Source organism: Mycobacterium sp. NGS63 (assembly GCF_059812295.1).
On sequence record NZ_JCALCJ010000005.1, the window covers coordinates 57,672 to 112,937 of the forward strand.

Here is a 55,266-nt window from a genome sequence, read left to right on the forward strand (position 1 = left end):
GGGCGGCCGTCGGCGCAGCACAGCCAACTTCAGGGCCTTCAGGTCGGGGCTAGCCGAAGGCAACGGCGGCCCCGACCGTCGCGATCCACGCCAGCGCCAGCAGCTGCAACACCCGGTCGCGCAGCGCGATGTCCTCGGGCTCCCCGGCCAGCCCGCCGTCCACGTCGACGGCGTAGCGCAGGATCGCGATGGTGAACGGGACCATGGACACCGAGAACCAGCCCGCCGAGCCGTGGTCGCGCTCGAACGCCCACAGCCCGTAGCACATCACCACGGCGGTGGCCGACATCGTCCAGACGAACCGCAGGTAGGTGCTGGTATAGCTCTCCAGCGCCTTGCGGATCGCCGCGCCGGTGCGCTCGGCCAGCTGCAGCTCGGCGTAGCGCTTGCCGGCCACCATGAACAGCGACGCGAACGCCGCCGACAGCAAAAACCACTGCGACAATGGGGTATCGGTGGCAGCGCCCCCGGCGATGGCACGGATCAGGTAGGCCGACGACACGATGCAGATGTCCATCACCGCTTGGTGTTTGAGGCCGAAGCAGTACGCCAACTGCATGCCGATGTAGACCGCCATCACCACCGCGAGGTTCGGCGTCAGCCGCCAGGCCAACCCGAGCGACACCACCGCGAGCACCGCAGCCATGACGTAGGCCAGCCATTCGGGCACCACGCCGGCGGCGATCGGGCGGAACCGTTTGGTGGGATGTTCGCGGTCGGCCTCGACGTCGCGGACGTCGTTGATGAGGTACACCGCGGAGGCCGCCAGGCTGAACACCACGAAGGCCACCAGCACCTGGATCCCCAGCTGCCCGTAGTCGTAGCGGTGGTGGCGGCCGGCCGCGCTCAGCGGGGCGGCCAGCACCAGCACGTTCTTCACCCACTGGCGCGGGCGCATCGCCCGGACTACCCCGGTGATCAGGTTCCCCCGCGGCCCGACCACGGGAATTACTTCGTCGCTCATCCGGCGCACCTCTTTCGGCCCGCGATCCGCGCGACCGCGGCGCCGAGGGCCACGCCGCAGGCCACGTCGCTCGGGTAGTGCACGCCCAGCAGTATCCGCGACAGCGCCATCGGCGCGATCAGCACCGCCGGTAGCGGCAGCCCGGTGGCCCGGCCCATCAGGATGGCCGCGGCCGTGGTCGAGGTGGCGTGCGCCGACGGGAAACTGAGCCGGCTGGGCGTGCCGACGTTGACCGCGACGGCCGGATGATGCGGCCGTTGGCGGCGCACCAGCCGCTTGACCAACACCGCGGCGGCGTGCGCGACGAACGCGCCGGCCCCGGCCGCCAGCCAGTCCCGGCGCTGCGCCGGCATCAGCAGCGCCCCGAGCGCCGCCACCACCAGCCAGCCGATGCTGTGCTCGCCGAAGTGGGACAGTCCACGCGCCGCGGTCAGGACGCCGGGGCGATCGGCCAGCGCCGACTGCACGGCCACCAGCGCGGCCACTTCGCCGCGCGGGGCGTCTACAGCGGGGGCTTCAGCCATGTTTGGGCTCGTCGTGCGCCGGGGACAGCGCCGTCTCCCACTTCTGCTTGCTGGACAGCACCGGCAGCGACTCCCGGTACACCCGCCGCATCTCGTCGAAGCGGCTCACCAGCTGACGCTGGCGGCGCAGGGACGCCAGCAGCAGCGACGTCATCTTGCCCCGGTCACGCTGCCGGTAGACCACCCCGCAGCCATCGGCGGTCGTGACGGTCGCCCCGTCCAGGGTGCACAGCCGGAACCAGCGCGCGTCCTGGGTCGCGACGTTGAACTCCGGGCGCCGGTGGGCCTCCGGGTCGGCGCGGGTCATGTTGTGCAGGATCCCGCGGGCCAACCGGTAGCCGATGGACACGGGGTTCACCGGGGGCTTCATCGCCTTGCTCTGGTGACGGGGCGGGGGCAGTTCGCTGGCCGCCGGCAGCACGACGGCGTCCGGGTATTCCTTGCGCATGCGGTGCACGTCCGGCAACGCGGTGCCCAGGATCGAGAAGATGTGTTCGGGGCCGGCCAGGAAGTCGTCGATGGCCTTGTTCTGAATCGCCACGGTCGAATACTCAAGGCAGGCAAGGTGTTTCAACGTGGCCTTGAAGTGGCTGCGGACCAGTCCGGCGGCGTCACCGTCCCAGTGCATCGCGGCGACCACCAGCCGGTTGCGCAGATGGAAGTAGGCCTGCCAGTCGATGGCGTCGTCCTTGTCGCTCCAGGCCATGTGCCAGATCGCGGCGCCGGGCAGGGTCACCGTCGGGTACCCGTGCTCGGCGGCCCGCAGGCCGTAGTCCGCGTCGTCCCACTTGATGAACAGTGGTAACGGCTGGCCGAGCTCCTCGGCGACCTGCCGCGGGATCATGCACGTCCACCAGCCGTTGTAGTCCACGTCGATGCGGCGGTGCAGCAGCTTGCTTCGCGGGTTGTCGTCGTTCAACGGGTACTCGGCGAAGTCGTGGTCGTACTCCGCGTGCGGCGCGGCGGTCCACATGAAGTTCGACGGGTTGACCACCTCGCCCATGATGTGCAGGTGCGACGGCTCCTGCAGGTTGAGCATCTGCCCGCCGACCAGCATCGGGGTTTTGGCGAAGCGGTGCATCGCCAGCACCCGCAGGATCGAGTCCGGCTCGATGCGGATGTCGTCGTCCATGAACAGGATCTGTTGGCAGTCGGTGTTTTTCAGCGCCTCGTACATCACCCGGCTGTAACCGCCGGAGCCGCCGAGGTTGGGCTGGTCGTGAATGGACAGCCGGTTGCCCAGCCTTGCGGCCGCGGCGGGGAAGTCGGGGTGATCGCGCACCTTGCGCACGCCCTGGTCCGGCACGATCACCGCCCCGATCACCTGGTCCACCAACGGATCTGCGGTGAGTTCGGCCAGTGCGTTGGCGCAGTCGGCGGGGCGGTTGAACGTCGGGATGCCGACGGCGATGTTGGCCACGCCGGGAGCGGGCTCGGTCGCATACCAGCCACCGGCACGCAGGGTGACGTCGGTGTCGGTGTTGACGTCGAACCAGATCCAGCCGCCGTCCTCGAACGGCTGCAGCGACACCTCGATCTCGACCGTGGCGGGCTCGTCTCCGGTGCCCGCGAACTGGCGGCCCTCCACGAAGATGCGCGCGCCGGTGGCCTTGGTGCGGTAGACGTCGACGCGGCCCGCGCCGGTCATCTCGACGCGCAGCACCACCGACTTGCAGATCGACCAGCGGCGCCAGTAGCTGGCCGGGAACGCGTTGAAGTATGCGGCGAAGGACACCTCGGACTCCGCGCCGATCTGCAGCGAGGTCCGCGACGTCGCGTGCGCGCGGCGCGCGTTGGTGGTCGACTCCTCCAAGTACAGCTTGCGCACGTCGAGGGGTTCACCCGGACGCGGCAGGATGATTCGGGACAGCAGGCTCACGGCGGTCATCTAGGCGCGCACCTCTATGTTTCCATCGTTTTCCACTAGCGGGGCGCCCTCGCGCAGGTGCGGCGCGAGGGTGTTGTCGTACATGTTCAGGGCGCTGGCGATCGCCATGTGCATGTCCAGGTATTGGTAGGTGCCCAGCCGGCCACCGAACAGCACCTTCGATGACGCGGTCTCGGACTTCGCCCGCGCCCGATAGGCGGCCAACAGGGCGCGGTCGGCCTCGGTGTTGATCGGATAGTAGGGCTCGTCGTCGTCCTCGGCGAAGCGGGAGTACTCGCGCATGATCACGGTCTTGTCGGTCGGATAGTCCCGTTCGGTGTGGAAGTGGCGGAACTCGTGGATGCGGGTGTACGGCACGTCGGGATCGTTGTAGTTCATCACCGGGGTGCCCTGGAAATCGCCGGTGGGCAGCACCTCCACCTCGAAGTCCAGGGTGCGCCAGCCGAGGCGGCCCTCGGCGTAGTCGAAGTAGCGGTCCAGCGGGCCGGTGTACACCACGGGCGCCTCGGGGCTGTCCGAGCGCAGTTGGTCGCGAACGTCGAACCAGTCGGTGTTCAGCCGGACCTCGATGCGGTCGTCGTCGGCCATTCTCTTCAGCCAGGCCGTGTAGCCCTCGACGGGCAGGCCCTCGTAGGTGTCGCTGAAGTAGCGGTTGTCGAAGGTGTAGCGCACCGGCAGCCGGTTGATGACGGCCGCCGGAAGGTCCACGGGGTCGGTCTGCCACTGCTTGGCGGTGTAGCCCTTGACGAACGCCTCGTAGAGCGGCCGGCCGATCAGCGAGATGGCCTTTTCCTCCAGGTTCTTGGCGTCCGCGGTGTCGATCTCGGCCGCCTGCTCGGCGATGAGCCGCCGCGCTTCGTCCGGGGTGAAGTAGCGGCCGAAGAACTGCGACACCAGGCCCAGCCCCATCGGGAACTGGTAGGCCTGGCCGTTGTGCATCGCGAAGACGCGGTGGCGGTAGTCGGTGAACTCGGTGAACTGGCGCACGTAGTCCCAGACCCTCTTATTAGAGGTGTGGAACAGGTGGGCGCCGTACTTGTGCACCTCGATGCCGGTCTGCGGCTCGGCCTCGGAATAGGCGTTGCCGCCGATGTGCGGGCGCCGGTCGACGACGAGCACGCGCTTCCCGAGTTGGGTAGCCACGCGCTCGGCAATGGTCAGGCCGAAGAATCCGGAGCCGACGACGTAGAGGTCGAAACGTGCGGTCATCGGTTGCTTAGGGTATCCGACCGCGCGGGCCTAACCCATTTGGCGAGGCCAGGGAGTCGGAATTAGGCCAGGTGCCAATCACTTTCGGGGGCATCCGGAGGGCCCCGAACCGGCGGTCACGGCCGGGGTCGCAATTACCTCACGATTCAATATCAGCACTCCAGTCACAGAATCCCACTCGTACCATCGACTCTGTGTGCTTCATGCCGGATAGGACGGGCAGGACACGCCGACACAACAAGCAGTGCAAATAGTTGTCCAGATTGAGGAGACTTCCGTGCCGAACCGACGCCGACGCAAGCTTTCGACAGCCATGAGCGCGGTCGCCGCCGTGGCAGTGGCGAGTCCTTGCGCGTACTTCCTCGTTTACGAGTCGACCGCCGACAACAAGCCGGCCGAGCACCACGACTTCAAGCAGGCCGCGGTGATGACCGACCTGCCCGGCGAACTGATGGGCGCCCTGTCGCAGGGCCTGTCGCAGTTCGGGATCAACCTGCCGCCCGTGCCCGCGCTGACCGGCACCGGCACCGGCGCGTCGGGCCTGGGCAGCCCGGGGCTTACCAGCCCTGGCCTCACCAGCCCTGGCCTCACCAGCCCTGGCCTGACCAGCCCGGGCCTCACCAGCCCTGGCCTGACGAGCCCGGGGCTGACCAGCCCGGCCCTGGCCAATCCCGGGTTGCCGCCCACGACCCCGGGGGTCACCACGCCGGGCGCCGCGGCGGTGCCCACAGTGCCGGCCGCGGGGCTCAACCCGGCGCTGTCCAACCCCGGCCTGACCAGCCCGGCGGGTCTCACCCCGGGCGTCGGCAGCCCGACGCTCTCGCCCAGCGAGGTGCCGATCGACTCGACGACGGGCTTGGACCCGGGCGTGGGCGGCACCTACCCGATCCTCGGTGACCCCTCCACGCTCGGCGGGGGTTCGCCGATCGCGTCCGGCGGCACCGGGGGCGGCTCCGGCGGCGGCGGCGGGCTGGTCAACGACCTGATGCAGGCCGCCAACCAGCTGGGCGCCAGCCAGGCCATCGATCTGCTCAAGGGCCTGGTGATGCCGGCCATCACGCAGGGCATGCAGCAGGGCGCCGCGGGTGCCGCGCCGGGTGCCGCGTTGCCGGCCGCCGCCGGTGCCGCCAAGGCGCTGCCGGGCGCGGCGGCTGCCCTGCCGGGTGCGGCGGGTGCGCTGCCGGGTGCGGCGGGTGCGCTGCCGGGTGCTGCCGGTGCCCTGCCGGGTGCCGCCGGTGCGCTGCCGGCCGCCGCGGGTGCCCTGCCGGGTGCCGCGGCCGCCGCGCCGGGTGCCGTCGCCGGTGCCCTGCCGGGTGCCGCGGCTGCGGCGCCGGGTGCCGCCGCCGGTGCGCTGCCGGCCGCCGCGGGCGCGCTGCCCGCCGCCGCCGGTGCCACCGGAGCGCTGACCGGCGCGGCCGCGCCGGCCCTGCCTCACTAGCACCGTTAATCGGGAGGAACCTGTCCCCTGACGGCACCGCAGAGTCGCCCCTCTGCGGTGCCGTCGAACAGGTTTTCGGGGACTTTCAGCATCGGACCCGTGTCGTCACACTATTAACAGGGGAAACACACGTAACATCAGCTGGTGTCGTCCCGCAGTCGCGCGCCAACGATGATGCTCACCGCCATCGCGGCGACGGTCCTGATCGTCTCGTGGATCGGCGACGCGACGCGCCACCGCGGCGCCCCCGAGCCGTCGCGGCCCCGCGACACCCAGCTCGCCGCGCAACCGTTGGTCGGTCTGGGCGGCGGGGTGACGGTCCGGGAGCTCAGCCAGGACACCCCGTTTTCGTTGGTCGCGCTCACCGGCGACCTGGCCGGCACGTCAACCCGGGTGCGCGCAAAGCGCCCCGACGGCTCCTGGGGGCCCTGGTATCAGACCGAGTATGAAACCGCGGCCCCCGACGGCGGCTCGGGCGAGCCGAGCGAGGGCCCGCGCAGCACGGATCCGGTGTTCGTCGGCACCACCACGACGGTCCAGATCGCGGTCACCCGCCCGATCGACGCCCCGGTGACCCTGGCCCCGGCCACGCCGGTGGCCAACGACTTGGGCTACCGGCCGGTGTCCAAGGAACAGTCCTACGCGCAGAACATCTCCGCGATCCTCATCTCGCCGCCGCAGGCGCCGGCCAGGACCCATTGGACGCCGCCGTCCGGGGTGATGATGCCGGGCCAGCCGCCCAGCATCATCAGCCGCGCGGAGTGGGGAGCCGACGAGGCGCTGCGCTGCGGTAGTCCCCAGTACGACAACGGGATTCGCGCCGCCGTCGTCCACCACACCGCCGGCAGTAACGAGTACTCCCCGCTGGAATCGGCCGGCATCGTCAAGGCGATCTACACCTACCACAGCAAGACGCTGGGCTGGTGCGACATCGCCTACAACGCGCTGGTCGACAAGTACGGCCAGGTGTTCGAGGGCAGCGCCGGGGGCCTGACCAAAGCCGTCGAGGCGTTCCACACCGGCGGATTCAACCGCAACACCTGGGGTGTGGCGATGATCGGCAACTTCGACGACGTCGCCCCGACGCCGATCCAGCTGCGCACCGTGGGCCGGCTGCTCGGCTGGCGGCTGGGCATGGACGGCGTCGACCCCAAGGGCACGGTGGCACTGGAATCCGCCGGTAGCCACTACACGACCTTCCCGGCCGGCGCCGTGGCGAACCTGCCGACCATCTTTACCCACCGCGACGTCGGCAACACCGACTGCCCGGGCAACGCCGCCTACGCACTGATGGACGAAATCCGTGACATCGCCTCGCATTTCAACGATCCGCCCGAGGAGCTGATCAACGCGCTCAAGGGCGGCGCCATCTACGAGCACTGGCTGGCGATCGGCGGCATGAACAGCGTCCTGGGCGCGCCCACCTCGCCGGAAGACGACGCGGCCGGCGGTGCCCGCTTCGCCACTTTCGCCAAGGGCGCCATGTACTGGTCCCCCGAGATCGGCGCGGAGCCGGTGACCGGCGCCATCTACGACGCCTGGGCCTCGCTGAGCTACGAGCGGGGTCCGCTGGGGTTGCCGACCAGCGCGGAAATTCAAGAGCCCCTGCGGATCTCGCAGAACTTCCAGCACGGAACGCTGAACTACGAGCGGCTCACCGGAAACGTCACCGAGGTCGTCGACGGCATCACCACGTCGCTGTCGACGCAGCCGCCAAGCGGCCCTGAAGTGCCGCCCGAACACTTCTCGCTGCCGTCCCACCCGTCCGCCACCTAGTTTCCGGCGTTTCGCGCCGGGCGTGGGCTCGGTCACATACGCTCGAATTGTCCCGGCAAAGGCGGTGGCGCAGGGCTGAGTCGAGGGGAGACGGCCGTGTCGTTCGTGGTCACGGAACCGGAGCTGGTGACGGCCGCGGCCGAGAACCTGGCGGGGATCCGATCGAGCCTGAGTGAGGCAACCGCCGCCGCGGCGGCCCCCACGACCGGCGTCGCGGCCGCCGCGGCCGACGAGGTGTCGGCGGCGATCTCGCAGCTGTTCGGCACGTACGGCCGCCAATTCCAGGCCGCCACCGCCCAGGCGGCGGCCTTCCACGACGGGTTCGTGAGCCTGTTGAACGGCGGTGCGGCGGCCTACCTCGGGACCGAGCTCGCCAATGCCGAGCAGGGCGTGCTGGGCGCGTCGCTGCCGGCGGCGACCGCGGCCGCCGCCTTCGTTCCGGGTGGCGCGTACGGGCAACTATTCGCCAACACGTCGGCGAACCTGCAATCGCTTTTGGGCGCCTGGGAAGCCGACCCGTTCCCGGTCCTGCGCCAGGTCATGGTCAACCAGCTGCGTTACTGGCAGCAGATCGCCGCCGCCCTGACCAACACCATCGAGAACTTGCCGACCGTGCTGGCCAACCTGCCCGCGGCCATCCAGGCCGGCATCCAGCAGCTGGTGACCTTCCCCGCCGCCTACTACGCACAGCAGATCATCGCCACGCAGATCGGCTTCGCGCAGAGCTTCGCCACCAACCTCAACGCCGCGGCAACCGGAATCGTGGCCGGGCTCCCGGCATTTGGCGCGCAGCTACAGGTGGCCTGGCAGACCGTCCTGGCGGGCAACTACTACGGCGCGGTGCAGGACGTCGCGCAGGCCTTCGCGAATCTCCTTGTCACGGGAGCCGATCCCGGGACCCCGAGCGTCAGTCTGGTCAGCTTCGACGTTCCCAATGTCACTGCCACCTTGGCCGCCACGGTCAATCCCACGCTGCTGGGCCCGCTGGGGAACATGTTCGCCCTCGGGAACATCCCCGGACAGGAGGCGCAGTACTTCACCAACCTGATGCCGCCGTCCATGTTTCGGCAGATGGCGCAGAATTTCACCAACGCCCTCAATGTGCTGACGGTCCCCAGCATTTCGGCGACCGCGACGTTGCGGGTGCCTCTCCTGGGGATTCAAGGGACCACCGGAACGCTCAGCGCCTTCTTCGGGTTGCCGTTGGTGATGACCTACGCCGCGGCGGGGGCGCCGCTGGCAACGCTGACCGGCCTGGCCACCTCCGCGACCGCGGTTCAGCAGGCGCTGTTGGCCGGCAACCCCCTCGGGGCGCTCGACGCGCTCGTCAACGCGCCGGCCGTCGTCGCCAACGCGTTCCTCAATGGCGAAACCATCGTGGACATGACGATCCCGGTGCCGGTGTACTACGCGCTGCCGCAACCCTTTCAGCCCATAAGCTTCACCGCGCAGGTCGTGGTGCACCTGCCCTTCGACGGCATTCTCGTTCCGCCCCACCCGATTACGGGAACGGTCGCGCTCACCAGCCCCATCTCTACGACGCCCACGCCGGTCACCGTCTTCGGCACGCCGTTCATGGGGCTCGTCCCGCTGTTCGTCAACTACATACCCCAGCAGCTGGCGGCGGCGATCACGCCGACGGGCTAAAGCCACCAGCGTTCCAGCACCCGACCCACCCCGTCGTCGGTGTTGGGGGCGGTCACCTCGTCGGCGGCGGCCAGCACGTCGGGATGCGCGTTGCCCATCGCCACCCCGTGGCCGGCCCACCGCAGCATCGGCAGGTCGTTGGGCATGTCGCCGAACGCGATTACCTCGTCGCTGGTGATCCCCAGCGGTTTGGCGATCTCCTCCACGCCGCTGGCCTTGCTGATCCCCAGCGGCACGATCTCCACCAGCCCGTTGTTGGTGGAGTAGGTGATATCGCCTTGAATGCCAACGTGTTTGGCGAGTTCGGCGGCCATTTCCGCGCTGCTTGCGCCGCTCTTGCGGATCAGCAGCTTGATCGCCGGCGCGCTGAGCAGGTCTTCGATCGACACCTCGGTGTTGTCCGGGTTGAGCCACGCGTGCTCGTAGCCCGGCGAGCTGATGAATTGGGGCGTGGCCGTGTCATGCGCGCGCTCGCCGATCCGCTCGACGGCCAGGCCCGCGCCCGGGATGACCCGCGTCGCCAGCTCGGCCAACTCGCCCAGGGTGTCGACGGCCAACGTCCGCGCCGACAGCACCCGGTCGGTGGCGGGATCGTAGAGGACGGCGCCGTTGGCGCACACCGTCGTCGGCGCGAAACCCAGCGCGTCCACGACGGGGCGTATCCAGCGCGGCGGGCGACCGGTGGCCACGACGAACTGCGCCCCGGCGGCCACCGCGGCGCGCACCGCGTCGCGGGTACGCGGGGAGATGGTCTCGTTTTCGTCGAGCAGGGTTCCGTCGACGTCGCAGGCGATCAGCGTCGGCAGGGTCATCGATAAGATCCGCCGTTCTCAGTGCAATCCGCTTTGGGATTCCCCCGGCCGTGTCACGCCGTCGGTCCCGTACTTTCTCATGCGCTCCTGCAGTTCGGCCAACCGGATCTCGCGGGAATCCTCCTGGTTCGGTGCGCCACCACCAAGCCGCCGCGGCACCCAGTACTCCCCGCTGGGGTGGGGATACTCCTCCTGCACCCGGTAGAGCAACGCGTTCATCGCCTGGCGCAGCGCGTCGTTGAGTTGCTCGGCGGTGCCCCGCGGCTGCAGTGGGCGGCCGGCGGCCACGGTGATCGGAACCTTGTTGCGCAGCACCTTCTTTGGGTGATCTTTGGGCCAAATCCGATGCGCGCCCCACACGACCAGCGGGATCAGCGGCACCTGCGCGTCCAGCGCCATGCGCGCGGCCCCGGTCTTGAATTCCCGGAGTTCGTAGCTACGGCTGATCGTGGCCTCCGGATGCATCCCGATGAGCTGTCCCTCGCGCATCCGCTGCACGGCCACGTTGAAAGCGTCGTGTCCCGACCGGCGGTCCACCGGAATGAGCCGGGCGTGCTTGATCACGTAGTTGACCGCCTTCACGTCGGCCATCTCGGCCTTGATCATGAAGTACATGCGACGGCCGCGCTCCTTGACGGCCAGCAGCGCCGGCAGCCAGTCGAGGTAGCTGGTGTGGTTCTGCGCGAGCAGGGCGCCGCCCCGCGTCGGAATGTTCTCCAGGCCACGGAACGTGAATTTCGTTCCCTGCATTGCCACCAGCGGCGGGACGATCCACTCGCCCAGCCGGTAGAACGGCTCTGCCATGTCCTCTCCTTCCGCTACCGCGACTGAGGCGGGGTCCGGTTCGCCGATCGGGCGGCGGCCTCGTCGGCCTCGATCTGGGCCGCCTCGGCCATCGTCGGGGCGCCGCCGCCGAGCCGGCGCGGCACCCAGTAAGCCCCGGCGGGGTGCGGATACCGCTCCTGCGCCTGGTGCAGCAGTCTCGTCATCGAAGCCCGCAGGGCATCGGTGGTGGACGCGACGTCGTTACCGGCGCGCAACGGGGCGCCCACCGCAACGGTGATCGGGGCTCTGTTGCGGGCGACGTGGCGCGGATGGTCCTTGGTCCAGATGCGCTGCGCACCCCAGACGATCACGGGGACGATCGGCACGTCCGCCTCGGTGGCCATCCGGGCCGCGCCCGTCTTGAACTCCTTGAGCTCGAAGCTGCGGCTGATCGTCGCCTCCGGGTAGACGCCGACCAGCTCGCCCTCGCGCAACCGCCGCACGGCGACCGCGTATGCGTCCGCACCGGCGCCGCGGTCCACCGGAATGGTGCGGGTGCGCTTGATCAGGAAGTTGACCACCTTCACCTGTTGCATCTCGGCTTTGATCATGAACCTGAGCCGGCGCCGCCGACGGTGCACGGCCAATGCCGCGGGCAGGAAGTCCACGTAGCTGGTGTGGTTGATCGCGACCACGGCGCCGCCGCGGTCGGGGATGTTCTCCTCGCCGCTGTAGGTGATGCGGGTGCGCGTGGCCAGCACCACCAGCTGGGCCAGGATCTCGAGCGCGCGAAAGGTGGGTTCCGCCATCGGCTACTGCTCCGGCGCCCCGGCGGCGTGGGTGCGGCGAGCCGCCCGGGCGGCGGCCTCCTCGGCCTCCAGGCGCGCCGCCTCGGCTAACGATGGCGCGCCGCCGCCGAGCCGGTGGGGCACCCAGAACTCCCCGGCCGGGTGGGGTCCGTACCGCTGCTGGGCCCGTTCCAGCAAATGCTGCATCCGCGAATGCAGCAGCGCCTTCAACTCCTCGATGGCCAGCGTCGGCTGGATGGGTTCGCCCACCAGCACCACCACCGGCACCTTGGGGCGCAGCAGCTTTTTGGGGTGGTCCTTGGTCCAGATCCGCTGGGCGCCCCAGACGATGTGCGGCACGATCGGCACCCCCGCGTCGACCGCCATCCGCGCCGCCCCCGACTTGAACTCCTTGATCTCGAAGCTGCGGCTGATCGTGGCCTCCGGGTAGACCCCGACCAGCTCGCCGTCCTTGAGGTTTCGGACGGCGGCCTCGTAGGACGCGGCGCCGTCCCCCCGATCCACGGGGATATGCCGCAGGCTGCGCATGATCGGCCCGGTGATCTTGTGGTCGAAGACCTCCCGCTTGGCCATGAACCGCACCTTGCGCCCGAGGCCCTGCTTGTAGGCGGGCAAACCCGCGAAGGTGAAGTCCAGGTAGCCGGTGTGGTTGATGGCGATGACCGCGCCGCCGCTCTCGGGCAGGTTCTCTTCGCCCTCGACCGCGATCTTGAGACCCTGGATGCGCCAAATCAACCGGGCAAGCTGAATGACGGTCCCGTATGCCGGTTCCACAGCGCTTAGCCTAGTGCCACCGCCTGGGAGCCGCCTGAACCGGAAAAGGCGGCCCAAGGCGCCCGCGCGCTAAGCTCGGGGGCTGACACCCCCGTCCACCGTGCGTCCCCCGGAAAGGTATTTGTGCAGGTCACGAGCGTCGGCCACGCCGGGTTCCTGGTTCAGACCCACGCGGGCAACATCCTTTGTGACCCCTGGGTCAATCCCGCCTACTTCGCGTCCTGGTTCCCATTCCCGGACAACAGCAAGCTGGACTGGGACCAACTGGGCGACTGCGACTACCTCTACATCTCCCACCTGCACCGCGACCACTTCGACGCGAAGAACCTGCGCGAGCACGTCAACAAGGACGCGGTGGTGCTGCTGCCCGACTTCCCGGTGCCCGACCTGCGAAACGCGTTGCAAACGCTGGGATTTCATCGGTTCTTCGAGACCACCGACGCGACCAGGCACCGGGTCGACGGCCCCAAGGGCGCCCTCGACGTCATGATCATCGCGCTGCGCGCCCCGGCCGACGGCCCGATCGGCGACTCGGCGCTGGTGGTTTCCGACGGCACCACAACGGTTTTCAACATGAACGACGCCCGGCCGGTGGACCTGGACGTGCTCGACGCGTTCGGCCACGTCGACGTGCACCTGCTGCAGTACTCCGGGGCGATATGGTACCCGATGGTCTACGACATGCCCGCGCGCGCCAAGGAATCCTTCGGCACCCAGAAACGCCAGCGCCAGATGGACCGCGCCCGCCAATACATCGCCCAGGTCGGCGCCACCTGGGTGGTGCCGTCGGCCGGGCCGCCGTGCTTTTTGGACGACGAGTTGCGCCACCTCAACGACGACCACGGCGACCCGGCCAACATCTTCCCCGACCAGGCGGTCTTCCTGGAGCAGATGCGCGCGCACGGGCACGACGGTGGCCTGCTGATGATGCCCGGGTCGACGGCGGACTTCACCGGCTCGGCGCTGAATGCGCTGCGCCATCCGTTGCCGGCCGACGAGGTGGAGGCGATCTTCACCACCGGCAAAGCGGCCTACATCGCCGACTACGCCGACCGGATGGCCCCGGTGCTGGCCGCGGAGCGCGCGAGCTGGGCCCCCGCCACCGGCGAGCCGTTGCTCGACCAACTGCGCGCGCTGTTCGAGCCGATCATGTCGCAAAGCGACGAGATCTGCGACGGCATCGGCTATCCCGTCGAGCTCGTCATCGGGCCCGAGACCGTGATCCTGGACTTCCCGAAAAGGAGCGTGCGCGAACGGATTCCCGACGAGAAGGTGCGCTACGGATTCGCCATCGCCCCGGAGCTGGTGCGCACCGTGTTGCGCGACAAGGAGCCCGACTGGGTCAACACCATCTTCTTGTCGACCCGCTTCCGGGCGTGGCGCGTGGGCGGCTACAACGAGTACCTGTACACGTTTTTCAAGTGCCTGACCGACGAACGGATCGCGTATGCCGACGGCTGGTTCGCCGAGACCCACGACGACTCCGCGTCGATCACCCTGGACGGCTGGGAGATTCAGCGCCGTTGCCCCCATCTCAAGGCCGACCTGTCCAAATTCGGCGTGGTGGAGGGCAACACGTTGACCTGCAACCTGCACGGCTGGCAGTGGGGGTTGGACGACGGCCACTGCCTGACCGCGCGTGGCCACCAACTGCGGAGCTCGAAACAATGAACGCCAGCTACGACGACGGCCTGGTCCAGCTGGACCGGGCGGCGATCACGTTGCGCCGCTACCACTTTCCGTCCGGCACGTCGAAGGTCATCGCGCTGGACAGGATCCGCGGCTACCGGGCCGAGCCGCTGGGCAAGTTCGTGCAGAGGTTCCGCATCTGGGGCAGCTCCGATTTTCGCCGCTGGCTGCCCCTGGACGTGCAGCGGCCGTTGCGGTCGACGTTGATCACCCTGGACGTGCCCGGGACCTGGCCGAGCCCCGCGTGCACGCCGGCGCGCCCCGACGAGTTCACCGCGCTGCTCGACGAACTGCTGGGTCGCTGACGGGCGGCCGGCGTCAGCCGCGGTCGGCCAGCGCCTGCTGGGCCGCGTTGTAGCCGGGGATGAAGGTGATCCCCGGCCCGCCGTGGCAGCCGGCACTGCCCAGGTACAGCCCCTCGATCGGAATCGGTTGCCCGAGGAAGCCTTTCGGGCCGGGCCGGTTGGGCCCGATCTGGTTCGCGTTCAGCAGCCCGTGGCAGTAGTCGCCGCCGGGGGCGCCGAACATCACGCCCATGTGCCGGGGCGTGAACGTGGTGTGCCGGGTGATGCTGCCCTCGAAGTTCGGCGCGAGCCGGGTGATCTTGTCGATCACCCGCTGGCCCATTTCGACCTTCGCCTGGCCATAGCTTGCGGAGTCGCCCGATTCGTCGCCACCCTCGATCGGGAACCACAGCGCGAACGCCGACGCGGCGTGCTTGCCCGCGGGCGCCAGGTCCGGGTCGTTCTGCGACGGGATCTGCAACACCAGCGTCGGGTCGGCCGGAACGATCCCGCGCCGGCAGTCCTCCCACTGCTGCTGGACTTCCTCCGGCGTGCAGAAGATGCCGATGGACGCCTGCATGGCGGGGTCGTTGAGCGCCTCGTAGGGCGCGGCGAACCGGGGCGCCTCGTCCAGGGCGAAGTGCATCTGCAGGTAGCTGCCGCGGTGGTCGATGCGCGCGTAGCGGTCGCGGATGTCGGCGGGCAGCGCCGCGGGATCGATCATCTCGTTGAGGGTGGCGTCGGGGGCGATGCCGGAGACGACGATCGGCGCGCTGAACGTTTCCCCCGCCTCGGTGCGCGCCCCGGTCACCCGCCCGTCGGACACCAGGATCTCGGTCACCTTGCTGCGCAGCCGCACCTCGCCGCCGTGGCTTTGCACCAGCTCGCCCAGGTGGGCGGTGAGCGCGCCGATGCCACCGCGCAGCTTCTTCATCTGCATGGTGTCGCCGTCCGGCACGCCCAGCCCGAACGCGAGCGCCGCCGCGCTGCCCGGGGTGGCCGGCCCGCGGTAGAGGGTGTTGACGGCCAGCACGGTCATCGAGCCGCGCAGCGCGCCGTGCTTCTCGCGGTCCGGAAGGTAGCGGTCCAACACGTCGGTGACGGAGCCGAACAACATGTCATCGATGGCCGAGCGCTCGAATTCGTTGGTGGCACAGGCATACATCTCGTCCAACGTCTTGGGCGGCGTGCCTGCCTCGAACCGTCCCAGCGCGCGCGTGGGCGCCTGGCTCCACGCCATCAGCCCCGCCATCCCGTTGACGGCGTCGGCCCCGTGCACCTCGTTGAGGTGGGTGAACAACTTGACCGGGTCGCTGTACTGGACCAGCGGTTCGTCGCCGACGCCGCGCAGCGCGACCGACATCACCTCCAGGTCGATCGTGGGCAGGGTGTCCAGCCCCAGCGCCTCGACGACCACGGCCGACGTGGGGAACTGCACCGAGCCCGCGATCTCGAACTGGTACCCGTCGAAAAGCTCGACCGTGGAGGCCATCCCGCCCGCGTAGAGCTTGGCGTCCAGGCACACGGTGCGCAGCCCGGCCTTCTGTAGCAGCACCGCCGCGGCCAGCCCGTTGTGCCCGGCGCCGATGACTATCGCGTCATAGTGAGACATCTGACCTCCCGCACTGCAGGCTGGCATGCGCCGAAAGTTTTGTCAATTATGACGAAAGTCAGCGGGTGGCCCAGGTGGACCAACTGTCGGTGACGCCGCCGCGCAGCGATTCGAGCGCCAGGTGCGACATGCGCGCCAGCTCGCCGAGTGAACGGTCGTCGCCGACCATCCAGGCCTCCATCGCCCCGAACACCGCGGCGGCGATGCAGCGGGCGGTCACCGTGCTGCGCAGCCGGCCATCGGGCGGGAGCTCCTTGGCGCAGCTACGTTTTTGCAGCTGGTCGTCGATGGCGTCGGCCAGGTCGGCCTGGACGTCCCGGATGTGGCGGACGATGCGGCCCTGGTCGAGGTCGCCGCCCCGCAGCGCCGCGATTTTCGTCACGGCCTCAACGTCATAGGGGAACGCGAAGACGGCCGCCTGCACGGAGTCGATCACCGGTTCGTCGGCGGGTCTGGCGTCCAGCGCGGCGCGAAACCAATTCAGCCCGGTGTAGTCGGCAAACAGCAAATCGTGCTTGGAGGCGAAGTGGCGGTAGAAGGTCCGCAGCGACACCCCGGCGTCCGCGGCGATCTGCTCGGCTGACGTGTCCTCGACACCCTGGGCCAGGAAGCGCACCACGGCGGCCTGGCGCAGCGCCTCCCGGGTGCGTTCGCTGCGCGCCGTCTGCGCGGGCCGGACCATTTCAGTAAGGTACCAAGCAATGATTTTGGCTTCCGCTCGTTTTGACATTGTTGACAAAACTTGCCGGCCGGGGTGAGACTGCGGCCATGGTCTCGCTTCTCGTGCACGCGGTTCTCGGGCTCTCCGTCATCGGCTGGATCGTCGCCTCCAACCCCGCCGTCTTCTCGCGGCCGGCCGGCGGCCCATTGTTCTCGCCGCTGGAAGTCGTGTACTACGTCGTCGGCATCGCGTCGGTGGTGCTGGGGTGGTGGTTCAACGTGCACTTCGTGCAGCAGTATGCGCAGGGCTCGACGAACCCGATCTGGGGCCCGGGCAGCTGGGCCGACTACATCCGGCTGATGTTCACCAATCCGGCGGCCAGCTCGGCCAGCCAGGACTACACGATCGCGAATGTGATTCTGCTGCCGCTGTTTACCATCGTCGACGGCTATCGCCGGGGGTTGCGGCGCCCGTGGCTGTACTTCGTGTCCAGCCTGTTCACCAGCTTCGCGTTCGCGTTCGCGTTCTACTTCGCGACCCTGGAGCGCCAGCGGCGGCACGCCCAATCCCGCGAAACGGTGGACGCCTAGGAGCGCTCAGCGCATCGTCTCCGCCCAGCGGCTGGCCCACTGCTCCAACGGGATCAACGCCTTTCCCAGCGACCGGCCCAGCTCGCTGAGCTCGTAGCACTGGTCGTCGCGCTGGACGATGAGCCCCGCGCCCGTCAGCTCGCCGAGGCGGTCGTAGAGAACGCTGGGCGACATGGCATCGCAGCGTTCGCGCAACGACCGCGCACCCAGCGGACCGTCGCGAAGCTCCCACAGCACCCGCAGCGACCAGCGCCGGCCCAGCAGATCGAGGGCGGCCATGATCGGCCGCCCCGTCGCCGACCCGCGCGCCGGCCGGCCGGGACCAATCTCCGATTGACGTTTCGATTTCCGTAACGTAGCTTTCTCTTCCATGGTTACGGAAATCGTAACGCCTCGGATCGGGGCGCTGCACCCACCCCACGAACCGGCCGTGGCCGCCCAGCTGCAGCGGATGATGCCGCCGGGGGTCCCACCGATCGCGCTGTTTCGCACCATGGTCAAAAACCTGCCGATGACCGAGGCGATGACGGGCTGGGGCGGCTACGAGCTGAGCCGCTCGCTGTCGCTGTCGCTGCGTGATCGCGAGGTCGTCATCGACCGAACCTGCGCGCGGTGCGGCTGCGAGTACGAATGGGGCGTGCACGTCGCCTTTTTCGCGGCGAAGGCGCGCCTGGATCCCGACCAGATCGGTTCGCTGACGCGCGGCGGCGCCGACGATGCGTGCTGGACCAACGAACGAGATCGCCTGTTGATTCGCGCCGTCGACGCGCTGTGCGATCACCGAGACATCGACGACGCGCTGTGGCGGGCGCTGCGCGGGGAGTTCGACGAGCGCGAGATTCTCGACCTCACCATGCTGTGCGGCTGGTACCACGCCATCAGCTTCACCGCGCGCGTGGCCCGCGTGCCGTTGGAGGCGGGCAGTCCGACCTTCGCCAGGGCCTAGGCGGCAACCGGTTTGGTGGCGCGCCAGCGCTGCCGGCCCCCCGACACGTCGACGTGGACGTCGGCGAATCCCGCGCTCTCCAGGCGCCGGGACAGGTCGTCGGGCGCGACGGGGTTGTAGGTGTCGGCGATGTGTATGAGCCGGAAGGACAGCGACGGCACGCCGTCGCTGCCGGCGAAAAACCCGCCGGGCCGCAGCACCCGGAAGGCCTCGCCGAACAGCCGGTTCTGCGTCCGCGCGTCGGGGACGTGGTGCAGCATCGTGAAGCACACGACGGAGCTGAAGGAAGCGTGCGCGTTGATCGCCGAGGACCTGCGCGCGCCGTTGACCCTGCGGCAGTTGGGAGCCCGGATCGGCGTCGCCGAACGCACTCTGAGCCGGCTGTTCCGCGAGGAGCTGGCGATGACGTTCCCGCAATGGCGCACCCAGTTGCGGCTGCAGCACGCGCTGGTGCTGATCGCCGAGCACCACGACGTCACTTCCGTTGCGTCCCAATGCGGTTGGGCCACGCCCAGCGCCTTCATCGACACCTACCGGCGCGCGTTCGGGCACACCCCCGGCCGGGCCGCACTCAACTCGGCTCGAGCACCTCGGCCCCGACGAACGGAACCAGCGCGTCGGGCACCCTGACGCTGCCGTCGGGCCGCTGATGGTTCTCCAAAATCGCGACCAGCCAGCGGGTGGTGCCCAGCGTGCCGTTGAGCGTGGCGGCGATCTGCGGCTTGCCTTTGAAATCTGGGTCGTCGCGGTAGCGCGTGGCCAGTCGGCGTGCCTGAAAGGTGGTGCAGTTCGACGTCGACGTCAGTTCGCGGTAGGCCCCTTGCGTGGGAACCCATGCCTCGCAGTCGAATTTGCGCGCGGCCGACGAGCCGAGATCGCCCGCGGCCACGTCGATCACCCGGTAGGGCACCTCGATTCGGGCCAGCATCTCGCGCTGCCAGCCCAGCAGCCGCTGGTGTTCGGCTTCGGCCTCGTCGGGCTTGCAATAGACGAACCCCTCGACCTTGTCGAACTGGTGCACGCGGATGATGCCGCGGGTGTCCTTGCCGTGACTGCCGGCCTCGCGCCGGAAGCACGATGACCAGCCCGCGTAGCGCAGCGGGCCGCCGGACAGGTCCAGGATCTCGTTGGCGTGATACCCGGCCAGCGGCACCTCGGAGGTGCCCACCAGGTAGAGGTCGTCGGCCTCGAGCCGGTACACCTCCTCGGCGTGGGCGCCCAGAAAACCGGTGCCGGCCATCACGTCCGGGCGCACCAGCACCGGCGGGATCATCGGGATGAAGCCGTTGTCGACGGCCAGACGCAGGGCCAGTTGCAGCAGGCCCAGCTGCAACAGCGCACCCCGGCCGGTCAGAAAGTAGAACCGCGACCCGGCGACCTTGGCGCCGCGAGCCATGTCGATCAGCCCCAGCGACTCGCCGAGTTCCAGGTGGTCCCTGGGGTTTTCGAGCGCGGCGGGTTCGCCGACCACGTCGAGGACCCGGTAGTCGTCCTCCCCGCCCGCGGGCACGCCGTCGACGATGACGTTCGAAATCGCCAGGTGCGCCGCGGTGAACGCCGCCTCGGCGTCGGCCTGGGCGGCTTCGGCGGCCTTCACCCGCTCGGCGAGGTCCTTGGCGCGCTGCAGCAGGGCCGGGCGCTCCTCGGCCGTCGCGGCGCCCACGCTCTTGCTGGCGGCCTTCTGCTCGGCGCGCAGGTCGTCGGCGGCCGAAATCGCCGAGCGCCGGTCGGCGTCGGCGGTCAGCAGGGCGTCCACCAGCGCGGGGTCTTCGCCGCGGCTGGCTTGCGAACGGCGCACGGCGTCGGGGTCTTCCCGGAGCAGCTTCAGGTCGATCACGGCCACGACACTACTTTTGCGGCCCCGCCCGAACGCCAGAGCACCCCGCCGGCCGTCCCACTGGTCGACTTGCGCAACTTCCGTCACGCCGCTTCATCGGCCCTGTCAGAATGGAACGGATGTCGCAAGCGCCCGAGCAGGAAGCGAAGGAAGCCCCGGAGGTGGACACCCCCGGCGGTCCCGCTGACGTCCCCGCCGAGCGGTCGTCGGCCGGCTTCCGCTGGCCGCGCGGGTTGCAGGCGACCGCGACCAGGCGGGGGCTGTTGCTCACCGCGCTCGGCGGCCTGTTGATCGCCGGGGTGGCCACCGCGATCCCGGTCGGCACCGGGCCGGGGCGGCTGGCCGGCTACATCGACCCGGTGCCCAGCACCGGGACCAAGAGCGACGCCGCCTTCAACCGCGCCAAGGCCGGCGATTGCCTGATGTGGCCCGACGTCACGCCGGAGTCCGCCAGCATCGTCAACTGCGCCGACGACCACAAGTTCGAGGTGGCCGAGTCCGTCGACATGCGGACCTTCCCGGGCTCGGAGTACGGGCCGAACGCCGCTCCCCCGTCGCCGGGGCGGATCCAGCAGATGACGCAGGAGCAGTGCGAGCCCGCGGTCCACAACTACCTGGGACCCAAGTTCGATCCCAACAGCAAGTTCATGGTCAGCCTGCTGTGGGCCGGTGATCGGGCCTGGCGGCAGTCCGGCGACCGTCGCATGCTGTGCGGCCTGCAGCTGCCGGGGGCCAACAACCAGCAGCAGATCTTCAAGGGCAAGGTCTCCGACGTCGACCAGTCCAAGGTCTGGCCGGCCGGCACCTGCCTGGGCATCGACTCGGCGACCAACCAGCCGATCGACGTCCCGGTCGACTGCGCGGCGCCGCACGCGATGGAGGTCACCGGCCGGGTGAACCTGGCCGAAAAGTTTCCGGGCGCCCTGCCCGCCGAGCCCGACCAGGACGGGTTCATCAAGGATTCGTGCACGAAGATGACCGACGCTTATCTGGCGCCCACCAAGTTGCGCACCACCACGCTGACCCTGATCTACCCGACCGTGTCGCTGCAGAGTTGGGTGGCGGGCAGCCGCTCGGTCGCGTGCAGCATCGGCGCGACGCTGGGCAACGGGGGCTGGGCCACGCTGGTGAACAGCGCCAAGGGGCAGCTGCTGATCAACGGGCAGCCCCCGGTCGCCCCGCCCGACATCCCCGAGGAGCGGCTGACGATGCCGCCGATACCCGTGCAGGCGCCGAGCCAGCCCACCAGTACCGCGCCGGACGCCATCCCGCCGAACAATCAGCACCTGCCGCAACAGCAGCCGGTGGTGACGCCGCCGCGCGCGCCGTCCAGCCAGGCGCCGCAGGACGTCCCGCCCCCGGCCGACGCCGGTGCGCCGCCGCCACCCGCGGCGCCCCCGGCACCCGAGGCGCCGCCACCGCCGCCGCCCCCTCCCCCGCCCGAGCCGCCGCCCGCCCCGCCGGCTCCGCCGGCCGAACCCGCGCCCGCGCCGGGGGGCTAGCCGCGTGCCCGTGCGGATGGATCCGCAGCGGTTCGACGAGCTGGTCTCCGATGCGCTCGACCTGATCCCGCCCCAGTTGGCGGCCGCGATGGACAACGTCGTCGTCCTCGTCGAGGACCGCCACCCCGAGGACGCCGAGCTGCTCGGGCTGTACGAGGGGGTGGCGCTGACCGAACGCGACTCCGACTACGCCGGCGCGCTGCCGGACGCCATCACGATTTATCGCGAGGCCCTGCTCGACGCCTGCGACTCCGACGACGACGTCGTCGAGGAGGTGGCGATCACGGTGATCCACGAGATCGCCCATCACTTCGGCATCGACGACGACCGGCTGGAAGAACTCGGCTGGTCCTAGAAACCCCCGCCGGCCGATGGGCGCGGCATCCCGAGATCGTCGGGGCCGGGTGCTATGAACGGCGTATGAGCGCTGAGTGCCGCGAGTGCCGGGCGGGCTTGGATCACTGCCACGGCACCATCATTCGCCATAGCGGGGGCGGGTTCTGGGGCCGGCCGGAATGCACCGAGCCGGACTGCGACAGCCCCGAGCTGTTGCCCCACGCGTTCGTGGTCGACTGCGACGCCGTCGGCTGCGAATGCGCGGACGATGCGGCGTCAGCCCATCGGATCGGTGCTTGAGCGGACCGCGTCGGCGACCGGGCTCGCGTCGGCCTGCGGATAGAACGGCGGGGTCGCGGCGCCCCAGCGTAGGCAACTCCACCGCCCGTCGGTGATCGGGGCCAACACCACCGATTCGGCGTTTTCCAGGTGGTTGTCCAGCGCGAAGTTGGCGTCCACCCCGGCCAGGACGGCCGAGGCCAGCCGGATGGCCGCGCCGTGGCTGACGACGACGATGTCGCCGTTCCAGTCGTCGTCGTCGAGGTAGCGCATCCGCAGTTCGGTCAGCGCCGGCACGACGCGGTCCAGGACGTCGTTGCCCGTCTCCCCGCCGGGTAGCGGCACGTCGAGCTCGCCGCGATGCCAGCGCTCGTAGATCGCGTTGAACTCGGCGACCGCCTCGTCGTCGTTGCGGTTCTCCAGCCTTCCGACCTGCACCTCGTGGATGCCGGCGACTTCCGCGGCGCCCAGGTGCACCTCGGCGCCGATCACCCCGGCCGTCTGCGACGCCCGGGTGGCCACCGAGTGAGCCAGCATCGCCGGCCGCTCCCAGCCGTGGGCGAACGCCCGGGCCTGGTCGCGGCCCAGCGGCGTCAGCTCCGCGCCCGGCGGCCGGGTGTCCAGCCGGCGCTCGACGTTGCCGTAGGACTGCCCGTGCCGCAACAGCACCAACCGACCGCTCATCGCTGCGGTCCCCCGTTGGGCTTGCCCTCGCGCAGCCGCTCCAGCCAGCGCAATGCCTCGTCGGCCGGCGGCGGCGCCACCCCCGCGGCCGACCCCGTCGGCCATGAACCCAGATACCTCACATCGGCACAACGACGGTGCAGCGCCTTGAGTGCCTCGGCCACGGCGTCGTCGTCGATGTGGCCGACGCAATCGACGAAGAACACGTAGGTCCCGAGTTCCGTTCTCGTCGGGCGGGATTCGATGCGGGTCATGTCGATGCCGCGGATCCCGAACTCGGCCAGCGCCGCCAGCAGCGCGCCCGGCACGTTGTCGATGAGCAGCACCACCGAGGTGCGGTCGGCCCCGGTGCGGGCCGGGGGCGGCCCGGGCAGCCCGATCAGGACGAAGCGGGTGCGCGCGTTGGGCTCGTCGACGACGCCGTCGGCCAGGGACTGAAGACCCCAGTGCGACGCCGCCAAGGGCGAGGTGACGGCGGCGTCCGCGTGGCCCTCGGCCACCTGCCGCGCCGCGTCGGCGTTGGAGTAGGCGGGCTTGAGTTCGACGCCGGGCAGATGGGCCGCCAGCCACTGGCGCACCTGCGCGGCCGCCACGGGAAACGCCGCCAGGGTGCGTACGTCGGCGGCGGCTTCGGAGCCGGGTTTGACGACGATGCTGAACGTCACGTCCAGCGTCGTCTCGGCGAACACCTGTAGGGGCGATCCGATCGCCAGGCTGTCCAGGGTGGGCATCACCGAACCGTCGATCGAGTTCTCGAGCGGCACGCACGCGTAGTCGGCGTCGCCGTCGCGGACCGCGTTGAGCGCGGCGGGGGTGCTTTCGATCGGCAGCTGGCGGACGGCGCCCGGCTCGGGAACCAGCCCGGCGGCCGTGATTTGCAGCAGCGCCGCCTCGGTGAACGTCCCCTCGGGACCGAGGTAGGCGATGCGGACCACGCCCCCAACCCTAATGGCGCTGCACGCCAAACAGGCCTTGCGGCGCCCTGGGTCGTAAGTTAACTTAGGCTTACCTAATTTCGTCGAGGAGGACGTGTGACGACGCTGAGCAGCACCGCGCCGACGACAGCCGAACGCATTCGCAGCGCCTGCGCGCGGGCCGCCGGCGCCCTGCTGGCCTTAGAAACCGGGCCGGCGCGCCAGGACCCGGTGGCCACGCCGGTGCATCATCTGCTGCCCGACGGGTCCTTCGCCGTCGCGCTGCCCGTCGACGTCGTGGGCGAGGCGAGCTGGCCGGTCTCCGGATCGCAGGCGGTGCTGGAGCTGACGGATTACGCGCCGCTTCCGCTGCGCGAACCCGTCCGCTCGCTGGTCTGGGTCCGCGGCCGCCTGCATCGGGTGCCGGCCGACATGGTCACCGACGTGCTGGACCTGATCGCCGCCGAGTGCCCGAACCCGGCGCTGCTTCAGGTCGAGACCCCGAGGTCGGCGCCATCCGACGGCGATCCCCGCTACACGCTGCTGCGGCTGGAGGTCGCGTCCGTGGTCGTCACCGACGCCAGCGGCGCGGAGCCCGTCGGCCTCGCGGACCTGCTCGCCGCCCGGCCCGACCCGTTCTGCGAGGTCGAGGCCGGCCTGCTCTGGCACCTGGACACCGTCCACAACGACGTGGTTGCCCGGCTGGTGTCGCGGCTGCCGGCGCCGCTGCGGCGCGGGCCGGTCCGCCCGCTCGGCCTGGACCGCTACGGCGTGCGGTTCCGCGTCGAGGGCGACGACGGCGACCAAGACGTCCGGCTGCCGTTTCATCGGCCAGTCGACGACATGACCGGGCTAAGCCAGGCCATCCGGGTGCTGATGGGTTGCCCGTTCATCAACGGGCTGCGCGCACGACGGTAGCTGCCCGGGCTGGGCGCGGCGTCCACGTACGTTATCCGGGTGAGCGACGAGCGACCCCCCGCGCGGCGGCGGCCCTCAGTACGCCGGCGCCCCGAGCCGTCGCCAATGTTGTCCCGGGCAGCCACCGAGCCGGCGACGACGCCGCTGCGCCGGGTGGCGCCGCCGGGCACCGGGCCATCCGTCCCCCCGCCGCGGCCCGTCGGCCCGCGGTCGCGACGGAAGCGCCGCTGGGTCCGGGCGTGCGCGCTCGCGGTGTTGATCACCGCGCTGCTCGCCGCCGCCGGCGCCCTGGGCGGGGCCGTGTGGTTCGACACCAAGCTGCGCCGCGAACAGGCACTCACCGACTATGCCGGCCGCCCGGCGGCCGGCCGCGGCACCAACTGGCTGATCGTCGGCTCGGACAGCCGCCTGGGCCTGACCCCCTCGCAGCAGCAGGACCTGGCGACCGGCGGCGACGTCGGCAACAGCCGCACCGACACGATCCTGCTGGTCCACGTGCCCGAGTTCGGGTCGGGCACCCCGGCGACGGTGGTGTCGATCCCCCGCGACTCCTATGTGCCGATCCCGGATCACGGCAAGGACAAGATCAACGCGGCGTTCGCGATGGGCGGGGCGCCCTTGCTGACGCACACGGTCGAGCAGGCCACCGGGCTGCGGCTCGACCATTACGTCGAGATCGGGTTCGCCGGGTTCGCCGGGCTCGTCGACGCGCTCGGCGGGGTCACCGCGTGCCCGGCCGCGCCGATCAACGATCCCCTGGCCGGGATCGACCTGCCGGCGGGCTGCCAGCAACTCGGCGGCCGCGACGCGCTCGGCTACGTCAGGACGCGCGACACGCCCCGCGCCGATCTCGACCGGATGGCCAACCAGCGCCAGTTCCTGTCGGCGCTGCTGCACCGCGCCGCCAACCCGGCGGTGTGGCTCAACCCGCTGCGCTGGTATTCGGTGTCCCGCGCGGCCGCCGACGCCATCACCGTCGACCGCGGTGACCACGTGTGGGACCTGGCCCGGCTCGGCTGGGCCCTGCACGCGTCCCCGACCGCGGTGACCGTGCCGATCGGCGAGTTCACCACCAGCGACGCCGGCGCGGTGGTGGTGTGGGATCACTCGGTCGCCGGCGAGCTGTTCGGCGCGCTGGCCGCCGACGCGCCGGTGCCCGCGGCCGCGCTGGAAGGGCAGCGCTGACTAGTTGTCGCCCGCCGGCCCGTTGTTCAACCAGGCCTTGGTGCGGCCCGGGTGATGGGTGGCGAGCCAGGCCACGCCGACGTCCCGGCAGAAGTCGATGTCTTCGTACTCGTCTACGTTCCAGCAGTACACCGCCCGGCCCTGCGCGACGGCGCGGTCCACCAGTTGCGGATAGTCCTTCAGCGTCGCCAACGAGGGTCCGACGGCGGTGGCGCCGACGGCGGTGGCCGCGCTGCTGGCCAGGTAGCGCGCCGTCTTGCCGAGCAGCACCGTCGGCAGCAGCGGTGCGGCCCGCCTGATCCGCCAGACCGCGGCCGCCGAGAACGACATCACCACGGCGCGGGACCGGTCGGCGGAAGCGGGCGCGGCCAACCCGAAGCGGTGCAGCAGCGCGAGCAGCTTGGACTCCACCAGCGAGCCGTAGCGGACCGGGTGCTTGGTCTCGACGAAGATCTTCACGGGCCGGTGCCAGTCCAAAACGAGCGAGACGAGGGCGTCCAGCGTCAGCAGGCTGGTGTCGCCGTGCGTGCCGTCGGCCCGCCAGCTCTCGTGCCACGCGCCGTATTCGAGCTCGCGCAGCTCGGCGAGGGTCATCGTGCTGACCAGACCGGCTCCCGTCGACGTCCGGTCCAGGCGGCGGTCGTGCACGCAGACCAGGTGGCCGTCGCGGGTCAGCCGCACGTCGCATTCCACCCCGTCGGCACCCTGTTTGAGCGCGAGATCGTAAGCGGCCAGCGTGTGTTCGGGCCGGGCAGCCGACGCTCCCCGGTGGGCGACGACATAGGGATGCCCGGCGAGCACGTCGTCGGCCCAGGGCATACCCCTATGCTGCCGGTTCCTGCCCCTCCAGCTCAACCGGAGGGCCGGATGCGCCACCCTCCGGTTCCACCACGACCCACCGGTGCGCGGGCCGTTCGACCGGCTTGCGTTCGAATCCCTCGAAGACCCGGCCGACGGTGGCCAGCGTGGCCGCCGCGAGCAGATAGGCGAAGACCATCAGCACGGTGTTGTCGGCGATGCCCTGGGCGTCCGTGGCGAAGCTGGTGACGATGGCGAAGATCGAGACCAGGTAGCTGATAATCCACGCGATCCACCACTCGACGATCGGCCTGCGCAGCTGCGGGTAGTGCTCCTCGACGGTCGCCAGCTCGATGACGTAGACCGGGGCCCACAGCAGGTTGGCCAGCGGCACCGCGCAGCCCGCCCACAAGGCCCGCACGGAACGCGGCTCCGGCAGGCCGTGGTGGGCAAAGGCGGCGGCCCGGCGCGCGATCAGCCAGCGGATCAACACCACGCCGGAGGTGATCACCGCCGCGAGCGCACCCACGCTGGCCAGGATCCCCAACCAGTCCGCGGCGATGGCCACGATCGAGTTCAGCAGGGTGTTCCGGTTGATCATCAACAGCACATAGCGCACCACATACACCACGGCGGTGACGCTGAGGACCAGCACGCTCAACAACAGCGCGGTACGAACGAGGGGCGCCGACGGCCCTGTGCGCGAAGGCTTTTCGGTAGGTGCCGGAGCCTGCTCGACGCGGTCGGCCAATCCCCAGCGCGGGATGACGGCGTAGCGCGGCGTGGGGCCCAGCGACCGTCGCCCGCGTCGCGCGGGAGGCGCCGCGCCGGGCCGTACGGCTATCCAGCGGAAGCCCGCCGGCAGCCGCGGCGCGGTGCGCTGCCACGCCGGGGCCGGGGGCGGTCCGGCTGGCGGCGGTCCGCTCTGGGCGCCCCACCGCGGGTCGGACGCCGACATCTCCGGCAGGGGCGCCATCAGCGCCCCGCGGCAGCGCGGACACCAGTCGCGGCGCCGCTCGCGCACGTTCCACCGCGTGCCGCACTGGGAGCACACCTGGATCACCGGACCAGCGTAACCGCGCCGCCGTAAGCCGCTGCCGCGTCCGGTCGGGCAACAAAACAATTTCCCAGGGCTATCCACAGTTTCCACAGGTTTATCCACAAACACCGCGGGGGTACATATCGCGTCAGCAAGCTCCGATCGGTCGCCCCGCGCCGCAACTGTGGATAACCACCGGGTGGTACGGCTGTGCCATAAACAGGCCCGTCCGGCACCCGAGCGAAATGTATTGGCTCGCTAAGCATCTGTCGGTGGTCGCCGCGTCGGGACGCCATGGGAGCGGCGCGTTTTTCAAGCCGGGTGCAAGGGGTTATGATCACCGTCACGAAAAATCGTTTGTGACTCACCTCACTAAACGGTGGGGGTGCAGGTGAAAGGCGCTTGATGGCCACGCAGTCGTTCGGTCCGGGTTCGCCGGCCGCGTCGAACTCGTATCCCGGCTCGCCCGCCTGTAACCACAGCTATAGCGTCGCCGCGTTGCGCGCCGCCCTCATCGCCCTGGCGTTGCTCGCGGTTCTCGCCGTCATCGTCTTGTATTGAAATCACCCCGGCCGGGTATCCCTGGCGCGTAGCGCTCATCCTTGCGGCGCGCGCGGTCATGGAGCAGGGTTGACTGGTGAAGCTCGGGGCCAGGCCGCCGCGTGGCGGAGCCCGTGCGAATGCGCGTCAAGACGATCACCAACGATCATCGAGGAAAGGAATGCCGTGGCTGAATACACCCTGCCCGACTTGGACTGGGATTACGCAGCGCTGGAACCGCACATCTCCGGTCAGATCAACGAGATCCACCACAGCAAGCACCACGCGACCTACGTCAAGGGCCTCAACGACGCCATCGCCAAACTCGAGGAGGCGCGGTCCAAGGACGACCACGCCGCGATCTTCCTGAACGAGAAGAACCTGGCGTTCCACCTCGGCGGCCACGTCAACCACTCGATCTGGTGGAAGAACCTGTCGCCGGACGGCGGCGACAAGCCGACCGGCGACCTCGCCGCGGCCATCGACGACGCGTTCGGGTCGTTCGACAAATTCCGCGCCCAGTTCAGCGCCGCCGCCAACGGCCTGCAGGGTTCGGGGTGGGCCGTGCTCGGTTACGACACCCTCGGCAACAGGCTGCTGACCTTCCAGCTGTACGACCAGCAGGCCAACGTCCCGCTCGGGATCATCCCCCTGTTGCAGGTCGACATGTGGGAGCACGCCTTCTACCTGCAGTACAAGAACGTCAAGGCGGATTACGTCAAGGCGTTCTGGAACGTCGTCAACTGGGCCGACGTGCAGAAGCGCTACGCGGCGGCGACGTCGAAAACCAACGGGCTGATTTTCGGCTGACACGGCTTTCGCGCAAGGGCGGGGCGTCACGCGGATCGCGTGGCGCCCTTGCCTTTTACCCGATCACCGGCCGTGTCGAGTTGCACCGCGCCTGAACCGCAGGCATGCTGAATTATTCGGGTTACCGGTGTGGTTAATCGAGCGGATCAGTCACACGGGAGGTCGCGATGGAGACCGGTTCGGACCGTCCTATCGGGGTTTCGCCCTTCCACGCCCGTGGCGCCCTGAAAGGGTTTGTGATCTCGGGCCGTTGGCCCGATTCGACCAAAGAATGGGCCCAACTGCTGATGGTGGCGGTCAGGGTCGCGTCGTTGCCCGGATTGCTCTCCACCACAACGGTTTTCGGGGCGCGTGAGGAACTGCCCGACGAACCCGAGCCGGGCACCGTGGGCCTGGTGTTGGCCGAGGGCACGGTGTTCGGTGAATCAGCCATCCGGCCAGGCTATTTCGCCGACCATCAACCACCGGCGCTGCTGATGCTGCATCCGCCGTCGGAAACCACGCCCTCGCTGCCGGAGTGCAACGGCGCGGCGTCCGGGTGCGTCTTGCTGCCGGGGCTGCCGTACCTCGGACTGGAGCACCGGGCGGCCTGGGTCGAGGCAGAGGCCGACGGAACCATCACGTCCATGGTGAGCCGGGTGGGCGTCGACCCGATCAGCCACCCCGACACCGCGATTCTGGCGATGCTGCTTGCGGCATAAGGCAATTCGAACCCCGGAATTCGGCCACCGAATCGGCAAATACGGGTTTCCGAACTTGCCCGTCTTTCTGGCGTCCGGCCGGTCCGGCCGTTAGCCTGGGGACCGTTAGCGAAGGGGAGTAGCCCCCAATCGTCGTGTCGACATACTGGCGCACAGCCCGGCCGGCGAACCGGTCCCACGGGGACCGGTGGGCGAGACCTTCGACCGATGTTCGGTGGATCGTCACCGACGACGTGTCGAAAGGTCGCCTCCCATGCTCGCCGCCACGCTGCTGACCCTCGGGGTCGTCTTCGTCGCCGAACTCGGCGACAGGTCCCAGCTCATCACCATGACGTACGCCCTGCGCTACCGCTGGTGGGTCGTGCTGGCCGGCGTGGCAATCGCCTCCTGCACGGTGCACGGGGTCACGGTCGCGATCGGCCACTTCCTCGGCGCCACCCTGCCGGCACGCCCGATCGCGTTCGCGTCGGCGCTCGCGTTCCTGATCTTCGCGGTATGGGCGTGGCGCGAGGGCGGCGCCGACGACCCCGGCGAATCGGCCGACCGCGAACCGCGCTTCGCGCTGCTGACCGTCGTGTCCTCGTTCAGCCTCGCCGAATTGAGCGACAAGACATCCCTGGCGACCATCACGCTGGCCAGCCACCACCACTGGGCCGGCGTCTGGCTGGGCTCGACCCTGGGCATGGTTTTGGCCGACGCGCTGGCGATCGGGGTGGGCACGCTGCTGCATCGGCGCCTTCCCCAAGGGTTCCTCCACGCCCTGGCCAGCCTGCTGTTCTTGATGTTCGGGCTGTGGATGCTGTTCGACAACGCGCTCGGGTGGCGTTCGGCGGCCCTTGCCGTGACCGTTTCGGTGGCGCTGACCGCCGCGGCGGTGGCCGCGGCGCAAACTCTGCGCCGGCACCGAAGAGAAGCTGCGCCCACGAGGAGGACGCCGGCCGTCACCTGACCCGCCCGCGGCGCCGCTTGCCTCCCGCCGCCGCTACCCGCGCTCGCCCCCGGGGGTATCTCCGGGGGCGATAAGGTGCACCCTTGCCCGGTTTTGCGGGGCACTTTCAGACCTGACAGCAAAGGATGTCAACAATCGGCCAGGGTTGCCGTCCGGTTGCGGTGCAACTGCCCAGCATCCTCGGGGGGATCCTGCGGCCCGCCGTGCGTCCATCGGCCCGCCACCTCGCCCGTCCCCCCCGATTCTGCGTATAACCTGTGAGTTTCACGTTTACGGTGGACACCTCAGCGAATTAGTTAGACCCTCGTCGAGTGGGGATTCGGCAACCGTCGGCAACGCCGGCGCCGAACCGCCCGAGGTTTGCACCTGGCTGCCGACTGAAACCGTCGCTACCATGGTCAGCAAATACACCTAGGTAACAATCACTCTCCAGCCCAGTGGAGGTCATATCGATGAGCACGACGTTCGCTGCCCGCCTCAACCGCTTGTTCGACACGGTGTATCCACCCGGACGCGGGCCGCACACCTCGGCGGAGGTGATCGCGGCGCTCAAGGCGGAGGGCATCACGATGTCGGCTCCCTATCTGTCCCAGCTACGTTCCGGCAACCGCACCAACCCGTCGTCGGCGACCATGGCCGCCCTCGCCAATTTCTTCCGCATCAAGCCGGCCTACTTCACCGACGACGAGTACTACGAGAAGCTCGACCAGGAGTTGGCGTGGCTGGCCTCGATGCGCGATGACGGTGTGCGCCGCATCGCGGCGGCCGCCGCGGGGTTGTCGCCGCAGGCGCAGCAGGACGTCGTGGAGCGCGTCAACGAATTGCGCCGCCTCGAGCGCCTGGACGCCTAGCGGAACATCCCGACCTGAACGGCTGTCGTCGGCGTATTCCGATTAGGGTTGGCTCTCGGATCGCGCGTTCGCGAGCGCGACGAATCACGAGATACCGGGAGGCGGCCGGGAATGAGCTTGTTCCGCAAGCGAAAGAGTCGCGCGACGCGACGCGCCGAGGCCCGCGCGATCCGGGCCCGCGCCAAGCTGGAGGCCAAGCTGGCCGCCAAGAACGACGCCCGCCGGCTCAAGGCCGACCGGCGCGGTGCGGAGCGGGCGCTGCGGGCGCAGATCAAATCGCAGCGCGACAGTGACCGGACGGCCCTGAAGGTCGCCGAGGCCGAGCTCAAGGCCGCCCGGGAAGGCAAGCTGCTGTCGCCGGCGCGGATCCGCCGGATGCTGACGGTGTCCCGGCTGCTGGCCCCCATCCTGATGCCGGTGATCTATCGGGCCGCGATGGCCGCCCGCGCGCTCATCGACCAGCGGCGCGCGGATCAGCTCGGCATCCCGCTGGCCCAGATCGGCCAGTTCTCCGGGCATGGCGCCCAACTGTCGGCCCGGCTCGCCGGCGCGGAGAAGTCGCTGCGGACGGTTCAGGAGCGCAAGCCCAAGGACCCCGAGACCCGGCAGTTCGTCACCGCCATCACCGAACGCCTCGCCGATCTGTCGGCGGCGATCACGGCCGCGGAGCACATGCCGCCCGCGCGCCGCCGGGCCGCGCACGCCGCGGTCTCGTCGCAGCTCGACGGCATCGAGGCGGACCTGATGGCCCGGCTCGGGCTGACCTGACCACCCCAGTGCGTGTCCTGATCCCGCTCGCCGCGGCCGCCGCGCTGTATCTCGGTTCGGCGGTGGGCGTCCCGTCGGCCTGGGCGCACGTCCACGCCAGCGCCGACAACCCCGTGCGCGGCGCCGTGGCGATCGTGACCTTCAAGGTCCCCAACGAATCCAGCACCGGCGCGGCCACCACCGGCTTGACGGTCGACCTCCCCAACGTCGGCTCCGCCAGCACCGAAACCATGCCCGGCTGGACGGCCAAGCTCGACCGCGACGCGGCGTCGGGCACGGTCCGCTCGGTGAGCTGGACGGCGGCGCCGAGTGGCGGCATCGGGCCCGACCAATTCGCGCTGTTCCGCTTGTCGGTGCAGCTGCCCGACGCCGACACCGTCAGCTTCCCGGCCACGCAGACCTACGCCGACGGGTCGGTCGTGAAGTGGGATCAGCCGCCGCTGCCCGGCGGCGGGGAGCCGGAACATCCGGCGCCCGCGCTGACGCTCACCGGATCCGCCGGGACGCCGCACGCGCACCATCCGGCGCCCGGTGCGCCCGCCGACCACGCCGCCGCGCCGGACAACAGCGCCCGCCTGCTGGGCGGGGCGGCCCTGGTGGTGGCCGCCCTGGCCGTCGCACTCGCGCTGCTCCGCCGGCGGACATGACGCGCCGGGCGGTCGCCGCGTGGGCGGGCCTGCTGCTGGCCGCCACAATGGCCGCCACAATGGCCGCCGCAATCCTGACCGCCCAGCCGGCCTCCGCGCACGCCGCGCGCGTCGCCGCCGACCCCGCAGACAACGCGGTCCTGGCGACCGGCCCCGACCGGGTGACCGCGACGTTCAACGAACGGCTGCAGACCACGTTCGCGGCCATGACGGTCGTCGGGCCCGACGGCAACGTGTGGTCGACCGGCGAGCCGACCGTGCAGGGCGCGGCCGTCTCCGTCGGCCTGCGACCGCTGGGGCCGGCGGGCACCTACACGGTGAACTACCGCGTGACCTCGGCCGACGGCCACGTCGTGTCGGGGTCCTGGTCGTTTCGGTTAAGCGTCCCCGGTGCGGGATCGCCGGGGCCGCCCGCCGCGGGCCCGGCGGGCGCCGGCCGGGCCATCCCCGTCTGGCCGTTTGTGGTGGTGGCCACCGCCCTGGTCGCGGCGGCCGGCCTCTGGGCGCTGCGGGGCCGGCGCTGAGCGCCCTGGCATGATGGGAACCGGCGCGCAAGAGAAACACCGAGACAGCTGTAAGGAGCGGCCGCATGACCGACCCGCAGGACCAACCCGACAGCGGACCCGACGGCGCGCCGATCCCGCCGGAGCAGCAACCTCCCGCTGAGGTCGTCAAGAAGGCCGCCAAGAAGGCGCCCGCGAAAAAGGCGCCCGCCAAAAAAGCTCCTGCGAAAAAGGCGCCCGCCAAAAAGGCGCCCGCCAAAAAAGCCCCGGCCAAAAAGGCTCCCGCCAAGAGCGCCGAGGCCCCGAAGCCGGCCGAGCAGCCACCCCTCGGCGTGCAGCACCGGATCGAGAGCAACGGCCAGCTCGCCGCGGCCGCCAAAGACGCTGCGGCACAAGCCAAGTCGACCGTGGACGACGCCCCCAACCCCGTCTCGCCGCACGCCGAGCCCGCCGCGCCGGGCCAGTCGCCGGTGCCGCTGATCGTCGCCGTGGCGCTGAGCCTGTTGGCGATCCTGTTGATCCGGCAGCTGCGGCGCCGCTGAGGTGGGCGTGCGCTTCCAGCCGACCGCCGACCTGGTCGACAGCATCGGCGCCGACGCGCGCAGCTGTGACCTCCAGTTCCGCCAGTTCGGCGGTCGTTCGCAATTCGCCGGGCCGATCAGCACCGTGCGCTGCTTTCAGGACAACGCGTTGCTGAAATCGGTGCTCTCGGGCCCGGGCGACGGCGGGGTGCTGGTGATCGACGGCGCCGGCTCGCTGCACACCGCGCTGGTCGGTGACGTCATCGCGGAGCTGGCCCGGTCCAACGGCTGGGCCGGGCTCATCGTCAACGGCGCGGTGCGCGACGCCGCCGCGCTGCGCGGCATCGACATCGGCATCAAGGCGCTGGGCACCAACCCGCGCAAGAGCGCCAAGGCCGGAGCCGGGGAACGGGACGTCGAAATCAGCCTGGGCGGCGTGACTTTCGTGCCAGGCGAGACCGCCTACAGCGACGACGACGGCATCATCGTCGTCTAGATTCCGGCAACCTTAAGCCGCCACCGCCGCACGCTTCTTGGCGAACCGCAGTCCCTCGTCGGCGACCTTGCCGCGGCGGATCGTGCGCATGTCGAAGAAGTAGTTCTGCTTGAGCCGCCACGGCGCACGCGACCCCGATTTGGGCAGGATGTGCATCGAGCGCTGGAAGTAGCCGGGGCTGAAGTCCATGAACGGCAGCTCGTCGACGTCCTCGCCCGGATGTTGCGGCTCGACGATGTCGAAACCCTTGGCGTCCATGTAGTTCAGCAACCGGCAGACGAACTCCGAGACCAGGTCGGCCTTCAGCGTCCACGACGCGTTCGTGTACCCGAAGGTGATCGCGAAATTCGGGACGCCGGAGAACATCAGGCCCTTGTAGGTCATCAGCGACGGCAGGTCGAAGGGCTGACCATTCCTGGTCGGCTTCACCCCGCCCAGCAACTGCATGTTCAAACCCGTTGCGGTGACGATGATGTCGGCCTGCAGCTCCTCACCCGAGGCAAGTTTGATGCCTGTCTTGGTGAACCGGTCGATGGTGTCGGTGACGACGTCCGCCTTGCCGTGCCGGATGGTCCGGAAGAAGTCGCCGTCGGGGGCCAGGCACAGCCGCTGATCCCACACGTTGTAGCTGGGCCCGAAGTGCTTTTCGACGTCGTAGCCCTTGGGCAGGCGGCGCTGCGCCATCGTCATCAACGTCTTGCGCATGTAGGCCGGCCGCTTGCGCGACAGCTGGTACTGGAAGGTGCTGAACGCGATGGCCTTCCAGCGGTTCGCGATGTGCGCCAGCCGGTCGGGCAGCCACCGGTTGAACCGCACCGCGAAGGGGTCTACGCCCGGCAGCGAGCCGATGTAGGTCGGCGAGCGCTGCAGCATCGTGACGTGGCCGGAGCCCGAGTTCACCAGGGCCGGGATCAGGGTGATCGCGGTGGCGCCGGAGCCGATGACGACGATCTTCTTGCCCGCGTAGTCGAGGTCCTCCGGCCAGTGCTGCGGGTGCACGATCGTGCCGCCGAAATCCTCGGCGCCGGGGAAGGTGGGCGAATAGCCCTCGTCGTAGTTGTAGTAGCCGGTGCAGGCGAACAGGAAGCTGCAGGTGATCTCGCTCTGCTGGCCGTCGTGCTCGACGGTCAGGGTCCAGCGGTTGTCGGCGTCGGACCAATCGGCGGCCACCACCCGGTGGCCGTAGCGGATCTTGCGGTCGATCCCGTTCTCGGCCGCGGTCTCCCTGATGTAGGCCTTGATCGAGGCGCCGTCGGCGATCGACTTCGCCGAGCGCCAGGGCTTGAACCGGAACCCGAGGGTGAACATGTCGGAGTCCGAGCGGATGCCCGGGTATTTGAACAGGTCCCAGGTGCCGCCGAGGTCGTCGCGGCGCTCCAGGATGGCGTAGCTCTTGGTCGGGCAGCGCTCCTGCAGGTGCCAGGCCGCGCTAACCCCCGAGATGCCGGCGCCGACGATGAGGACGTCGAGGTGCTCAGTCATGACGCCACGCTATCAACGGTGTGTTGAGTTGGTCAACACCCTGTCGAAATTCTCAACGGCGTGTAAAGTAGCGGCCGTGACTACCGTTGGCCAGACTCGCGCGCTGCGCGGTCGCCGCGCCCTGCGCCCCTCGGGCGACGACCGCGAGCAGGCGATCCTCGCGACGGCCGAGCGGCTGCTCGAAGAGCGGGGGTTCGGCGGCATTTCCGTCGACGACCTGGCCAAGGGGGCGGGCCTGTCGCGGCCGACGTTCTACTTCTATTTCAAGTCCAAGGAAGCGGTGCTGATCTCGCTGCTGGAGCCGATCATCGCGCGCGCCGACTCCGAGTTCGACGGCGCGGTGCAGCGACTGCCCTCCGATCCGCGCCGGGTCTGGCGCAACGGCATCAAGGCGTTTTTCACCGCGTTCAGCTCGCACCGCACGTTGGCGCGGGCCGCGACCGAGGCGCTGGCCACGAGTTCGGAGCTGCGGTCGGTGTGGCTGGGCTTCATGCAGAAGTGGATCGACCAGACCGCGGCCATGATCACCGCCGAGCGGGCCCGCGGCGCCGCCCCCGAGACCATCCCGGCCGCCGACCTGGCGACCTCGCTGAACCAGATGAACGAGCGCACGATGATGGCCGCGCTCTCGTCCGAGACGCCGGCCGTCGACGAGGACCGCGTCGTCGACACGCTCACCCACATCTGGGTCAGCAGCATCTACGGCGAGGCCAACTAACTGTCGTAGCCTCGTGCGAACATATGTTCGTGCGGTGTGACGCGTCCATCCTGCACGCGGACCTGGATTCGTTCTATGCGTCCGTCGAACAGCGCGACGACCCGGCGTTGCGGGGACGTCCCGTGCTCGTCGGAGGCGGGGTGGTGCTGGCGGCCAGCTACGAGGCCAAGGCCTACGGCGTGCGCACCGCAATGGGTGGCGCCCAGGCGCGGCGGCTGTGCCCGCACGCCGTGGTGGTGCCTCCCCGGATGTCCGCGTATTCGCGCGCCAGCGACGCGGTGTTCGAGGTGTTCCGCGACTGCACGCCGATCGTCGAGGCGCTCTCGGTCGACGAGGCGTTTCTCGATGTCGGCGGTCTGCGCCGCGTCGCAGGCACGCCGGTCCAGATCGCCGAGCGGCTGCGCGCCGACGTGCGCGATCGCGTCGGCCTGCCCATCACGGTCGGGGTCGCCCGGACAAAATTCCTCGCCAAGGTCGCCAGCCAGGAAGCCAAGCCCGACGGGCTCCTGCTGGTGCCGCCCGACCGGGAACTGGCGTTTCTGCGGCCGCTGCCGGTGCGCCGGCTGTGGGGCGTCGGGGCGGTGACCGCCGAGAAGCTGCGCACGCACGGCCTGGCGACCGTCGCCGACGTCGCCGAGCTCAGCGAGTCGACGCTGGCGTCGCTGCTCGGGCCGGCCATGGGACGGCAGGTGTATGCGCTGTCCCGCAACATCGACCGCCGCCGGGTGACCACCGGCGTGCGGCGCCGGTCCATCGGCGCGCAGCGGGCGCTGGGCCGCGCGGGCAACCGCATGTCCGCCGCCGAGCTGGACGCGGTGGTGGTCAGCCTGATCGACCGGATCACCGGCCGGATGCGCGCCGCCGGGCGCACTGGCCGAACGGTGGTGCTGCGATTGCGCTTCGACGACTTCGGCCGGGCGACGCGCTCACACACGTTGCCGCTGGCCACGTCGTCGACGCAGCCCATCCTGGCCGCGGCGCGGCGGTTGGTTGCGTCGGCCGCGCCGGTGATCGCCCAGCGCGGCCTGACCCTGGTCGGCTTCGCGGTCTCGGGCATCGACCGCAGCGGCGCCCAGCAGTTGATGCTGCCCTTCACCGGAGAGTCGCCGGCGATCGACGCGGCCATCGACCGGGTGCGCGATCGCTACGGCAAATCCGCGCTGACGCCCGCGGTGCTGATCGGCCGCGACCCGGGCCTCGAGATGCCGCATCTGCCGGACTGACGGTTAGTTCGAGCCCGTCCACTCCAGCAGCTTGTCGGCCGGCCAGGTGTTGACGATCTGGTCGACGGGCACGCCGGCGTCCAGCGCGCGCTGGGCGCCGTAGCCGAGGAAGTCCAGCTGCCCGGGCGCGTGCGCGTCGGTGTCGATGCTGAACACACAGCCGATCTCCAGCGCCTGCTTGAGCAGCCGGGTCGGCGGGTCGCGGCGCTCGGGGCGGGAGTTGATCTCCACCGCCGTCCCGTGCTCGCGGCAGGCAGTGAACACCGCCTCGGCGTCGAACTTCGATTCGGGCCGGATGCCGCGGCCGCCGGAGACCAGCCGGCCCGTGCAGTGGCCGAGCACGTCGGTGTGGGGATTGGAGACGGCGTTGATCATGCGGCGGGTCATCGCCGCGGAATCCATCGACAGCTTCGAGTGCACGCTCGCCACGACGACGTCGAGCCGCTCGAGCAGTTCGGGCTCCTGGTCCAGGCTGCCGTCGTCGAGGATGTCGACCTCGATCCCGGTGAGGATGCGCAGCGGCGCGAACTCGTCGCGCAGCCTGTCGATGACGTCGAGCTGCGCGCGCAGCCGCTCCGGCGACAAGCCGTTGGCGATCGTCAGCCGCGGCGAGTGGTCGGTCAGCGCGCAGTACTCGTGGCCCAGCTCGACGGCCGTGGCCATCATCTCGTCTATCGGCGCCGACCCGTCCGACCAGTTCGAATGCAGGTGCAGGTCCCCGCGCAGCGCGGACCTGATATCACCACCGCCGAGATCCTCTGCTGCCGAACGCAATTCGACCAGCAGGTCGGGCTCGCGACCGGACCACGCCTGGTCGATCACCTTGGCGGTCTTGGGGCCGATCCCCGGCAGCGTCTGCCAGCTGTTGGCCTGGCCGTGCCGCTCGCGCGCCGCGTCGTCGAGGCCCTCGATGATGTCGGCGGCGTTGCGGTACGCCATCACCCGCCGGGGGTCGTGGCGGCTCCGGTCCTTGTAGTAGGCGATCTGCCTCAGCGCGGCGACGGGGTCCATCACACCAACTGGCCGGCGATGAAGCCGGCGAGGATCACGCCGAAGCCGCCGATCTCGCCGAGGATGAGCAGGGCCATCGAGACCCTGGTTTCCCGGCCGGGGTGCTCGAACTGGTTCTCGGTGTCGCGCCGCGCACCGTGATAGATGTACGCGAGGATGGCCGTGACGAAGAAGAACACGACGACCATCGCGGCGGTCAGGTTGACCCAGGCCGGCCACGCGCTGAGTTGCACGAACACCGCGATCAGCAGCGTCGCAAACGAGTAGAGCAACGCCGCCCGATGTGCGATGTCGACGTAGACGTGGGCGCGGTGGTCTTCGGCGGCCATGATCTGGCGGTACTTCCAGACGCCGAGAATCAGTGCGAGGAGGAAGATCAGCCCCGCCGCGAGCAGCGTGATCTTGGTGTCGATTCCGAGGGTGCAGCAGGCGCAAGTCATCGTGTCACCAGTTTAGTTTCCCTTAATAAACCCCGACTACCGTCGGGCTCATGCGATTCGCGTTCAAAACCTCTCCCCAAAACACCACCTGGGCCGACATGCTCGCCGTCTGGCAGGCCGCCGACGACATCGAGGTCTACGAATCCGGCTGGACCTTCGACCACTTCTACCCGATCTTCTCCGACAGCCAGGGCCCCTGCCTCGAGGGCTGGACGACGCTGACCGCGCTGGCGCAGGCCACCACGCGGCTGCGGCTGGGCACCCTGGTCACCGGGATCCACTACCGCCACCCCGCGGTGCTGGCCAACATGGCCGCCGCGCTCGACATCATCTCCGACGGGCGCCTCGAGCTCGGGATCGGCGCCGGCTGGAACGAGGAAGAGTCGGGCGCCTACGGCATCGAGCTGGGGTCGATCAAGGAACGCTTCGACCGCTTCGAGGAGGCCTGCCAGGTGCTGATCGGCCTGCTGAGCGACGCGACCACCGACTTCGCCGGCAAGTACTACCAGCTCAAGGGCGCCCGCAACGAGCCCAAGGGTCCGCAGCGCCCGCACCCGCCGATCTGCATCGGGGGCAGCGGCGAGAAGCGCACGTTGCCGCTCACGGCCCGCTACGCCCAGCACTGGAATTTCGCCGGTGGCACGCCGGAGGAGTTCGCGCGCAAGCGCGACGTGCTGGTCGCGCGCTGCGGCGACATCGGGCGCGATCCGAAGGAGATCACCCTGTCGGCCCACCTGGGCCTGGGACCGGACCGCAACTACGGGAAGGTACTCGAGGACGCCGCGGGCTTAGGGGCCGAAGGCCTGGACCTGGGCATCGTCTACATCTCGCCGCCCCACGATGCCGGCGTGCTGGAGCCCTTGGCCGAGGCCATCCGGGAGTCCGGGCTGTGGGAGCCGTCCCAAAACAGCTAGCTGAGCAAACTTAATTTTCTTAATTTTGCGCCGGTCGCGCGGGGGCCTGGTGCTTACACCCCGAACAGCATCAGTTCTTCGGCGGTGATCAGGCGCTCGTGTTTGGCGGGAAATTCGCGACTCTTGACCGGGTGGCGAAACCATGACCAGGCGATTCGCCCCATCCGTGATCGAGGTACCGGGTTGATATTCACAGTGATCACTCCTGCGGTCGGTCCGATCAACCGGGGCTCCCCCCGAAGTCACCCCGTGACTTCATGTGATCGAGCCCACAAGATTCCATTAGACATCAACCGTCTGGCAAACGTGAGCAGAAACGCCGAATTGAATTCTTTTGTTTCTGGTGTGACTGATGTGACTACTGCAGGGGCGCCGCGGTCGGCTTGATGGGCGCCGGCAGCGCCGTCGAACCCATCAGGAACCGGTCCACGCCGGCGGCGGCCGCCCGGCCCTCGGCGATCGCCCAAACGATCAGCGACTGGCCGCGACCCATGTCTCCGGCAACGAACACACCGGGCACCGACGTGTCGAAGTCCGCGCCCCGCGCGACGTTGCCGCGGTCGGTGAGCTTGACGCCGAGCTCGGTGAGCAGCCCCGGCTTCTCCGGGCCGACGAATCCCATCGCCAGCAACACCAGATCGGCCTCGAGTTCGAAGTCGGAGCCCTCGACCTTGACGAACTTGCCGTCCTGCATGGTGACCTCGTGGGCCTTGAGACCGGTCACGCGCCCGTCCTCACCGACGAACTCCTCGGTGTTGACGGAGAACACCCGCTCGCCGCCCTCTTCGTGCGCGGACGACACCCGGTACATCAGCGGGTAGGTCGGCCACGGGGTGGATTCGGCGCGGGTGTCCGGCGGGCGCGGCATGATCTCGAACTGGTGCACGGCGATCGCGCCCTGGCGGTGCACGGTGCCCAGGCAGTCGGCGCCGGTGTCGCCGCCGCCGATGATGATCACCCTCTTGCCCTTGGCGGTGATCGGCGGCTCGCCGTCCGGCCCCAGCACGTCGTCGCCCTCCTGGACGCGGTTGCCCCACGGCAGGAACTCCATCGCCTGGTGGATCCCGTCGAGGTCGCGGCCGGGGATGGGCAGGTCGCGCCAGGCGGTGGCGCCGCCCGCGAGCACGACGGCGTCGAAGTCGGCGCGCAACTGCTCGACGGTGATGTCGACCCCGACGTTGACGTTGGCCCGGAATTCGGTGCCCTCGGCGCGCATCTGCTCCAGCCGCCGGTCCAGGACGCGCTTTTCCATCTTGAACTCGGGGATGCCGTAGCGCAGCAGCCCACCGATGCGGTCGTCGCGCTCGAAGACGGTCACGCTGTGTCCGGCGCGGGTCAGCTGCTGCGCGGCGGCCAGGCCCGCGGGCCCCGACCCGACCACGGCGACGGTCTTTCCGGTCAGCTTGTCGGGCGGCAACGGCACCACGAAGCCTTCGTCGAAGGCCTTGTCGATGATCTCCAGCTCGATCTGCTTGATCGTGACCGGATCCTGGTTGATGCCCAGCACGCACGCCGGCTCACAGGGCGCCGGGCACAGCCGGCCGGTGAAGTCCGGGAAGTTGTTGGTGGCGTGCAGCCGCTCGATCGCGTCGCGCCAACGGCCCCGGCGCACCAGGTCGTTCCACTCCGGGATCAAGTTGCCCAGCGGACAGCCGTTGTGGCAGAACGGGATCCCGCAGTCCATGCAGCGGGTCGCCTGCTCGCGCAGGGTGCCCTCGTCGAAGTCCTCGTAGACCTCGTTCCAGTCGCGCAGCCGCAGCGGGACAGGCCGGCGCTGCGGCAGTTCCCGATGCGTGTATTTCAGGAAGCCGGTGGGGTCAGCCATGCGCGGCCGCCATGATCGCTTTGTCGACGTCGACGCCGTCGCGTTCGGCCTCGGCGATCGCCTGCAGCACGCGCTTGTAGTCGCGCGGCATCACCTTGGCGAAATGCCGCTGCTGGTTCGGCCAGTCGGCCAGGATCCGTTGGCCCACCGCGGAATCGGTGGCGTCGACGTGCGCTTGAACGGTGGCGTGCAGGTACTCCACGTCGTCCCCGTCGAGGGCCTCGAGCTCGACCATTTCGCCGTTGAGGTTGCTCGGCAGCTCGCCGTCGGGGTCGTACACGTAGGCCACGCCGCCGGACATGCCCGCCGCGAAGTTGCGGCCGGTGCGGCCCAGGATGACGACCTTGCCCCCGGTCATGTATTCGCAACCGTGGTCACCGACGCCCTCGACCACGGCCTGGGCGCCGGAGTTGCGGACCGCGAACCGTTCACCGACCACACCGCGCAAATAGACCTCCCCGCTGGTGGCGCCGAACAGGATCACGTTGCCGCCGATGATGTTGTCCTCGGCGACGTAGTCGGCCGGCGCGTTGTCCGACGGCCGCACCACGATCCGGCCACCCGAGAGGCCCTTGCCGACGTAGTCGTTGGCGTCGCCGTAGACCCGCAGGGTGATGCCCCGGGGCACGAACGCGCCGAAGCTGTTGCCGGCGGATCCGTCGAAGGTGATGTCGATCGTGCCGTCCGGCAGGCCTTGCCCGCCATAGGCTTTGGTCAGCTCGTGGCCGAGCATGGTGCCCACCGTGCGGTTGACGTTGCTGATCGTGGTGGAGAACCGGACCGGCTTGCCCGAATCGAGCGCCTCGCGGCTCATCACGATCAGCTGCTGGTCGAGCGCCTTGTCCAGCCCGTGGTCCTGGCGCGAGCTGCAGTACAGGTCCTGGTTCATGAACGCCGACTCCGGCTCGTGCAGCACCGGCGTCAGGTCCAGCTTGTGCGCCTTCCAGTGCGCTCGCGCCAGCGTGGTGTCCAGCGACCCGACCTGTCCCACGGCCTCGTTGAAGGTGCGGAAACCCAACTGCGCCATGTATTCCCGCACCTCTTCGGCGATGAACATGAAGAAGTTCTCGACGAACTCGGGCTGGCCGGTGAACCGTTCGCGCAGCACCGGGTTCTGGGTGGCGACACCGACCGGGCAGGTGTCGAGGTGGCAGACCCGCATCATGATGCAGCCCGCGACCACCAGCGGGGCGGTGGCGAAGCCGAATTCCTCGGCGCCGAGCAGCGCGCCGATCATCACGTCGCGGCCGGTCTTGAGCTGGCCGTCGACCTGGACCACGATCCGGTCGCGTAAACCGTTGAGCAGCAACGTCTGCTGGGTCTCGGCCAGGCCGAGTTCCCAGGGGGCACCCGCGTGCTTCTGTGAGGTCAACGGGGTGGCGCCGGTGCCGCCGTCGTGCCCGGAGATCAGCACCACGTCGGCGTGCGCCTTGGAAACGCCCGCGGCCACGGTGCCCACGCCGTTCTCGGACACCAGCTTGACGTGCACCCGCGCGGCCGGATTGGCGTTCTTCAGGTCGTGGATCAGCTGCGCCAGGTCCTCGATGGAGTAGATGTCGTGGTGCGGCGGCGGCGAGATCAGCCCGACGCCGGGCGTCGAGTGCCGGACTTCGGCGACCCACGGGTACACCTTGTGACCCGGAAGCTGGCCTCCCTCACCGGGTTTCGCGCCCTGGGCCATCTTGATCTGGATGTCCGAGCAGTTGGTCAGGTAGTGCGAGGTGACCCCGAACCGTGCGGAGGCGACCTGCTTGATCGCGCTGCGGCGCCAGTCCCCGTTGGGGTCGCGCTCGAATCGCTTGACGTCCTCGCCGCCCTCGCCGCTGTTGGACCGGCCGCCGAGGCGGTTCATCGCGATGGCCAGGGTCTCGTGCGCCTCCGCGGAGATCGACCCGTAGCTCATGGCGCCCGTCGAGAAGCGCTTGACGATCTCGCTGGCCGGCTCGACCTCCTCGAGCGGAACCGGGGGCCGCACGTCGCCGCGGAACTTGAGCAGCCCGCGCAGCGACGCCATCCGCTCGCTCTGGTCGTCGACGAGGCGGGTGTATTCCTTGAAGATCTTGTACTGCCCGGTGCGGGTGGCGTGTTGCAGCTTGAAGACGGTCTCGGGGTTGAAGAGGTGGTACTCCCCCTCCCGGCGCCACTGGTAGTCGCCGCCCACCTCGAGCTCGCGGTGCGCGCGCGCGTCGGGCCGGTCGATGAAGGCCAGCTGGTGGCGGGTGGCCACGTCGGCGGCGATGTCGTCCAGGGTGATCCCGCCGGTGGGGCAGCTCAGCCCGGTGAAGTATTCGTCGAGCACGTCCTCGGAGATGCCGACCGCCTGGAACAGCTGCGCGCCGGTGTAGGAGGCCAGCGTCGAAATGCCCATCTTGGACATCACTTTCAGCACGCCCTTGCCGGCCGCCTTGACGTAGTTGTTCAGCGCCTTGTTGCGGTCCAGGCCGTTGAAGTCGCCGCGGTCGAGCATGTCCTCGATCGACTCGAACGCGAGATAGGGGTTGACCGCCGCCGCGCCGAAGCCGACCAGCGCCGCCATGTGGTGCACCTCGCGGGCGTCACCGGTCTCGACGACCAGGCCGACCTGGGTGCGCGTGCGGTCGCGAACCAGGTGGTGGTGCACGGCGGCCACGGCAAGCAGCGACGGGATGGGCGCCAGCTTTTCGTCGGACTCGCGGTCGGACAGGATGATCACCCGGGCGCCGTCGGCGATGGCCGCCGACGCCTGGGCGCGCACGTCCTCGAGCGCGGCGGCCAGCCCGGTGCCGCCGTCGGCGACCGGGTACAGGCAGCGAATCACCTTGGACCGCATGCCATGTGCGCGCCCATTGACCTTGTCGTCGGGGTCGAGGTGGATCAGCTTGGCCAGCTCGTAGTTCCGCAGGATCGGCTGCTGCAGCACGATCTGGTGACAGGAGTTCTCGTCGGGGTTGAGCAGGTCGCGCTCGCCGCCGGTGGTGCCCTGCAGGCTGGTCACCACCTCCTCGCGGATGGCGTCCAGCGGCGGATTGGTCACCTGGGCGAAGAGTTGGTGGAAGTAGTCGTAGAGCATCCGCGGGCGCTGCGACAACACCGCGACGGGGGTGTCGGTGCCCATCGACCCGATCGGCTCGGCGCCGGAGCGCACCATCGGCGCGACCAGCAGGTTGAGCTCCTCGTAGGTGTAGCCAAAAGCCTGCTGCCGCTTGACCAGTCGCTCGTGCGGCATCCGGACGTACTTGCCCGCCGGCAGGTCGTCGAGCGGGACCAGGCCGTTGTCGAGCCACTCCTGATACGGGTGCTCGGCGGCCAGCTCCGCCTTGATCTCCTCGTCGGAGACGATGCGGCCCTGGGCGGTGTCGACCAGGAACATCCGGCCGGGCTGCAACCGCATCCGGCGAACCACCTTGGCCGGGTCCAGGTCGAGCACGCCGGCCTCGGAGGCCATCACTACCAGGCCGTCGTCGGTGACCCAGATCCGGGAGGGGCGCAAGCCATTTCGGTCGAGCACGGCGCCGATGATGGTGCCGTCGGTGAAGGTCATCGACGCCGGTCCGTCCCACGGCTCCATCAGCGAGGCGTGGTACTGGTAGAACGCGCGGCGCGCGGGATCCATCGACTCGTGGCGTTCCCACGCCTCGGGGATCATCATCAACACCGCGTGGGCCAGGCTGCGCCCGCCCAGGTGGAGCAGTTCGAGCGCCTCGTCGAAACGCGCGGTGTCCGAGGCGCCCGGGGTACAGATCGGGAACAGCTTCTCGACGTCGTCACCGAACAGGTCGGTCTTGATCAACGCCTCGCGCGCGCGCATCCAGTTCTCGTTGCCGGTGACGGTGTTGATCTCACCGTTGTGAGCGATGCGGCGGAAGGGGTGCGCCAGTGGCCAGGACGGGAAGGTGTTGGTGGAGAACCGCGAGTGCACGATGCCCAGCGCGCTGGTCAGCCGATCGTCTTGCAGGTCAAGGTAAAACGCCTTGAGCTGCGGGGTGGTCAGCATGCCCTTATAGATGAACGTCTGGCCCGAAAGGCTTGGGAAGTAGACGGTTTCGCGTCCCGGCCCGTCCTGGCCGGGGCCTTTGGTGCCCAGTTCGTGCTCGGCGCGCTTGCGTACGACATAGGCGCGGCGTTCCAGCTCCATGTCGGAGGCGCCCGTCATGAACACCTGCCGGAAGGTCGGCATCGCGTCGCGGGACAGCGCCCCCAGCGACGAGTCGTCGGTGGGCACGTTGCGCCAGCCCAGCACCTCGAGGCCCTCGGCCTCGGCGATCTTTTCCACGGCGGCGCAGGCGGCCGCGGCGTCCTTGGACGACTGCGGCAAGAACGCGATGCCGGTGGCGTAGCTGCCCGGAGGGGGCAGTTCGAATTCGACGACCTCGCGCAGGAACGCGTCGGGGACCTGGATCAGGATGCCGGCGCCGTCACCGCTGCGCGGCTCGGCGCCCTGGGCGCCGCGGTGCTCGAGGTTGAGCAGCGCGGTGATGGCCTTGTCGACGATGTCTCGGCTCCGGCGGCCGTGCATATCGACGACCATGGCTACCCCGCACGAATCGTGCTCGAACGCGGGGTTGTATAACCCGACGCGCTTGGGCGTCATATGCACCTGACCCTTCACCAGAACGTTCCAGCGGCCGTGCGAGGCCGTTACGAGCTGCTCCGACGGACCTGGTAGGTCCCTTCGGCTTGTCGATTTGGGCTGTCCCCCAGGCGGAAAGGATCCGGTTAGGGATTCGTCCGTGCAGCGCTGAACGGTGGCCTGGAACCGGTCTCGACAAGTCGTAAAACGATATGACAATACCCGCCTGACATGCCAACTTCGTCAAGTCTAACCGCCAGCCGGCAGCACCGTAAATTCGCTGCGGCGGGCGGCCGACGACGGCGTCGACCTGCGGTTTGCGGCGGGGATTTCCCCGGCTCCGGCGTCGAATCTAGCCGACGGCCCGCCACAATCACGAATCGCGTGCGTTTGCTGTGATCGCGCTCACGCACCGCAGGCCTTCGGAGGAGTTTGCGCGCAACTCGGCGGGCCACGAGGTGGCACGTGAGGAGATACTGGGCGGATGAACGAGCGCGACGAATTCCTGCGCGACCGTCTGCGGCCCGACCAGCCCCCCGCGCCCGCGGAACGCCCGCCCGGCCCCCCGCCCCGGGACCCCCGCACCGCGGCGCCGGCCTCCCCCGCGGCCGTACCCCCGCCCGCCCCACAGGGACCGCCCCCGCCCCGTCAAGGCGTTCCCGCGGCCCAGCCCCCGCCGGCCCCGCCGCGCCCGTCGCCGCCGCCGCAACGGCCGCCGGCCGCGCCCCAGCAACCGGCCCGCCCGGCCCCGGCGCCGCACCAGTCCGGGCCCCCGCCGTCCTTCACGACCGACCTGCCCGAGCGCGGTTGGCGCCGCCTCGTGCGGGTGGCCACCTTCGGTCTGGTCAAGCCGGGCCCGTCGGCCGCCCAGCGCCAGGAGGCGCAATTCGAGGCGGCCATCCGGACCGCCCTGCACGGCAACTACAAGGTCGGCGTCCTGGGCAAGGGCGGCGTGGGCAAGACGTCGGTGGCCGCCAGCGTGGGATCGCTATTCGCCCAGCTGCGCCGGCAGGACCATGTGGTCGCGATCGACGCCGACACCGCGTTCGGCCGGTTGAGCAACCGGATCGACCCGCGGTCGAGTGGCTCGTTCTGGGAGTTCACCACCGACCGGAACCTGCGATCCTTCGCGGAGGTGGTCGGGCGCCTCGGCCGCAATCCCGCCGGCCTGCACGTGCTGGGCGGCGAGCCGGCCTCGGGTCCGCGGCGGGTGCTCGATCCCGCGGTCTACCGGGAGGCCGCGCGGCGGCTGGACCACCACTTCACGATCTCGGTCATCGACTGCGGCTCGACGATGGACTCCCCGGTGACCCAGGAGGTGCTGCGCGACTTGGACGCGCTGATCGTCGTCTCCTCGCCGTGGGCCGACGGGGCCTCCGCGGCCGCCCGGACCATGGAATGGCTGTCGGACCAGGGCCTGACGGGTCTGCTGCGCCGCACCATCGTGGTGCTCAACGACTCCGACGGCCACGCCGACAAGCGCACCCGCGAGTCGCTGGCGCGCGAGTTCGTCGAGCATGGGCAACCCGTGATCGAGGTGCCCTTCGATCCGCACCTGCGGCCGGGCGGCGTCATCGACGTGAACGGCGAGATGGCCGCCGCGACGCGGCGCAAGTTTCTCGAGGTCACCGCGACGATCGCGGGCTACTTCGCCGCGCGTCCTCAGGAACGCTGATCCGCGCCGGCCCGCGCCGACGGGTCGGCGACGGCCTCGATCTTGGTCACCAGGCCGCCGCGGATGGTCAGCACGATCGCCGCGAAGAGCCGGCGCTCGGCGAAGGCCAGCACCGCCGGCTGCCCGGCGGGACCGCTGACCAGGGTGACGTCCGGGCCGATGTAGCGCAGCAGGTTGGTGGCCACCGCGTGCGGCCCGTGGTTGACCTGTGGCGGCGGCGCCGGGTCGGCCAGCACCGTGCCCACACCCCACACCGCCGGGTCCAGCACGGCGGTCAACCCGGCGATGTCGCCGTTGGCGCACGCGGTGATGAACTTCTCGGTGACCAGCTGATGCTCGGCCGAGGCCACCTCGTTCAATTTCGGTTGCGCCGCAGTGAATTTGGCCCGCGCGCGCCGAGCCAGCTGACGGCAGGTGCCCACCGGGCGACCGACCGTCTCGGCGATCGTGTCGAACGGCACCCCGAAAACGTCGTGCAGTACGAACGCGACCCGTTCGCCGGGGTTGAGCCGTTGCAGCACCTCCAGCAGCGCGGCGCGGACCTCGTCGTCGAGGGTGATCCGGTCGGCGGGATCCGAACGGGGCGACGCCGGCTGGTCGACGTCGCCGGGCCGCTCGTGCCGGGCGCGCGCCGAGCGCACCTGGTCCAGGCAGAGCCGGCTTGCCACCACCGTCAACCAGCCGCGGACATCGTCGATCTCGGCCGGATCGGTGCGCGATAGCCGCAAAAACGCCTCCTGCGCAATGTCTTCGGCGTCGCCGACGTCGCCGAGCATCTGGTAGGCGAGGTTGACCAGATACGGGCGGTGACGGCGCCAGGCCTCGGTGACCTGGTCGGCGGGTGACTGGCTCATGACTCTTCGACGATCCGGCGGGGCAAAAAGTTACGCGTTTCGGATGTAACTTTCCCAGCTCCCGCGCCGTCGTATGGGCATCGAAGTAAACGGACCGAAGGGAGCCACCCCATGACCATCGTCATCACCGGAGCGACGGGCAACGTCGGACGCCCGCTCGTCGCCGAACTCGTGGACGCGGGCGCCCGGGTCCGCGCCGTCACCCGCTCCCCCGACGCCGCCGGATTTCCCTCGGGTGTCGAGGTGTTCGGGTCGGTGACCGACGCGCTGCCGGGCGCTTCGGCGGTGTTCCTCAACTCCCGGGCACTCGGCGCGCAGCTGCGCGACGTGGTCGCGCAGTGCCGGCGCGCCGGGGTCGCCAAGCTGGTGGCGCTGTCGGCGATCAACGCCGATGACGACTTCGCCCGGCAGCCCTCGCGGTTTCGCGGGGACCGCAACAAGGAGGTCGAGCAGCTCGCCGTCGAATCCGGGCTGGACTGGGTGAGCCTGCGGCCCGCGGTCTTCGCGACCAACTTCGCCGGCATGTGGGGGGCGCAGATCCGCGCCGGCGACGTGGTGGGCGGGCCCTACGCCGCGGCGTCGTCGGCCCCGATCGTCGAACGCGACATCGCGGAGGTCGCGGCGCGGGCGCTGCTCATCGATGACCTTGTCGGCCAGCGCATTCCACTGACCGGGCCGCAAGCGTTCACCAACTCCGAGCTGGTCGGGGTCATCGGCGACGTCCTCGGCCGCCCGCTGCACTACCGCGAGGTGCCGGAGGCGCTCGTGCGCCAACGGTTCACCGGTTTGGGGTTTTCGGCCGGCTTCGCCGACGCCTACACCGCGATGCTCGCCGAGACCCTCGACAAACCCGCCCTGGTCACCCACGACATCGAGAAGATCCTCGGCCGCCCGGCGACACCGTTCGCGCAGTGGGTGGCCGAGCACCGCGACCTGTTCACCGAGTCCTAGAAAGGAAACGACAGATGTCCGAACCACGCCCGCCGCGCTACCTCAAACCGATGAACAAGGTGATGATGGCCGTTCAGCGGTTGGGGATCCCGACCGGCCCCGCCATGGTGCTGACCGTGCCCGGCCGCAAGTCCGGTCAGCCGCGCAGCACGCCGATGACGCCGTTCGAGTTTCGGGGCGGCCTGTATGTGGTGGCCGGCTACCCGGGCGCCGACTGGGCGGCCAACGCCCGCGCGGCCGGGACCGGCACGCTGCGCCGCGGCCGGCGCTCACGCGAGGTCAGGATCGTCGAGCTCAACGCCGAGGAGGCGCGCCCGGTGCTGCGGGCGTTCCCCACCGAGGTGCCCGTCGGCGTCGCGTTCGCGAAGCGCTCGGGCATGGTGCGCGACGGCACCGCCGACGAATTCGAGGCGCTGGCCGGCCGGCTGGCCGTGTTCCGGTTCGAGCCAACTGCTTGACGCGGGCTAGCAGTCCCGACGCCGGTAGTCATCGGCCCCGGCGCGCCGACTTAGTTTTTTGACGGTGGTGGTTGGGGCTGGAATGGCTCGTACCACCACCAGTCGGCGCGTTCGCCGGTTGGTCCGGGGCAGGGTGGGACCGCGGGCGGGGGTTGGGTCGCTGGGCGGGCAAGCGAGCCTGGGTGCAGCGCTCGCCCGTCGCTGTCGGTGACGGTGGGGTGGTGCGCGGGTCCGGTGATGGTGATGATGCCGCGATGGTGCAGCCGGTGGTGATACGGGCACACCAGCACGAGGTTGGCCAGCTCGGTCAGCCCGCCGTCTTCCCAGTGAATGATGTGGTGTGCGTGAAGTCCCCGGGTGGCCCCACAACCGGGAACCGCGCAGCTGGGGTGGCGGTGCTCGAGCGCACGACGAAGCCGGCGGCTGATCACCCGGGTCGCTCGACCGCAGCCGATGACCTCGCCGTCACGTTCGAACCAGGCCTCACAGGTGGCATCACACAACAGGTATCGGCGGTCGGCTTCCGACAGCAGCGGACCCAGATGCAGCGCAGCGAGTCGCTGCTTGACGTCGAAATGCATCACCACCGTGGTGTGCTGCCCGTGCGGGCGGCGCGCCACGTCGACATCCCAACCGGTCTCGACCAGGCGCATAAACGCATCGGCGGTAGTGGGCAACGGCGGCGCCGCATCCGGTGCGCGGTCGCCGCTGTCGCGATCGCGCTTCCACTCGGCGATCAGCGCATCCAGATGCGAGGCCAGCGCCGCGTCGAACTTCGCCGCATCAGGCGGCGCAAGCTTGATCCGCCAGCAACTGAAGTCCTCACCGGTGTGCTTGGTGATCGAGCGCTGCGGTTCGCGGCGAGGTTCGGATTCGGGTCGCGGTTCGAGCTTGACCGCGGTGCGCAGCTGGCTGACCGTGGCGACCGCGGCCAGCTGCGCGTAATGCTCATCGGATCCCCGCCCCGCCCGCGCCGCGATGACGCCCACCTGATCCAGCGACAGCCGGCCCTCCCGCAGGCCCGCCGCACAGCGCGGAAACTCCTCCAACCGGCCCGCCACCGTAGTGATCGTGTGGGCGTTGGCCGACGACGCACCCAGCTTCCATGCCACCAACGCCCCCACCGACCGAGCACCCGTCATCCCGCACAACTCGTCGCGCTCGATCTCGGCGGCGATCTCCACGATCCGTCCATCGATCGCATTGCGCTGACCGGCCAACTCCGCCAACTCCTCGAACAACACCTCAAGACGCTCTTTAGGAGTAACCTCCACGGCGTCAGCGGATGCGGTCGAAGACATAACCTCATCATCGCAGTCGGGTACGACAAGTCCGGGCTACCAGACGATCGCGGCCATGTCGCGGTTGTCCGAGCACACGCTGCGCACCGCGGCTTCGACGTCGGCGGCGGTGATGATCTGCAGGTCCTCCACGGTCACCGGCTGCCCCGAACGCTTTTGGGCCACCACCCGGGTGTCGCGGAATCCCTCGGCGCGCTCGACGACGTTACGAGCGAAGCGGCCGTTCTGCATGGCGTCGATGCCATGCCGTCCGCCCGGGGTGGTGTAGTTGCGGATCGTGGTGGCCGCATCCAGAAACGCCTCGCGCGCGCCGTCGTCGAGCAGGCTGGCCCGCGGTGCGGCGTAGCGGTGCCCGATCTCGACGATCTCGGCCGGTGAGTAGGACTCGAACCGCAGCTTGCGGTTGAACCGGCCGGCCAAACCCGGGTTGACGGTGAGGAATTCGTCCACCTGGTCCTCGTAGCCCGCCCCGATGAAACAGAAGTCGAACCGGTGGGCCTCCAGGGCGACCAGCAGCTGGTTGACCGCTTCCATGCCGATCATGTCCGGCGTGCCGTCCTGGTGGCGCTCGATCAGCGAGTAGAACTCGTCCATGAAAATGATTCGGCCCAGCGACTTTTCGATCAGCTCGTTGGTCTTGGGTCCCGACTCCCCGATGTAGTGGCCGCAGAAGTCGGAGCGGCGTACCTCGCGGATTTCGGGATGGCGCACGATCCCCATGCCCGCGTAGATCTTGCCCAGCGCCTCGGCGGTGGTCGTCTTACCGGTGCCCGGCGGCCCCACCAGCAGCATGTGGTTGGTCTGGCCCTCGACCGGCAGCCCGTGCTCGAGGCGCATCATGCGCACCTCGAGCTGGTCCTCCAGCGCCGACACCGCATCCTTGACCGCCGCCAGGCCGACCTGTTTGGCCAGCAGCCGGCGGCCCTCGGCCAGCAGCACGGCGCGCCGCTCGGCCGCGTCGTCGTCGTCGAGCTCGTCGCGGCTCTTGGCCGTGGCGGCGTCCCACTTGTCGGTGCGGGTGGCGATGGACTGTTCGTCGGTGACGACCAACTGCAGATTCGGGTCGGCCAGCGCGGCTTTGGCCGCGTCGATCAGGACCCCATTGATGGTGGCCTTGGACAACCAGATCTGTGCCCGGTCTTCCTCGCGTAGCTGGCGGTGCACCATGCCCCGCACGTACGCCAGGTCCGCGGCGAGCAGCGGGATGTCGGCCGGGCCGATCGAGGCCGTCAACACCTCGGCGCCGAACCGGCTCGACGAGGCGTTCTGCCCGATCACGTCGACGCGGTCCAGCCAGTCCAGCGCCACCCGGCCCTGCCCCAGGTGCGCGGCGGCGTGGGCGGCCAGCGCGCAGATCGACGCGGTCACCGCCGACATGATGATCGCCTGCGGCGGCAGCTCTTCGGCGGCCGTCAGCAACACGTCCGGCCAGCGCTGCGTCGCGTACATCAGAAACGCCCGGGCCAGCTGGTGCCACTGGTAGTTGCCCCACGAGTCGAGCAGCTCGCGGTTGGACAGCAGCTTGTCGGCCTCGTCGTATTCGCCGGCGATCGTCAGCGCCGACGACAGCGCCAGACCGACCTGGGACGCGTCGGTGACCGTGATGCCGATGTAGGGGCCCAGCTGCAGCTCGGCCGCCAGTGTGCGGCCGATCCGGGTGGTCTCGCGGTGCAGCCATTCGCGGTGATGGCTGAGCCTTTTCAGCGACGCCAGGTCGTTGTCGCCGCAGGCGACACGGCCCAGCCAGGCATCGGCCATCGACGGGTCGGCCTCGGTGGCGGCGACGAACTCCGGCAAGGCCGCCGCACGGCCCTGCCGATCCCTGATTGCCATGGCGCGGTCGAAATGCCTGCGCGCCGTGAGCAAGTCCCCCATGGTCTGCACCATCCTCGACGCTAAGTGGCGAACGACATCGCGACTGACTCAAGGTTGACATAGCGGTTCTCCGCCCGGAACAGGTCCATGTCAACCAGCCAACTTTGGCCCGCCGCAGTCACTTTCACCGTCGCGCCGCTGACCTGCTCGATGGCCACCTCGAACGTGTGCCCGTGCCCGTCGGGCAGGGCCGTGCCGGCCGGCGCGACGGTGATCACGGTGGCCGGCCGCGGCGCCGGCGAGACCGCGGTGGGGGCGTGCTCGACGACGCTGACGGTGGTGCGCGGCGAGGGACGCGACGTGCTGACGACGCTGACCACCGGCATGCGCACGCTGGCCCAGCGCTTCGGGTCGCGGGTGTGCACGCAGACCCGCTCGCCGGCGCCGGCGGTGCGGATCACGATCCGCTTGGCGATCGCATCGTCGCCCGCCACGAACACCCTCGACAGCTCGCCTGCGTCGGTGACCGGGATCATCAGCCGGTCGCCATTGCTGAGCTTGCCCACCAGCACGCCCGACGGCCCGATCTCGACGATCAGGTTCTGCGGCAACGGACTTCGGCGCAGCCCCCGCAGGTAGGGCCGGGGGCCGCACATGTTGGCCGCCGCCGCGGCCGCCTGCTCACCGTTGAGGCGGCGCAGGATCACGCTGGGCGGGCTCGGCGCCGGCGTGGGGGTGCGCACGGTGACCGTCGCCGTGCACATGCCATCCGGGAACACCGTCACGTTTTGGATGACCTCGTCGACGCGCAGCGTCCACGCCTGGGCGAGCACCTGGGAGCTGATCGCCTCGGCCGGATAGGCATACGTCGTCATCCATCCGGCCTCCCCGCGGATGGCCTTCCACTTCTGCATCGCGCCCGACACCGCATCCCAGCCGAGCCTGCGATCGAGCTCGCTCAGGTCGGTTGCCGTGGCCACCTTCGCGCGCAAGCCGTGGCACCGCAGCAGCCCGGCGATGCGCTGGGCCGCCGAAATGGCCGTCGCGCCAAGGGTTGTGCGCCAGCGCAACGCGGTGGTGTTGTCGATCGCCGGCAGCCGCAGAATCAGCCAAGTCTCACGCCGGCCCGCGTACGGTGGGGTGCCGATCTCGGCGTCGTACACCCGCGGATAGTCGCCGACGCTGCCGCAGCGCGACCCGAACGTGACGACGCTGATCGAGTCGAGCTGCAGGCCCAGCGGGTGCTGCAGCATCGGCACGAGTTCCGCCACGTCGATGACGTTCTCCGTCTCGACGCTCACCGAGCCCGTCACCGTGGTGGCCCGGTGTGCCCGGCCGAGCAGCTGCACCGCCACCACCGCCACGCCGTCCTGGACGCGCACCC

53 protein-coding genes and 4 pseudogenes (2 of these 57 running past the window's edge) are annotated in these 55,266 nt (G+C 69.7%); 29 read left to right on the top strand and 28 right to left on the bottom strand.

Annotation, left to right across the window (positions count from 1 at the left end; translation table 11 throughout):
- The 5 genes in view from aftB to glf are tightly spaced (each overlapping or abutting the next) and all read right to left on the bottom strand, a layout consistent with a single transcriptional unit that may run on beyond the window.
- On the bottom strand, window positions 1–63 hold the 5' portion of the coding sequence (gene aftB / locus AC5Y4Z_RS14280) for a terminal beta-(1->2)-arabinofuranosyltransferase (RefSeq protein WP_499964945.1). Its footprint begins 1,923 nt before the window's first position; 63 of the gene's 1,986 nt are visible here — the first part of the coding sequence; it begins with the start codon at window positions 61–63; its stop codon lies beyond the left edge, outside the window.
- Window positions 50–964: a decaprenyl-phosphate phosphoribosyltransferase gene (locus AC5Y4Z_RS14285; RefSeq protein WP_499964947.1), complete on the bottom strand. Its 915-nt coding sequence runs from the start codon at window positions 962–964 to the stop codon at window positions 50–52. The genes aftB and AC5Y4Z_RS14285 overlap by 14 nt, the downstream gene beginning before the upstream one ends.
- The gene (locus AC5Y4Z_RS14290; protein ID WP_499964949.1) at window positions 961–1,488 is read right to left on the bottom strand and encodes a phosphatase PAP2 family protein; all 528 of its coding nucleotides are present in this window, start codon (window positions 1,486–1,488) and stop codon (window positions 961–963) included. Before AC5Y4Z_RS14290 ends, AC5Y4Z_RS14285 begins: the two co-directional genes overlap by 4 nt.
- Window positions 1,481–3,376 carry a glycosyltransferase gene (locus tag AC5Y4Z_RS14295; protein ID WP_499964951.1) on the bottom strand — a complete coding sequence of 632 codons (1,896 nt, stop codon included), beginning with the start codon at window positions 3,374–3,376 and terminating at the stop codon, window positions 1,481–1,483. Before AC5Y4Z_RS14295 ends, AC5Y4Z_RS14290 begins: the two co-directional genes overlap by 8 nt.
- Window positions 3,377–4,585, bottom strand: coding sequence for a UDP-galactopyranose mutase (glf, locus tag AC5Y4Z_RS14300; RefSeq protein ID WP_499964953.1), 1,209 nt, complete (start codon window positions 4,583–4,585; stop codon window positions 3,377–3,379).
- Between the two features lie 277 nt (window positions 4,586–4,862).
- Here glf and AC5Y4Z_RS14305 point away from each other — a divergent pair.
- The 3 genes and pseudogenes from AC5Y4Z_RS14305 to AC5Y4Z_RS14315 all read left to right on the top strand — a co-directional run.
- Window positions 4,863–5,774, top strand: a pseudogene (locus AC5Y4Z_RS14305) (PirG); the annotation flags it as partial.
- A gap of 393 nt (window positions 5,775–6,167) precedes the next feature.
- Window positions 6,168–7,799, top strand: coding sequence for an N-acetylmuramoyl-L-alanine amidase (locus AC5Y4Z_RS14310; RefSeq protein ID WP_499964955.1), 1,632 nt, complete (start codon window positions 6,168–6,170; stop codon window positions 7,797–7,799).
- A 96-nt stretch (window positions 7,800–7,895) separates the two neighbouring features.
- On the top strand, window positions 7,896–9,446 hold the full coding sequence (locus tag AC5Y4Z_RS14315) for a PE family protein (protein WP_499964957.1): 1,551 nt from the start codon (window positions 7,896–7,898) through the stop codon (window positions 9,444–9,446).
- Here the strand turns inward: AC5Y4Z_RS14315 and AC5Y4Z_RS14320 are convergent.
- Genes AC5Y4Z_RS14320 through AC5Y4Z_RS14335 form a run of 4 tightly spaced genes read right to left on the bottom strand, consistent with a single transcriptional unit; the run spans window position 9,443 to window position 12,606 of the window.
- The gene (locus AC5Y4Z_RS14320) at window positions 9,443–10,258 is read right to left on the bottom strand and encodes an HAD family hydrolase (protein ID WP_499964959.1); all 816 of its coding nucleotides are present in this window, start codon (window positions 10,256–10,258) and stop codon (window positions 9,443–9,445) included. The genes AC5Y4Z_RS14315 and AC5Y4Z_RS14320 overlap by 4 nt on opposite strands.
- 18 nt (window positions 10,259–10,276) lie before the next feature.
- Entirely contained in the window at window positions 10,277–11,062 is a 786-nt protein-coding gene (locus tag AC5Y4Z_RS14325) for a lysophospholipid acyltransferase family protein (protein ID WP_499964961.1), read from the bottom strand.
- Window positions 11,063–11,076: 14 nt separating this feature from the next.
- The gene (locus AC5Y4Z_RS14330; protein ID WP_499964964.1) at window positions 11,077–11,832 is read right to left on the bottom strand and encodes a lysophospholipid acyltransferase family protein; all 756 of its coding nucleotides are present in this window, start codon (window positions 11,830–11,832) and stop codon (window positions 11,077–11,079) included.
- 3 nt (window positions 11,833–11,835) lie between these two features.
- Entirely contained in the window at window positions 11,836–12,606 is a 771-nt protein-coding gene (locus tag AC5Y4Z_RS14335) for a lysophospholipid acyltransferase family protein (protein WP_499964966.1), read from the bottom strand.
- Window positions 12,607–12,729: 123 nt separating this feature from the next.
- Here AC5Y4Z_RS14335 and AC5Y4Z_RS14340 point away from each other — a divergent pair, with 123 nt between their 5' ends.
- The gene (locus AC5Y4Z_RS14340) at window positions 12,730–14,277 is read left to right on the top strand and encodes a Rieske 2Fe-2S domain-containing protein (RefSeq protein WP_499964968.1); all 1,548 of its coding nucleotides are present in this window, start codon (window positions 12,730–12,732) and stop codon (window positions 14,275–14,277) included.
- On the top strand, window positions 14,274–14,600 hold the full coding sequence (locus AC5Y4Z_RS14345; RefSeq protein WP_499964970.1) for a hypothetical protein: 327 nt from the start codon (window positions 14,274–14,276) through the stop codon (window positions 14,598–14,600). The genes AC5Y4Z_RS14340 and AC5Y4Z_RS14345 overlap by 4 nt, the downstream gene beginning before the upstream one ends.
- Window positions 14,601–14,613: 13 nt before the next feature.
- Here the strand turns inward: AC5Y4Z_RS14345 and AC5Y4Z_RS14350 are convergent, their stop codons facing one another.
- Window positions 14,614–16,191 (bottom strand): phytoene desaturase family protein, encoded by a 1,578-nt coding sequence (locus AC5Y4Z_RS14350; protein WP_499964972.1) that lies wholly within the window; start codon window positions 16,189–16,191, stop codon window positions 14,614–14,616.
- A gap of 58 nt (window positions 16,192–16,249) precedes the next feature.
- Entirely contained in the window at window positions 16,250–16,873 is a 624-nt protein-coding gene (locus tag AC5Y4Z_RS14355) for a TetR/AcrR family transcriptional regulator (RefSeq protein WP_499964975.1), read from the bottom strand.
- An 86-nt stretch (window positions 16,874–16,959) separates the two neighbouring features.
- Between AC5Y4Z_RS14355 and AC5Y4Z_RS14360 the strand changes: the two genes are divergently transcribed.
- Window positions 16,960–17,442 (top strand): DUF2834 domain-containing protein, encoded by a 483-nt coding sequence (locus AC5Y4Z_RS14360; RefSeq protein WP_499964977.1) that lies wholly within the window; start codon window positions 16,960–16,962, stop codon window positions 17,440–17,442.
- A gap of 6 nt (window positions 17,443–17,448) precedes the next feature.
- On the opposite strand, the gene AC5Y4Z_RS14365 is transcribed toward AC5Y4Z_RS14360, so the two are convergent.
- Window positions 17,449–17,721 (bottom strand): winged helix-turn-helix transcriptional regulator, encoded by a 273-nt coding sequence (locus AC5Y4Z_RS14365; protein ID WP_499964979.1) that lies wholly within the window; start codon window positions 17,719–17,721, stop codon window positions 17,449–17,451.
- Window positions 17,722–17,812: 91 nt separating this feature from the next.
- On the opposite strand from AC5Y4Z_RS14365, the gene AC5Y4Z_RS14370 reads away from it, so the two are divergent.
- Complete coding sequence (locus AC5Y4Z_RS14370) at window positions 17,813–18,388, top strand: carboxymuconolactone decarboxylase family protein (protein ID WP_499964981.1); 576 nt, start codon at window positions 17,813–17,815, stop codon at window positions 18,386–18,388.
- Here AC5Y4Z_RS14370 and AC5Y4Z_RS14375 read toward each other — a convergent pair.
- Window positions 18,385–18,672 (bottom strand): annotated as a pseudogene (locus AC5Y4Z_RS14375) (class I SAM-dependent methyltransferase); the annotation flags it as partial. The gene AC5Y4Z_RS14370 and the pseudogene AC5Y4Z_RS14375 overlap by 4 nt on opposite strands.
- On the opposite strand from AC5Y4Z_RS14375, the pseudogene AC5Y4Z_RS14380 reads away from it, so the two are divergent.
- Window positions 18,668–19,018: pseudogene (locus AC5Y4Z_RS14380) on the top strand (helix-turn-helix transcriptional regulator); the annotation flags it as partial. The pseudogenes AC5Y4Z_RS14375 and AC5Y4Z_RS14380 overlap by 5 nt on opposite strands.
- On the opposite strand, the gene serS reads toward AC5Y4Z_RS14380, so the two are convergent.
- Window positions 18,960–20,225 carry a serine--tRNA ligase gene (serS, locus tag AC5Y4Z_RS14385; protein ID WP_499965498.1) on the bottom strand — a complete coding sequence of 422 codons (1,266 nt, stop codon included), beginning with the start codon at window positions 20,223–20,225 and terminating at the stop codon, window positions 18,960–18,962. The pseudogene AC5Y4Z_RS14380 and the gene serS overlap by 59 nt on opposite strands.
- A 110-nt stretch (window positions 20,226–20,335) precedes the next feature.
- On the opposite strand from serS, the gene AC5Y4Z_RS14390 reads away from it, so the two are divergent.
- The 3 genes and pseudogenes from AC5Y4Z_RS14390 (at window position 20,336) to AC5Y4Z_RS14400 (ending at window position 22,363) form a co-directional block, all read left to right on the top strand.
- Window positions 20,336–21,727 (top strand): septum formation family protein, encoded by a 1,392-nt coding sequence (locus AC5Y4Z_RS14390; protein WP_499964983.1) that lies wholly within the window; start codon window positions 20,336–20,338, stop codon window positions 21,725–21,727.
- Between the two features lie 4 nt (window positions 21,728–21,731).
- Window positions 21,732–22,151 (top strand): annotated as a pseudogene (locus tag AC5Y4Z_RS14395) (metallopeptidase family protein).
- Window positions 22,148–22,363 (top strand): hypothetical protein, encoded by a 216-nt coding sequence (locus AC5Y4Z_RS14400; RefSeq protein WP_499964985.1) that lies wholly within the window; start codon window positions 22,148–22,150, stop codon window positions 22,361–22,363. Before AC5Y4Z_RS14395 ends, AC5Y4Z_RS14400 begins: the two are co-directional and overlap by 4 nt.
- Here the strand turns inward: AC5Y4Z_RS14400 and AC5Y4Z_RS14405 are convergent.
- A complete protein-coding gene (locus AC5Y4Z_RS14405; RefSeq protein WP_499964987.1) occupies window positions 22,340–23,026 on the bottom strand; it encodes a histidine phosphatase family protein in 687 nt (228 codons plus the stop codon). The two genes, AC5Y4Z_RS14400 and AC5Y4Z_RS14405, sit on opposite strands and share 24 nt — an antisense overlap.
- Window positions 23,023–23,961: a prephenate dehydratase gene (gene pheA / locus AC5Y4Z_RS14410; RefSeq protein ID WP_499964989.1), complete on the bottom strand. Its 939-nt coding sequence runs from the start codon at window positions 23,959–23,961 to the stop codon at window positions 23,023–23,025. The genes AC5Y4Z_RS14405 and pheA overlap by 4 nt, the downstream gene beginning before the upstream one ends.
- A gap of 96 nt (window positions 23,962–24,057) precedes the next feature.
- Between pheA and AC5Y4Z_RS14415 the strand changes: the two genes are divergently transcribed.
- Window positions 24,058–24,858 carry a DUF2470 domain-containing protein gene (locus AC5Y4Z_RS14415; RefSeq protein WP_499964991.1) on the top strand — a complete coding sequence of 267 codons (801 nt, stop codon included), beginning with the start codon at window positions 24,058–24,060 and terminating at the stop codon, window positions 24,856–24,858.
- 39 nt (window positions 24,859–24,897) lie between these two features.
- Window positions 24,898–26,043 carry an LCP family protein gene (locus tag AC5Y4Z_RS14420; protein WP_499964993.1) on the top strand — a complete coding sequence of 382 codons (1,146 nt, stop codon included), beginning with the start codon at window positions 24,898–24,900 and terminating at the stop codon, window positions 26,041–26,043.
- Here the strand turns inward: AC5Y4Z_RS14420 and AC5Y4Z_RS14425 are convergent, their stop codons facing one another.
- Both AC5Y4Z_RS14425 and AC5Y4Z_RS14430 read right to left on the bottom strand, forming a co-directional pair.
- Window positions 26,044–26,862 (bottom strand): glycerophosphodiester phosphodiesterase, encoded by an 819-nt coding sequence (locus AC5Y4Z_RS14425; protein ID WP_499964994.1) that lies wholly within the window; start codon window positions 26,860–26,862, stop codon window positions 26,044–26,046.
- Window positions 26,863–26,866: 4 nt separating this feature from the next.
- Window positions 26,867–27,904, bottom strand: coding sequence for a DUF4328 domain-containing protein (locus tag AC5Y4Z_RS14430; RefSeq protein WP_499964996.1), 1,038 nt, complete (start codon window positions 27,902–27,904; stop codon window positions 26,867–26,869).
- Between the two features lie 381 nt (window positions 27,905–28,285).
- Between AC5Y4Z_RS14430 and AC5Y4Z_RS14435 the strand changes: the two genes are divergently transcribed.
- The 10 genes from AC5Y4Z_RS14435 to rraA all read left to right on the top strand — a co-directional run bounded on the left by AC5Y4Z_RS14435 (window position 28,286) and on the right by rraA (window position 34,666).
- Window positions 28,286–28,441, top strand: coding sequence for a hypothetical protein (locus AC5Y4Z_RS14435; RefSeq protein ID WP_499964999.1), 156 nt, complete (start codon window positions 28,286–28,288; stop codon window positions 28,439–28,441).
- A gap of 165 nt (window positions 28,442–28,606) precedes the next feature.
- Window positions 28,607–29,230 (top strand): superoxide dismutase, encoded by a 624-nt coding sequence (locus AC5Y4Z_RS14440; protein ID WP_499965001.1) that lies wholly within the window; start codon window positions 28,607–28,609, stop codon window positions 29,228–29,230.
- 167 nt (window positions 29,231–29,397) lie between these two features.
- Complete coding sequence (locus AC5Y4Z_RS14445; protein ID WP_499965003.1) at window positions 29,398–29,931, top strand: peptidase; 534 nt, start codon at window positions 29,398–29,400, stop codon at window positions 29,929–29,931.
- A gap of 253 nt (window positions 29,932–30,184) precedes the next feature.
- Window positions 30,185–30,880, top strand: a complete 696-nt coding sequence (locus AC5Y4Z_RS14450; protein ID WP_499965005.1) for a TMEM165/GDT1 family protein — start codon at window positions 30,185–30,187, stop codon at window positions 30,878–30,880.
- A 452-nt stretch (window positions 30,881–31,332) separates the two neighbouring features.
- Window positions 31,333–31,731 (top strand): transcriptional regulator, encoded by a 399-nt coding sequence (locus tag AC5Y4Z_RS14455; RefSeq protein ID WP_499965007.1) that lies wholly within the window; start codon window positions 31,333–31,335, stop codon window positions 31,729–31,731.
- A 111-nt stretch (window positions 31,732–31,842) separates the two neighbouring features.
- Window positions 31,843–32,499: a DUF6474 family protein gene (locus AC5Y4Z_RS14460; protein ID WP_499965009.1), complete on the top strand. Its 657-nt coding sequence runs from the start codon at window positions 31,843–31,845 to the stop codon at window positions 32,497–32,499.
- 8 nt (window positions 32,500–32,507) lie between these two features.
- The gene (locus tag AC5Y4Z_RS14465) at window positions 32,508–33,146 is read left to right on the top strand and encodes a YcnI family copper-binding membrane protein (protein WP_499965011.1); all 639 of its coding nucleotides are present in this window, start codon (window positions 32,508–32,510) and stop codon (window positions 33,144–33,146) included.
- Window positions 33,147–33,193: 47 nt separating this feature from the next.
- A complete protein-coding gene (locus tag AC5Y4Z_RS14470) occupies window positions 33,194–33,670 on the top strand; it encodes a copper resistance CopC family protein (RefSeq protein WP_499965499.1) in 477 nt (158 codons plus the stop codon).
- Window positions 33,671–33,735: 65 nt separating this feature from the next.
- Window positions 33,736–34,191 carry an Rv3852 family protein gene (locus tag AC5Y4Z_RS14475; protein WP_499965012.1) on the top strand — a complete coding sequence of 152 codons (456 nt, stop codon included), beginning with the start codon at window positions 33,736–33,738 and terminating at the stop codon, window positions 34,189–34,191.
- A 1-nt stretch (window position 34,192) separates the two neighbouring features.
- The gene (rraA, locus tag AC5Y4Z_RS14480; RefSeq protein ID WP_499965013.1) at window positions 34,193–34,666 is read left to right on the top strand and encodes a ribonuclease E activity regulator RraA; all 474 of its coding nucleotides are present in this window, start codon (window positions 34,193–34,195) and stop codon (window positions 34,664–34,666) included.
- A gap of 12 nt (window positions 34,667–34,678) precedes the next feature.
- Here the strand turns inward: rraA and AC5Y4Z_RS14485 are convergent, their stop codons facing one another.
- A complete protein-coding gene (locus AC5Y4Z_RS14485; RefSeq protein WP_499965014.1) occupies window positions 34,679–36,148 on the bottom strand; it encodes a flavin-containing monooxygenase in 1,470 nt (489 codons plus the stop codon).
- 76 nt (window positions 36,149–36,224) lie between these two features.
- Between AC5Y4Z_RS14485 and AC5Y4Z_RS14490 the strand changes: the two genes are divergently transcribed.
- A complete protein-coding gene (locus tag AC5Y4Z_RS14490; protein ID WP_499965015.1) occupies window positions 36,225–36,866 on the top strand; it encodes a TetR/AcrR family transcriptional regulator in 642 nt (213 codons plus the stop codon).
- 23 nt (window positions 36,867–36,889) lie between these two features.
- Window positions 36,890–38,089 (top strand): DNA polymerase IV, encoded by a 1,200-nt coding sequence (gene dinB / locus AC5Y4Z_RS14495; RefSeq protein WP_499965018.1) that lies wholly within the window; start codon window positions 36,890–36,892, stop codon window positions 38,087–38,089.
- Window positions 38,090–38,092: 3 nt separating this feature from the next.
- On the opposite strand, the gene AC5Y4Z_RS14500 is transcribed toward dinB, so the two are convergent.
- Entirely contained in the window at window positions 38,093–39,100 is a 1,008-nt protein-coding gene (locus AC5Y4Z_RS14500) for a PHP domain-containing protein (protein WP_499965020.1), read from the bottom strand.
- Window positions 39,100–39,540 carry a hypothetical protein gene (locus AC5Y4Z_RS14505; protein ID WP_499965022.1) on the bottom strand — a complete coding sequence of 147 codons (441 nt, stop codon included), beginning with the start codon at window positions 39,538–39,540 and terminating at the stop codon, window positions 39,100–39,102. The genes AC5Y4Z_RS14500 and AC5Y4Z_RS14505 overlap by 1 nt, the downstream gene beginning before the upstream one ends.
- Before the next feature lie 50 nt (window positions 39,541–39,590).
- Between AC5Y4Z_RS14505 and AC5Y4Z_RS14510 the strand changes: the two genes are divergently transcribed.
- Window positions 39,591–40,454: an LLM class F420-dependent oxidoreductase gene (locus tag AC5Y4Z_RS14510; RefSeq protein WP_499965024.1), complete on the top strand. Its 864-nt coding sequence runs from the start codon at window positions 39,591–39,593 to the stop codon at window positions 40,452–40,454.
- A gap of 53 nt (window positions 40,455–40,507) precedes the next feature.
- Here the strand turns inward: AC5Y4Z_RS14510 and AC5Y4Z_RS14515 are convergent, their stop codons facing one another.
- From AC5Y4Z_RS14515 to gltB, 3 genes are all read right to left on the bottom strand, one after another.
- Window positions 40,508–40,678, bottom strand: a complete 171-nt coding sequence (locus AC5Y4Z_RS14515; RefSeq protein ID WP_499965520.1) for a hypothetical protein — start codon at window positions 40,676–40,678, stop codon at window positions 40,508–40,510.
- A 134-nt stretch (window positions 40,679–40,812) separates the two neighbouring features.
- On the bottom strand, window positions 40,813–42,279 hold the full coding sequence (locus tag AC5Y4Z_RS14520) for a glutamate synthase subunit beta (protein ID WP_499965026.1): 1,467 nt from the start codon (window positions 42,277–42,279) through the stop codon (window positions 40,813–40,815).
- Window positions 42,272–46,849 (bottom strand): glutamate synthase large subunit, encoded by a 4,578-nt coding sequence (gene gltB / locus AC5Y4Z_RS14525; protein WP_499965028.1) that lies wholly within the window; start codon window positions 46,847–46,849, stop codon window positions 42,272–42,274. Before gltB ends, AC5Y4Z_RS14520 begins: the two co-directional genes overlap by 8 nt.
- 463 nt (window positions 46,850–47,312) lie before the next feature.
- On the opposite strand from gltB, the gene AC5Y4Z_RS14530 reads away from it, so the two are divergent.
- Window positions 47,313–48,503: a MinD/ParA family ATP-binding protein gene (locus AC5Y4Z_RS14530; RefSeq protein WP_499965030.1), complete on the top strand. Its 1,191-nt coding sequence runs from the start codon at window positions 47,313–47,315 to the stop codon at window positions 48,501–48,503.
- Here AC5Y4Z_RS14530 and sigI read toward each other — a convergent pair.
- Window positions 48,491–49,357 (bottom strand): RNA polymerase sigma factor SigI, encoded by an 867-nt coding sequence (gene sigI / locus AC5Y4Z_RS14535; protein WP_499965032.1) that lies wholly within the window; start codon window positions 49,355–49,357, stop codon window positions 48,491–48,493. The genes AC5Y4Z_RS14530 and sigI overlap by 13 nt on opposite strands.
- A 111-nt stretch (window positions 49,358–49,468) precedes the next feature.
- On the opposite strand from sigI, the gene AC5Y4Z_RS14540 reads away from it, so the two are divergent.
- Together AC5Y4Z_RS14540 and AC5Y4Z_RS14545 are read left to right on the top strand one after the other, a co-directional pair.
- Window positions 49,469–50,308, top strand: coding sequence for an NAD(P)H-binding protein (locus AC5Y4Z_RS14540; RefSeq protein WP_499965034.1), 840 nt, complete (start codon window positions 49,469–49,471; stop codon window positions 50,306–50,308).
- Between the two features lie 14 nt (window positions 50,309–50,322).
- Window positions 50,323–50,766 carry a nitroreductase family deazaflavin-dependent oxidoreductase gene (locus AC5Y4Z_RS14545; RefSeq protein ID WP_499965036.1) on the top strand — a complete coding sequence of 148 codons (444 nt, stop codon included), beginning with the start codon at window positions 50,323–50,325 and terminating at the stop codon, window positions 50,764–50,766.
- Between the two features lie 50 nt (window positions 50,767–50,816).
- Here AC5Y4Z_RS14545 and AC5Y4Z_RS14550 read toward each other — a convergent pair whose 3' ends face one another.
- The 3 genes in view from AC5Y4Z_RS14550 to eccE are tightly spaced (at most 36 nt apart) and all read right to left on the bottom strand, a layout consistent with a single transcriptional unit that may run on beyond the window.
- Window positions 50,817–52,067 carry an HNH endonuclease signature motif containing protein gene (locus AC5Y4Z_RS14550; protein ID WP_499965038.1) on the bottom strand — a complete coding sequence of 417 codons (1,251 nt, stop codon included), beginning with the start codon at window positions 52,065–52,067 and terminating at the stop codon, window positions 50,817–50,819.
- Between the two features lie 36 nt (window positions 52,068–52,103).
- Window positions 52,104–53,954, bottom strand: a complete 1,851-nt coding sequence (gene eccA / locus AC5Y4Z_RS14555; protein ID WP_499965040.1) for a type VII secretion AAA-ATPase EccA — start codon at window positions 53,952–53,954, stop codon at window positions 52,104–52,106.
- An 8-nt stretch (window positions 53,955–53,962) separates the two neighbouring features.
- On the bottom strand, window positions 53,963–55,266 hold the 3' portion of the coding sequence (gene eccE, locus AC5Y4Z_RS14560) for a type VII secretion protein EccE (RefSeq protein WP_499965041.1). It continues 262 nt past the right edge of the window; the window shows 1,304 of its 1,566 coding nt (coding positions 263–1,566); the start codon falls outside the window, past its right edge; its stop codon occupies window positions 53,963–53,965.

Coding starts and splice junctions, on each gene's coding strand:
- AC5Y4Z_RS14285 (WP_499964947.1), bottom strand. CDS start 964: ATGAGCGACGAAGTAATTCCCGTGGTCGGGCCGCGGGGGAACCTGATC.
- AC5Y4Z_RS14290 (WP_499964949.1), bottom strand. CDS start 1,488: ATGGCTGAAGCCCCCGCTGTAGACGCCCCGCGCGGCGAAGTGGCCGCG.
- AC5Y4Z_RS14295 (WP_499964951.1), bottom strand. CDS start 3,376: ATGACCGCCGTGAGCCTGCTGTCCCGAATCATCCTGCCGCGTCCGGGT.
- glf (WP_499964953.1), bottom strand. CDS start 4,585: ATGACCGCACGTTTCGACCTCTACGTCGTCGGCTCCGGATTCTTCGGC.
- AC5Y4Z_RS14320 (WP_499964959.1), bottom strand. CDS start 10,258: ATGACCCTGCCGACGCTGATCGCCTGCGACGTCGACGGAACCCTGCTC.
- AC5Y4Z_RS14325 (WP_499964961.1), bottom strand. CDS start 11,062: ATGGCAGAGCCGTTCTACCGGCTGGGCGAGTGGATCGTCCCGCCGCTG.
- AC5Y4Z_RS14330 (WP_499964964.1), bottom strand. CDS start 11,832: ATGGCGGAACCCACCTTTCGCGCGCTCGAGATCCTGGCCCAGCTGGTG.
- AC5Y4Z_RS14345 (WP_499964970.1), top strand. CDS start 14,274: ATGAACGCCAGCTACGACGACGGCCTGGTCCAGCTGGACCGGGCGGCG.
- AC5Y4Z_RS14350 (WP_499964972.1), bottom strand. CDS start 16,191: ATGTCTCACTATGACGCGATAGTCATCGGCGCCGGGCACAACGGGCTG.
- AC5Y4Z_RS14355 (WP_499964975.1), bottom strand. CDS start 16,873: ATGGTCCGGCCCGCGCAGACGGCGCGCAGCGAACGCACCCGGGAGGCG.
- AC5Y4Z_RS14360 (WP_499964977.1), top strand. CDS start 16,960: ATGGTCTCGCTTCTCGTGCACGCGGTTCTCGGGCTCTCCGTCATCGGC.
- AC5Y4Z_RS14365 (WP_499964979.1), bottom strand. CDS start 17,721: ATGGCCGCCCTCGATCTGCTGGGCCGGCGCTGGTCGCTGCGGGTGCTG.
- AC5Y4Z_RS14370 (WP_499964981.1), top strand. CDS start 17,813: ATGGTTACGGAAATCGTAACGCCTCGGATCGGGGCGCTGCACCCACCC.
- AC5Y4Z_RS14390 (WP_499964983.1), top strand. CDS start 20,336: ATGGAACGGATGTCGCAAGCGCCCGAGCAGGAAGCGAAGGAAGCCCCG.
- AC5Y4Z_RS14400 (WP_499964985.1), top strand. CDS start 22,148: ATGAGCGCTGAGTGCCGCGAGTGCCGGGCGGGCTTGGATCACTGCCAC.
- AC5Y4Z_RS14405 (WP_499964987.1), bottom strand. CDS start 23,026: ATGAGCGGTCGGTTGGTGCTGTTGCGGCACGGGCAGTCCTACGGCAAC.
- AC5Y4Z_RS14425 (WP_499964994.1), bottom strand. CDS start 26,862: ATGCCCTGGGCCGACGACGTGCTCGCCGGGCATCCCTATGTCGTCGCC.
- AC5Y4Z_RS14435 (WP_499964999.1), top strand. CDS start 28,286: ATGGCCACGCAGTCGTTCGGTCCGGGTTCGCCGGCCGCGTCGAACTCG.
- AC5Y4Z_RS14445 (WP_499965003.1), top strand. CDS start 29,398: ATGGAGACCGGTTCGGACCGTCCTATCGGGGTTTCGCCCTTCCACGCC.
- AC5Y4Z_RS14450 (WP_499965005.1), top strand. CDS start 30,185: ATGCTCGCCGCCACGCTGCTGACCCTCGGGGTCGTCTTCGTCGCCGAA.
- AC5Y4Z_RS14455 (WP_499965007.1), top strand. CDS start 31,333: ATGAGCACGACGTTCGCTGCCCGCCTCAACCGCTTGTTCGACACGGTG.
- AC5Y4Z_RS14460 (WP_499965009.1), top strand. CDS start 31,843: ATGAGCTTGTTCCGCAAGCGAAAGAGTCGCGCGACGCGACGCGCCGAG.
- AC5Y4Z_RS14470 (WP_499965499.1), top strand. CDS start 33,194: ATGGCCGCCACAATGGCCGCCGCAATCCTGACCGCCCAGCCGGCCTCC.
- AC5Y4Z_RS14475 (WP_499965012.1), top strand. CDS start 33,736: ATGACCGACCCGCAGGACCAACCCGACAGCGGACCCGACGGCGCGCCG.
- AC5Y4Z_RS14485 (WP_499965014.1), bottom strand. CDS start 36,148: ATGACTGAGCACCTCGACGTCCTCATCGTCGGCGCCGGCATCTCGGGG.
- dinB (WP_499965018.1), top strand. CDS start 36,890: ATGTTCGTGCGGTGTGACGCGTCCATCCTGCACGCGGACCTGGATTCG.
- AC5Y4Z_RS14500 (WP_499965020.1), bottom strand. CDS start 39,100: ATGGACCCCGTCGCCGCGCTGAGGCAGATCGCCTACTACAAGGACCGG.
- AC5Y4Z_RS14505 (WP_499965022.1), bottom strand. CDS start 39,540: ATGACTTGCGCCTGCTGCACCCTCGGAATCGACACCAAGATCACGCTG.
- AC5Y4Z_RS14510 (WP_499965024.1), top strand. CDS start 39,591: ATGCGATTCGCGTTCAAAACCTCTCCCCAAAACACCACCTGGGCCGAC.
- AC5Y4Z_RS14520 (WP_499965026.1), bottom strand. CDS start 42,279: ATGGCTGACCCCACCGGCTTCCTGAAATACACGCATCGGGAACTGCCG.
- gltB (WP_499965028.1), bottom strand. CDS start 46,849: ATGACGCCCAAGCGCGTCGGGTTATACAACCCCGCGTTCGAGCACGAT.
- AC5Y4Z_RS14530 (WP_499965030.1), top strand. CDS start 47,313: ATGAACGAGCGCGACGAATTCCTGCGCGACCGTCTGCGGCCCGACCAG.
- sigI (WP_499965032.1), bottom strand. CDS start 49,357: ATGAGCCAGTCACCCGCCGACCAGGTCACCGAGGCCTGGCGCCGTCAC.
- AC5Y4Z_RS14540 (WP_499965034.1), top strand. CDS start 49,469: ATGACCATCGTCATCACCGGAGCGACGGGCAACGTCGGACGCCCGCTC.
- AC5Y4Z_RS14545 (WP_499965036.1), top strand. CDS start 50,323: ATGTCCGAACCACGCCCGCCGCGCTACCTCAAACCGATGAACAAGGTG.
- AC5Y4Z_RS14550 (WP_499965038.1), bottom strand. CDS start 52,067: ATGTCTTCGACCGCATCCGCTGACGCCGTGGAGGTTACTCCTAAAGAG.
- eccA (WP_499965040.1), bottom strand. CDS start 53,954: ATGGTGCAGACCATGGGGGACTTGCTCACGGCGCGCAGGCATTTCGAC.